Annotated in this window: 26 protein-coding genes and 2 pseudogenes; 20 read left to right on the forward strand and 8 right to left on the reverse strand. The window is 64.6% G+C overall.

Features of this window, described 5'->3' with window-relative positions:
- Nucleotides 1–138 (reverse strand): annotated as a pseudogene (locus APH30_RS08240) (SAM-dependent methyltransferase); the annotation flags it as partial.
- Between the two features lie 85 nt (nucleotides 139–223).
- Here APH30_RS08240 and gloB point away from each other — a divergent pair.
- The 7 genes from gloB to APH30_RS08275 all read left to right on the forward strand — a co-directional run bounded on the left by gloB (nucleotide 224) and on the right by APH30_RS08275 (nucleotide 10,062).
- Nucleotides 224–1,006 (forward strand): hydroxyacylglutathione hydrolase, encoded by a 783-nt coding sequence (gene gloB, locus APH30_RS08245; protein ID WP_054912201.1) that lies wholly within the window; start codon nucleotides 224–226, stop codon nucleotides 1,004–1,006.
- Between the two features lie 100 nt (nucleotides 1,007–1,106).
- Nucleotides 1,107–2,537: a lytic transglycosylase domain-containing protein gene (locus APH30_RS08250; RefSeq protein WP_029886645.1), complete on the forward strand. Its 1,431-nt coding sequence runs from the start codon at nucleotides 1,107–1,109 to the stop codon at nucleotides 2,535–2,537.
- A gap of 158 nt (nucleotides 2,538–2,695) precedes the next feature.
- Nucleotides 2,696–4,525, forward strand: coding sequence for an extracellular solute-binding protein (locus APH30_RS08255; RefSeq protein ID WP_207939746.1), 1,830 nt, complete (start codon nucleotides 2,696–2,698; stop codon nucleotides 4,523–4,525).
- Entirely contained in the window at nucleotides 4,522–6,357 is a 1,836-nt protein-coding gene (locus APH30_RS08260) for an extracellular solute-binding protein (RefSeq protein WP_047149855.1), read from the forward strand. The genes APH30_RS08255 and APH30_RS08260 overlap by 4 nt, the downstream gene beginning before the upstream one ends.
- A 1-nt stretch (nucleotide 6,358) precedes the next feature.
- On the forward strand, nucleotides 6,359–7,432 hold the full coding sequence (locus tag APH30_RS08265; RefSeq protein WP_009686399.1) for a microcin C ABC transporter permease YejB: 1,074 nt from the start codon (nucleotides 6,359–6,361) through the stop codon (nucleotides 7,430–7,432).
- Between the two features lies 1 nt (nucleotide 7,433).
- Nucleotides 7,434–8,453 carry an ABC transporter permease gene (locus APH30_RS08270; RefSeq protein ID WP_029886648.1) on the forward strand — a complete coding sequence of 340 codons (1,020 nt, stop codon included), beginning with the start codon at nucleotides 7,434–7,436 and terminating at the stop codon, nucleotides 8,451–8,453.
- 1 nt (nucleotide 8,454) lies between these two features.
- A complete protein-coding gene (locus APH30_RS08275; RefSeq protein WP_029886649.1) occupies nucleotides 8,455–10,062 on the forward strand; it encodes an ABC transporter ATP-binding protein in 1,608 nt (535 codons plus the stop codon).
- Between the two features lie 63 nt (nucleotides 10,063–10,125).
- On the opposite strand, the gene APH30_RS29890 is transcribed toward APH30_RS08275, so the two are convergent.
- The 3 genes and pseudogenes from APH30_RS29890 to APH30_RS08285 form a co-directional block, all read right to left on the reverse strand.
- Entirely contained in the window at nucleotides 10,126–10,629 is a 504-nt protein-coding gene (locus APH30_RS29890; RefSeq protein WP_223809676.1) for a methyl-accepting chemotaxis protein, read from the reverse strand.
- Nucleotides 10,630–10,659: 30 nt separating this feature from the next.
- Nucleotides 10,660–11,235, reverse strand: a pseudogene (locus APH30_RS29895) (PAS domain-containing protein); the annotation flags it as partial.
- A gap of 37 nt (nucleotides 11,236–11,272) precedes the next feature.
- A complete protein-coding gene (locus APH30_RS08285; RefSeq protein ID WP_054912203.1) occupies nucleotides 11,273–13,054 on the reverse strand; it encodes an EAL domain-containing protein in 1,782 nt (593 codons plus the stop codon).
- A 315-nt stretch (nucleotides 13,055–13,369) separates the two neighbouring features.
- Here APH30_RS08285 and APH30_RS08290 point away from each other — a divergent pair, with 315 nt between their 5' ends.
- The 8 genes from APH30_RS08290 (at nucleotide 13,370) to APH30_RS08325 (ending at nucleotide 28,941) form a co-directional block, all read left to right on the forward strand.
- Entirely contained in the window at nucleotides 13,370–16,297 is a 2,928-nt protein-coding gene (locus APH30_RS08290; RefSeq protein WP_054912204.1) for an aminotransferase, read from the forward strand.
- 557 nt (nucleotides 16,298–16,854) lie between these two features.
- Nucleotides 16,855–18,414, forward strand: coding sequence for a glycogen synthase GlgA (gene glgA / locus APH30_RS08295; protein WP_054912205.1), 1,560 nt, complete (start codon nucleotides 16,855–16,857; stop codon nucleotides 18,412–18,414).
- A gap of 14 nt (nucleotides 18,415–18,428) precedes the next feature.
- Nucleotides 18,429–20,171: a malto-oligosyltrehalose trehalohydrolase gene (gene treZ, locus APH30_RS08300; RefSeq protein ID WP_054912206.1), complete on the forward strand. Its 1,743-nt coding sequence runs from the start codon at nucleotides 18,429–18,431 to the stop codon at nucleotides 20,169–20,171.
- The gene (gene malQ / locus APH30_RS08305; protein ID WP_054912207.1) at nucleotides 20,168–22,249 is read left to right on the forward strand and encodes a 4-alpha-glucanotransferase; all 2,082 of its coding nucleotides are present in this window, start codon (nucleotides 20,168–20,170) and stop codon (nucleotides 22,247–22,249) included. The genes treZ and malQ overlap by 4 nt, the downstream gene beginning before the upstream one ends.
- Nucleotides 22,246–25,020, forward strand: coding sequence for a malto-oligosyltrehalose synthase (locus APH30_RS08310; RefSeq protein ID WP_054912208.1), 2,775 nt, complete (start codon nucleotides 22,246–22,248; stop codon nucleotides 25,018–25,020). Before malQ ends, APH30_RS08310 begins: the two co-directional genes overlap by 4 nt.
- A 17-nt stretch (nucleotides 25,021–25,037) precedes the next feature.
- Complete coding sequence (locus APH30_RS08315; protein ID WP_029886657.1) at nucleotides 25,038–25,319, forward strand: DUF2934 domain-containing protein; 282 nt, start codon at nucleotides 25,038–25,040, stop codon at nucleotides 25,317–25,319.
- 155 nt (nucleotides 25,320–25,474) lie between these two features.
- Entirely contained in the window at nucleotides 25,475–27,628 is a 2,154-nt protein-coding gene (gene glgX / locus APH30_RS08320; protein WP_054912209.1) for a glycogen debranching protein GlgX, read from the forward strand.
- Nucleotides 27,629–28,032: 404 nt separating this feature from the next.
- Nucleotides 28,033–28,941 (forward strand): autotransporter outer membrane beta-barrel domain-containing protein, encoded by a 909-nt coding sequence (locus APH30_RS08325; protein WP_054912210.1) that lies wholly within the window; start codon nucleotides 28,033–28,035, stop codon nucleotides 28,939–28,941.
- 55 nt (nucleotides 28,942–28,996) lie between these two features.
- On the opposite strand, the gene glgB is transcribed toward APH30_RS08325, so the two are convergent.
- From glgB to APH30_RS08340, 3 genes are all read right to left on the reverse strand, one after another.
- Nucleotides 28,997–31,207, reverse strand: a complete 2,211-nt coding sequence (gene glgB / locus APH30_RS08330) for a 1,4-alpha-glucan branching protein GlgB (protein ID WP_054912211.1) — start codon at nucleotides 31,205–31,207, stop codon at nucleotides 28,997–28,999.
- Nucleotides 31,204–34,524 (reverse strand): maltose alpha-D-glucosyltransferase, encoded by a 3,321-nt coding sequence (gene treS, locus APH30_RS08335; RefSeq protein WP_054912212.1) that lies wholly within the window; start codon nucleotides 34,522–34,524, stop codon nucleotides 31,204–31,206. The genes glgB and treS overlap by 4 nt, the downstream gene beginning before the upstream one ends.
- 102 nt (nucleotides 34,525–34,626) lie before the next feature.
- Nucleotides 34,627–36,645 (reverse strand): alpha-1,4-glucan--maltose-1-phosphate maltosyltransferase, encoded by a 2,019-nt coding sequence (locus APH30_RS08340; RefSeq protein ID WP_054912213.1) that lies wholly within the window; start codon nucleotides 36,643–36,645, stop codon nucleotides 34,627–34,629.
- A 141-nt stretch (nucleotides 36,646–36,786) separates the two neighbouring features.
- Between APH30_RS08340 and APH30_RS29025 the strand changes: the two genes are divergently transcribed.
- Complete coding sequence (locus APH30_RS29025) at nucleotides 36,787–36,948, forward strand: hypothetical protein (protein WP_009686375.1); 162 nt, start codon at nucleotides 36,787–36,789, stop codon at nucleotides 36,946–36,948.
- An 87-nt stretch (nucleotides 36,949–37,035) separates the two neighbouring features.
- Here APH30_RS29025 and APH30_RS08345 read toward each other — a convergent pair whose 3' ends face one another.
- Complete coding sequence (locus APH30_RS08345; RefSeq protein WP_054912214.1) at nucleotides 37,036–38,718, reverse strand: AMP-binding protein; 1,683 nt, start codon at nucleotides 38,716–38,718, stop codon at nucleotides 37,036–37,038.
- Between the two features lie 322 nt (nucleotides 38,719–39,040).
- Here APH30_RS08345 and APH30_RS08350 point away from each other — a divergent pair, with 322 nt between their 5' ends.
- From APH30_RS08350 to APH30_RS08365, 4 genes are read left to right on the forward strand one after another with little or no spacing between them, the layout of a single operon-like run.
- Nucleotides 39,041–40,204 carry an isovaleryl-CoA dehydrogenase gene (locus tag APH30_RS08350; protein ID WP_054904823.1) on the forward strand — a complete coding sequence of 388 codons (1,164 nt, stop codon included), beginning with the start codon at nucleotides 39,041–39,043 and terminating at the stop codon, nucleotides 40,202–40,204.
- 15 nt (nucleotides 40,205–40,219) lie between these two features.
- Complete coding sequence (locus APH30_RS08355) at nucleotides 40,220–41,827, forward strand: carboxyl transferase domain-containing protein (protein WP_054912215.1); 1,608 nt, start codon at nucleotides 40,220–40,222, stop codon at nucleotides 41,825–41,827.
- A gap of 4 nt (nucleotides 41,828–41,831) precedes the next feature.
- Nucleotides 41,832–42,647 carry a gamma-carboxygeranoyl-CoA hydratase gene (locus APH30_RS08360; protein ID WP_054912216.1) on the forward strand — a complete coding sequence of 272 codons (816 nt, stop codon included), beginning with the start codon at nucleotides 41,832–41,834 and terminating at the stop codon, nucleotides 42,645–42,647.
- Nucleotides 42,644–44,596: an acetyl/propionyl/methylcrotonyl-CoA carboxylase subunit alpha gene (locus APH30_RS08365; RefSeq protein ID WP_054912217.1), complete on the forward strand. Its 1,953-nt coding sequence runs from the start codon at nucleotides 42,644–42,646 to the stop codon at nucleotides 44,594–44,596. Before APH30_RS08360 ends, APH30_RS08365 begins: the two co-directional genes overlap by 4 nt.
- The last annotated feature ends 95 nt before the right edge of the window (nucleotides 44,597–44,691 follow it).

Below are 44,691 nucleotides of genomic sequence, written 5' to 3' on the forward strand. Positions count from 1 at the left end.
GCGCCCCAGCTCTTCCTCCAACAGTTGGTCTTCTTCCTTGAGCATCAGTTGGCCGAGTGGGCCATTGAACCACTCACGGGCCAGGCTGATCAGCTCGACCCAGTCCGGATCGGCCTGGGCAAAGGCTTGGTCGGTCATTGCGCTCTCCCTCGAAGGTTCTCCCGCCGCGCCATCGCGGCTAAGATGCCTTCATGTGCCACGCTAGGTGAATCGGATCCGCACCATGATACAGATCGATGCTCTTCCCGCTTTCTCCGACAACTACATCTGGTTGTTACAGGATACTGCCAAACGCCGTTGTGCGGTGGTCGACCCCGGCGACGCCGGCCCGGTGGAGCGTTGGCTGGCCGCCAACCCCGGCTGGGCGCTGAGCGACATCCTCATTACCCACCACCACAACGACCACGTCGGCGGCGTGGCACGGCTCAAGCAACTGACCGGCGCACGGGTCTGTGGCCCGGCCAACGAGCAGATTCCCTGCCGTGACCTGGCGCTGGACGAGGGCGCCGAGGTCGAAGTGCTGGGCGTGGTGTTTCAGGTGCTGGCGGTGCCCGGCCACACCCTGGGCCATATCGCTTTCTTCAGTGACCAGCCGCCGGAAACCCCGCTCTTGTTCAGCGGCGATACCCTGTTCGCGGCCGGTTGCGGGCGCATGTTCGAGGGCACGCCCGAGCAGATGCAACCCGCCCTGGCCCGCCTGGCGGCCCTGCCCGCGCACACACAGGTGTACTGCGCCCACGAATACACGCTTGCCAACCTGCGCTTCGCCAAGGCCGTCGAGCCCGACAACCCGCATGTGCAGCAGCGCTTCGACGAGGTGACCCGGTTGCGCGCCGACCAGCGCATCACATTGCCGTCCACGATTGGCCTGGAGCGCCTGACCAACCCTTTTTTGCGCACCTCTGAAACATTAGTTAAACAAAAAGCAGACGAATGGAAGGGACATTCAAACGCTACGCATGTCGCTGTTTTTGCTGCCTTGAGGTCTTGGAAAGACACTTTCTGATAACCGCAAGATATATCGCAATCTGTGTTCAACGGTTGACCCGGCCCGGAGCGGTTTCTAGAATCGCCGAAATTTTTTGCCCGGATACCTGTCTCAGCCGATGTCTTCCCGTAGCCGCAGAACCTCTCATTCAGTCGCCCTGACGCGCCTGGCCCAAATCAGTGCGCTGGCTCTGGCCGCCACTCTGGTGGGTTGCCAGAGCACCCGTCAGCTCGACGAATCCGATAGCGTTCGCGCGCACAACTACCAGGCGCGGATCAAGCACAAGCCCGCGCCGCTGCTGGTCAAGCCGGCCGAGCAGGCGCCACAGGACGTATGGGAGCGCATGCGCCAGGGCTTTGCCCTGCAGGACAGCATCGACGTCAACCCGCGCATCGAGCAGCAGCGCCTGTGGTTCGCCAGCAACCCCACCTTCATCGAAAGCGCCGGCGAGCGCGGCAGCCTGTACCTGCACTACATCGTCGAGCGCCTCGAGGAGCGTGACATGCCCCTGGAGCTGGCGCTGCTGCCAGCCATCGAAAGCGCCTACAACCCGATGGCGTATTCGCGGGCCAGCGCCGCAGGCATGTGGCAGTTCATGCCGGCAACCGGTCGCCACTTCAACCTGCGCCAGACCAATTTCTATGACGGCCGCCGCGACATCACCGCCTCGACCAATGCCGCGCTGGACTACCTGACCCGCCTGCATGACATGTTCAACGGCGACTGGCTGCTGGCCCTGGCCGCCTACAACGCCGGCGAAGGCACGGTCAGCCGCGCCATCGAACGTAACGAGCGCCTGGGCCTGCCAACCGACTACTGGAACCTGCCGCTGCCCCAGGAAACCCGCGACTATGTGCCCAAGCTGCTGGCCCTGTCGCAAGTGGTGCTTACCCCTGAAGCCTACGGCGTGAACCTGAACCCGATCGCCAACGAACCCTACTTCGAAGCCGTGGCCATCAATGATCGGCTCGACCTGTCGCGGGTGGCGGCCTTTGCCAACATCGACGAAGACGAGCTGATCCAGCTCAACCCCGCCTTCAAGAAACGCATGACCGTGGACGGGCCCAAGCAATTGCTGGTGCCGACCGCCAAGGCACAATTGCTGAGCAACAGCCTGTCCAACCTCAACCCCGAGCAGCTGGTCGCCCTGCAACCGAACAAGGCCGTGTTCGCCCGTGCCGTGGCCGAAACCAGGGCACCGGCGGCTGCACGCAGCTACCGGGTCAAGCGTGGCGACAACCTGGGCGCCATTGCCAAGGCCAACCGCGTATCGATCAAGGACATCAAGCGCTGGAACCGCCTGTCCGGCAACAACCTGCGCGCTGGCCAGGTCCTGGCCCTGCGCGGCGGCAACGCCCCGAGCGCCGCCGGCAATCGCGTAGCGGCGTCGGCGCAGCGCTCTACCCAGTACAAGGTGCGCAAGGGTGACTCGCTGTACCTGGTGGCCAAGCGCTTCAACGTGGAAATGAAGCACCTCAAGCGCTGGAACCCGCGCAGCGGTCATGCCCTCAAGCCTGGGCAGACCCTGACCGTCTACGTCGGGCATTGAAAGTCTCAAGCTGCAAGCAGCAAGAAAAAAGCAATTCGCGTACACCGCCGCTTTTTCTTGCAGCTTGAAGCTTGAAGCTTGAACCTCTCTTTTTCCCACCCCCCCAAGCTGTTACTGTACGCCGACAAAAGCCCAACGCCTCTGGATCGGATGCCGACTTGATACGTCCCCTCCTGCTGTCAATCAGCCTGGCCTTGAGCTTTCCCGCAGTCGCGATGGTGAGCGAAAGCCACGGATACGCGCAGTTCGGCACGCTCAAGTACCCAGCCACGTTCACCCACTTCGACTGGGTCAACCCGCAAGCGCCCAAAGGCGGCACGTTGCGGGCGATGGCCTTTGGCACCTTCGACACCCTCAACCCCTATACCTTCAAGGGGTCGAGCCCGGTGACCACGCCCAACTTCCAGCAGTACGGCATCAGCGAGCTCAACGAGCCGCTGATGGTCGGTACCGGCCAATACGACCCGTCCGGCGACGAGCCCACCTCCAGCTACGGCCTCATCGCCCGCTCGGTGGAATACAGCGAGGACCGTAGCTGGGTGGTGTTCAACCTGCGCCCGGAAGCCCGCTGGCATGACGGCAAGCCGATCACCGCGGCAGACGTGGCCTTCTCCTACCGCACGTTGCTCAAGGACGGCCACCCGATCTACCGCACCAACCTGCAGGAGGTGCAACGGGTCGACATCCTCGGCCCGCTGCGCATCCGCTTCGTGTTCAAGCGCGCTGGCAACCCACTGCTCATCCTGCGCCTGGGCGAGATGCCAGTGCTGCCCAAGCACTACTGGCAGCACCGTGACTTCAAGGCCACTACCTTCGAGCCGCCATTGGGCAGTGGCCCATACCGCATTACCGAGGTACAGCCGGGGCGCCGGCTGGTGTTCGAGCGCGTCAAGCGTTACTGGGGCAAGGACCTGGCCGTCAACCGAGGCAAGTACAACTTCGATCGCGTGGAGTACGAATTTTACCGTGATGCCACCGTGGCCTTCGAAGCGTTCAAGGCCGGTGAATTCGACATCTATATCGAACACCAGGCGAAGAACTGGGCCAACGGCTACAACTTCCCGGCCGTGCGCCGTGGCGAGGTGATCAAGGCGCAGATCCCGCACCGCATCCCCACGCAAACCCAGGGCCTGTTCATGAACAGCCGCCGGGCGACCTTCAGCGACCCGCGGGTACGCCAGGCACTGGGGCTGATGCTCGACTTCGAGTGGACCAACCGCGCCCTGTTCAGCAACGCCTACCGGCGCTCGACCAGCTACTACCCCAACAGTGAGTTCGCCGCCAGCGGTGTGCCCACCGGCAAGGAATGGCTGCTGCTGGCGCCATTCCGTGACCAGTTACCCGCCAAACTGTTCAGCGAACCGTACCAGGTCAGCCACACCGCCGGCCGTGGCGTCAGCCGCGAAACCTTGCGCCAGGCACTGGCCCTGCTCGCCGAGGCGGGGTGGAAGCTGAACGGCCAGCGCCTGGTCGACAGCAAAGGCCAGCAGTTGCGCATGGAGCTGCTGCTGGTAAACCCCAACCTTGAACGCATCCTGCAACCTTATGTCGAAAATCTGTCCAGCATCGGTATCGATGCGCGCTTGCGCACCGTGGACCGTGCCCAGTACAAACAACGCCTGGACCAGTTCGATTTCGACATGATTCTGATGACCCTCAATCAGACCCTGAGCCCCGGCCTGGAGCAGTGGTTGTACTTCCATTCGAGCCAGGCCGGCACCAAGGGCAGCAAGAACTATGCAGGGGTCAAGGACCCGGTGGTCGACCACCTGCTCGACACCCTGTTGGCCGCACGCACCCGCGACGACCAGGTGGCTGCCGCCCGCGCCCTGGACCGCGTCCTCTCATGGCAGTACTACATGATCCCCAACTGGTACCTGGACAACCATCGCCTGGCCTACCGCAACCGGTTCGCCTTCGTCACCACACCGCCCTATACCCTTGGGCTGAACAGCTGGTGGATAAAGACTTCGGAGAAAGCCCAATGATGCCAACGCACCGCCTGCGCCGGCTGGCTGGCAGCCTGTTGCTCGCCTGCCTGAGCCTTCCCGCCCTGGCCGCACCGCAACATGCGCTCACCCTGTACGACGAGCCGCCCAAATACCCTGCCGACTTCAAGCACTTCGACTACGTGAACCCCGAGGCGCCAAAGGGTGGCACCTTCCGCCAGTCCAGTTTCGGCGGGTTCGACAGCCTCAACCCGTTCATCAACAAGGGCGTGCCGGCCGAAAACATCAGCATCATCTACGACACCCTGATGCGCCAGAGCCAGGACGAACCCTTCACCGAATATGGCTTGGTCGCTGGCAAGATCGAGAAAGCCCCGGACAACAGCTGGGTGCGCTTCTACCTGCGCCCCGAAGCACGTTTCCACGATGGCCACCCCATGCGTGCCGATGACGTGGTGTTTACCTTCAACGCCCTGATCAAGGATGGTGCGCCGCTGTATCGTCAGTACTATGCCGACGTCGCCGAGGTGGTCGCTGAAGACCCGTTGAAAGTGCTGTTCAAGTTCAAGCACCGGAACAACCGTGAACTGCCGCTTATCCTCGGCCAGTTGCCCGTGTTGCCCAAGCACTGGTACGAAAACCGCGACTTCAACCGCGGCAACCTGGAAATTCCACTGGGCAGCGGCCCGTACAAGGTGGCCGAGGTCAAGGCCGGGCGCTCGGTACGCTACGAGCGGGTCAAGGACTACTGGGCCAAGGACCTGCCGATCAACCGTGGGTTCTACAACTTCGATGTCATGACCTTCGACGCCTACCGTGACACTACCGTAGCCCTGCAAGCGCTCAAGGCCGGGGCGTTCGACTATGGCCTGGAAGTCAGCGCGAAAAACTGGGCCACCGCCTACGACGTGCCCGCCGTGCGCGAGGGCCGGCTGATCAAGGAAGAGCTGCCCAACGGCAACCCCACTGGCATGCAGGGCTTCATTTTCAACATCCGCCGGCCGGTATTCCAGGATGTGCGCGTACGCCACGCGTTGAGCCTGCTGCTGGACTACGAATGGACCAACAAGCAACTGTTCAACGGTGCCTACACCCGTACCGGCAGTTACTTCGAAAACTCGGAAATGGCCGCCCGTGGCTTGCCCAGCGCCAGCGAACTGAAGATCCTCGAGCCGCTGCGCGGCAAAGTACCCGACCAAGTGTTCACCGAGGCCTTCCACAACCCGGTCAGCGACGGCAGCGGCATGATCCGCGAGCAGCAGCGCCAGGCCTACAAGCTGCTGCAGGAGGCCGGCTGGAAGATCGTCGACGACAAGATGGTCGATGCCCAGGGCAAGCCGGTAAGCATCGAGTTCCTGCTGGCGCAGACCGAGTTCGAACGCATCCTGCTGCCGTTCAAGCGCAACCTGGCTGACCTGGGTATCGAGCTGAACATCCGCCGGGTCGATGTTTCGCAGTACATCACCCGCCTGCGCTCGCGCGATTTCGACATGATCGTCGGCGGCTATCCGCAGTCCAACTCGCCCGGCAACGAGCAGCGCGAATTCTGGTCCAGTGCCGCCGCCGACAACCCCGGCAGCCGCAACTTCATCGGCCTGCGCGACCCGGCCATCGACCAGCTGGTCGACCAGCTGATCAATGCCGACTCGCGCCAAAGCCTGATCGACCATTGCCGCGCCCTCGACCGGGTATTGCTGTGGGGCTACTACGTGATTCCCAACTGGCACATCAAGACCTGGCGGGTAGCCTACTGGAACCACATCGGGCACCCGAAGGTGTCGCCCAAGTACGACATCGGCATCGACACCTGGTGGATCAAGCCCGGGGTAAGCCCGGCCGTCAGCGCAGCCCCCGCGGACGAGGCCAACTGAGATGCTGGCCTACATCCTGCGCCGCCTGCTGCTGATCATCCCGACCCTGTTCGGCATCCTCATCATCAACTTCATCATCGTCCAGGCTGCCCCTGGTGGCCCGGTCGAACAGATGATCGCCAAGCTCGAAGGCTTCGAGGGCGCCACCAGCCGCATCGCCGGTGGCGGTGCCGAGGTGTCCGTGGCGGGCTCCAACTACCGTGGCGCCCAAGGCCTGGACCCGGCGCTGATCGCCGAAATCGAGCGCATGTACGGGTTCGACAAATCGCCGCCCGAACGCCTGTGGATCATGATCAAGAACTACGCCCGACTGGATTTCGGCGACAGCTTCTTCCGCGATGCCAAGGTCATCGACCTGATCATCGAAAAGATGCCGGTGTCGATCTCGCTGGGGCTGTGGAGCACACTGATCATGTACCTGGTGTCGATCCCGCTGGGCATCGCCAAGGCGGTACGCCATGGCAGCCACTTCGACGTGTGGACCAGTTCGGCGATCATCGTCGGCTATGCGATCCCCGCCTTCCTGTTCGCCATCTTGCTGATCGTGCTGTTCGCCGGCGGCAGCTACTTCGACTGGTTCCCGCTGCGCGGCCTCACCTCCAACAACTTCGATGAGCTGAGCACCACCGGCAAGGTGCTGGACTACTTCTGGCACCTGGTGCTGCCAATCACCGCGCTGGTCATCGGCAACTTCGCGACCATGACCCTGCTGACCAAGAACAGCTTCCTCGACGAAATCAACAAACAATACGTGGTGACCGCCAAGGCCAAAGGCCTGAGCCGGCCACGGGTGCTGTATGGCCATGTGTTCCGCAACGCCATGCTGCTGGTGATTGCCGGCTTCCCTTCGGCGTTCATCGGTATCTTCTTCACCGGCTCCCTGCTGATCGAGGTGATCTTCAGCCTCGACGGCCTGGGCCTGATGAGCTTCGAGGCGGCCATCAACCGCGACTACCCGGTGGTCTTCGGCACCCTGTTCATCTTCACCCTGCTGGGGCTGGTGGTGAAACTGATCGGCGACCTGACCTACACCCTGGTCGATCCACGCATCGACTTTGCCAGCCGGGAGCACTGACATGGCCTTGTCCCCCCTCAACCGACGGCGCTTCGAGCGCTTCAAGGCCAACCGCCGTGGCTGGTGGTCGCTGTGGCTGTTCCTGATCCTGTTCGGCCTCAGCCTGGGTGCCGAACTGATCGCCAACGACAAACCGATTGCCGTGCGCTACGACGGCCAGTGGTACTTCCCCGCCTTCAAGCGCTACCCGGAAACCACGTTCGGCGGCGAGTTCCCGCTGGAAGCCAACTACAAGAGCCCCTACATCCGCGAGCTGCTGGCCAAGAAAGACAGCTTCGTGCTGTGGGCGCCGATCCCGTTCAGCTACCAGAGCATCAACTACGACCTGCGCGTTCCGGCCCCGGCACCGCCCTCGGCGGACAACTGGCTAGGCACCGACGACCAAGGCCGCGACGTGCTGGCGCGGGTGATCTACGGCTTCCGCATATCGGTGCTGTTCGCCCTGACCCTGACCGTGGCCAGCTCCATCATCGGCGTCCTCGCGGGGGCCTTGCAGGGGTTTTATGGCGGTTGGGTCGACCTGGCCGGGCAACGCTTTCTGGAAATCTGGTCGGGGCTGCCGGTGCTGTACCTGCTGATCATTCTTGCCAGTTTCGTGCAGCCGAACTTCTGGTGGCTGCTGGGCATCATGCTGCTGTTTTCCTGGATGAGCCTGGTCGACGTGGTGCGCGCCGAGTTCCTGCGCGGCCGCAACCTGGAGTACGTGCGTGCCGCCCGAGCCCTGGGCATGCGCAACGGCGCAATCATGTACCGGCACATCCTGCCCAACGCCATGATCTCGACCATGACCTTCATGCCGTTCATTCTCACCGGCGCCATCGGTACCCTCACGGCCCTGGACTTCCTCGGCTTCGGCCTGCCCGCCGGTTCGCCCTCGCTGGGCGAGCTGGTGGCCCAGGGCAAGTCCAACCTGCAGGCACCCTGGCTGGGCATCAGCGCCTTCGCGGTACTGGCGCTGATGCTGAGCCTGCTGGTATTCATCGGCGAATCCGCCCGCGACGCCTTCGACCCGAGGAAGTGACATGAGTGAACAGAACCTGATCGAAGTGCGCGACCTGGTCGTCGAGTTTGTAACCGGCGACCAGGTCAACCGGGTGGTGGATGGCATCAGTTTCGACATCCGCAAAGGCGAGACGCTGGCGCTGGTCGGTGAAAGCGGCTCGGGCAAGTCGGTGACTGCGCACTCGATCCTGCGCCTGCTGCCCTACCCCTTGGCCCAGCACCCCCGCGGCAGCATCCGCCATGAAGGCAAGGACTTGCTGCAGCAGAACGAAAAAACCCTGCAGCGCATTCGCGGCAACCGCATTGCGATGATCTTCCAGGAGCCGATGACGTCGCTGAACCCGCTGCACTGCATCGAAAAGCAGATCAACGAAATCCTTCTGCTGCACAAGGGCCTGACCGGCAAGCAAGCTACTGCGCGCACCCTGGAGCTGCTGGAAATGGTCGGCATCCCGGAGCCACGCAAACGCCTCAAGGCCCTGCCCCACGAGCTGTCCGGCGGGCAACGCCAGCGGGTGATGATCGCCATGGCCCTGGCCAACGAGCCGGAACTGCTGATTGCCGACGAACCGACCACGGCGCTGGATGTGACCGTGCAGCTGAAAATTCTCGACCTGCTCAAGGAACTGCAGGCACGCCTGGGCATGGCGCTGCTGCTGATCAGCCATGACCTGAACCTGGTGCGGCGCATTGCCCACCGCGTGTGCGTGATGCAGCGCGGGCAGATTGTCGAGCAGGCGGACTGCGCGGCCCTGTTCAGCGCGCCGCAACACCCCTACACGCAGATGCTGATCAATGCCGAGCCCAGCGGGCTGCCGGCGCACAACCCGGTAGGTGCGCCGCTGCTGCAAGTCGATGAGCTCAAGGTCTGGTTCCCGATCAAGAAGGGCCTGCTGCGGCGTACTGTCGACCATGTCAAGGCGGTGAACGGGGTCAACTTCAGTTTGCCGCAGGGGCAAACGCTGGGCATCGTCGGGGAGTCCGGGTCGGGCAAGTCGACATTGGGCCTGGCGATCCTGCGGCTGATTGCCAGCCAGGGGGGTATCCGCTTCCACGGGCAAGACCTGCAGGGGATGAACCAGAAAGCCGTGCGCCCGTTACGGCGCGAGATGCAGGTGGTGTTCCAGGACCCCTTCGGCAGCCTCAGCCCGCGCATGTGCGTGGCAGACATCGTTGGGGAAGGCTTGCGCATTCACGGTATCGGCAATGCCCAGGAGCAGGAAGCGGCCATCATTGCGGCGCTGGAGGAGGTAGGGCTCGACCCGGGCACCCGGCACCGCTACCCGCATGAGTTTTCGGGTGGGCAGCGCCAGCGCATTGCCATCGCCCGGGCGCTGGTGCTCAAGCCGGCGCTGATTCTGCTGGATGAGCCGACCTCGGCGCTGGACCGCACGGTGCAGCGCCAGGTGGTCGAGTTGCTGCGTAATCTGCAGCAAAAATACAACCTCACTTACCTGTTCATCAGCCATGACCTGGCGGTGGTCAGGGCACTGAGCCATCAGTTGATGGTGATCAAGCATGGGCAGGTGGTTGAACAGGGGGATGCGCAGGCAATCTTCCATGCACCGCAACATCCGTATACCCGGCAGCTACTGGAGGCGGCGTTTCTGGAGGTGGAGCCTTCGTGAAGCCGCGCCCGGGCAGTTTGCTGGGGTGATGCGAGCCTGGGCGGCGCGTTGCCCGCTGCCTGGCTACAGGTCTTCGCTCACCCGGCCAACGGCCGCCACCACTTGCCTGGCACCGGCCTGAATACCGCCTATGGCCGTACTCGCCTGGGTAACGAAATCCACCGCATTGGCCGCTTCCTGGCGGCTGCGCTCGACCTCGCTGACCGCCTGGTTGGCCAGCAGATGATTGTGCGCGACCACCGCATCGATCTCGGCAGTGGCGGTGCTGGTGCGCCCCGCCAGCTTGCGCACTTCATCGGCCACCACGGCGAAGCCCCGCCCTTGGTCGCCGGCGCGCGCAGCTTCGATCGCGGCATTCAGGGCCAGCAGGTTGGTCTGCGACGCAATGGCCCCAATGGTCTGCACGATCGTACTGATGACCGTCGACTGCTGGCCCAGGGCAGCAATGGTATCGCCGGCGCAGTGTAATTGGCTCGCCACGTTCTGCATGGCCTGCTGCATGCCCTGCATCACCGTGACACCATCGCTGGCACTGGCGTCCGTGCGCCGGGAAATGTCCAGCGCCATGTTGGCCGCCTGCCTTACCGCCTGTTCACGCTCGACCTGGGCGGTCACCACCGTGGCGAACTTGACCACTTTCACCAGCTTGCCACTGGCATCATGGACCGGGTTGTAGCTGGCCTCCAGCCAGATCTCGCGCCCTTGGCTGTCAATACGCCGGAATCGCCCGGTCACGTACCGGCCAGCATTGAGCGTGCGCCAGAACGCCGTGTACTCGGCACTGGCGGTTTCCTTGGCATCACAGAAAATTCGATGGTGCTGGCCGACCAGTTGCTCCAGGCGGTAGCCCATGGCGGCGAGAAACATCGGGTTGGCAGCTTGCACCTTGCCGTCCAGGCCAAACTGGATCATCGCCGTGGAACGCAGCAAGGCCTCGAGCAACGCCTGGCTTTCCAGCCCAGGCGCGGCCAGCCACTGTTGCAGGGGCATGCCCACGACATCGCCCGGCGCGGCGCCGAGTGCCTGGGCAAAACCCGCGGTGCACTCCGCGATACGGTTCTGCCCGTCCAGGCACAGCATGGCACCCTGCTCGAGTTCGGCCAGGCGCTGACGCAGTTGCACGAGCTCGGCCTGTTGCGCTGCCAGTGCAGTTTTAAGGTGGCGATTAAACATCAATAAGACCTGCGATGTTATGCATCATGGTGGGAAGTCAGACAACAGACACTTTCTGTTGAGTGTCGTGAAACCACTCCTTGAAAACGGCTACAGGCATCGGTCTGGCGATGAAATAGCCCTGCGCTTCAACACAGCCCCAGGCGCAGGCCTGGACCAGCTGTTCGGCGGTTTCGATCCCTTCGGCGGCCACCTGATAACCGAGTTCGTTCGCCAGCCCTACCACCGACTGCACCAGCAATGCTTCACGCGTGCCCGAAGCGGCACGGTGCACCAGCGACCTGTCGAGCTTGACGATGCTGGCGGGGATTTGCGTCAGGTAAACCCAGTTGCTGTAGCCCGTGCCGAAGTCATCGATCGCAACGGCGATGCCTGCCTGGTGCGCACGCAGCAGTTGCTGCAGCACTTCTTCGGGCTGTTCGATCAAGACACTCTCGGTGAATTCGAGCTGTACCCGCTGGGGCTCGATGGCCTGGGCCTGCAAGCTGTGCAGCAGTGCATCCATGAACCCTGCGCTTTCCAGGTCGCGCGCGGTGACGTTGAAGCTGAGACTGAAATCCAGGTCCCGGGTACAGGCCAGCACCCGCAAGGCTGCGCGCATCACCCAAAGGCTGAGGCTGGCCATGAGCGCCGTTTTTTCAGCCAAAGGGATGAACTCCGCCGGGGCGACATCGCCCAGTAGCGGGTGGCGCCAGCGCAGCAGGGCTTCGGCAGAATAGCATCGGCCCGAAGGCAGCTCGATTCGCGGTTGCAGGTGCAGGCTCAGTTCATCGTCGCTCTGCAGCGCCTGGGCCAACGACGCCAGCAACAGGAACGCACGGCGTTGCGCAGCGTCCACGTCCGGCTCGTACCACCCATGCCGGCCAGGCCTGCGCCGCGCGGTATCCGCTGCCGCGACTGCCCGGCGCATCCACTCCATGCCGTCACGGTCTTCGCACTGCTGCGTGATGGGGGCAATGCCGATACCGGCGTCCAGCAACACCGGAATCTGGTGGCACTGCGCAGGCGCTTGCAGGGCGTCGACAATCCGCTCGCACAAAGGCTGTACGTCGGCTGCGTCCTCCAGCAGCACACCGAAGCGGGTCGGGCTGATCTTGTACAACGACAAGCCGTTATCCAGCTGGCTGGCGATGCGCGCCTTGGCCTGCAACGTCAGGTCGTGGGCGAAGTTGTAACCCAGGCCGCGGATGATATCGCTGAGGGCCTCGGCGGCCATGATGTCCACCGCCAACAGGGTCAGCGACTTACCCCGGTCCAGGCCCGCCACCACATCACATTCGAGCTTCAGGCGGTTGAACAGGCCGGTGGCCTGGTCGTAAAAATTGTTGCGGCGCATGCCGGCGATGATGTGCATGGCCATTTCGCTGAAGGACGTCAGCATCGACCGTTGCGCCTCATCCAGGGCGGGCCGTGGTGCAGTATCGATGATGCAGAAGCTGCCGATGGCCACCTGGCTGTCTACCAGCAGCGGGGCCCCGCAGTAATAACGAATGCCAGGCTCACCCGTGACCAGAGGGTTGTCGGCAAAGCGCGGGTCCAGGGCAGCGTCCAGCACTTCCAGTGGCTGTGCCTGGAGAATGGTGTGGGCACAGAATGAAACATCCCGGGGGGTGGCATCAGCGGCCAGCCCGCCCTTGGCCATGAACCATTGCTCACACTCCCCTACGATCGAAACCAGGCAGATCGGCATGGAAAAGTAGCGGCGGGCCATCTCGACCAGCGCAGTCAGTTCGCTGCTCTGCGGCTGATGCAGTACGCACCATTCGGCGATCTTCGCCAAACGGTCGGGTTCATTGGGCGGAACGGGGGCAACTTTCATGGCATCTCACCTGTCCCACGCGGACCCAAGCATAGAGTAATAGCACTACGCTACATCAATACTTGTACAGAGAGAAATTTTTGTACAACTTTTCGCACTAAATTTCGACAGACGGTGATGCAACATCACCTGCCTAGTAAGAGATCGGCCCACGAAGGAAGTTCACCAACCCCCGAGTTCACGGGCACACACTTACCGTTTCAGTGTGTAACAGCCACTGCACCAGTCATCAGAAAATCTGATGACGATCGTCTTTAGTCATCAGCCAGGTAGGGCATAAAGTCGCTCCGTCAACCCGCCTCAACGGTAGAGCCCATGTCCAGTCACCCACAAACTGCCTCCCCTGCCCTCCACGCGCTGGTCCAGCGTTCCAGCTTGCCAGGCCCTGTGCTCAGCGCCACCCAGGCGCAAGGCCTGCTGCAGGCCCACTACGGCCTCACCGGTGAGTGGTCGGCCTTGGGCAGCCAGCAGGACCTGAACCTGCGTGTGGTCGCGCCGCAAGGCAGCTTCGTGCTCAAGGCATGCCATGGCAGCTACGCCCAGGTCGAACTGGAGGCCCAGCATGCGGCCCTCGCCTACCTGCGCGAGCATGGCCTGCCCGTGCCAGGCGTGCGCCCGGCACTCAGTGGCGAAGCCTTGCTGGCCCTGGACGTCGCAGACCAGCCATTGCGGGTACGCCTGCTGGAATACATCGAGGGGCAACCGCTGACGCGCCTTGCTCACCTCCCGGCGCAACTGATGGCCGAACTGGGCGGGCTTTGCGCAAAGCTTGATCGGGCCTTGGCCGGTTTCGACCACCCTGGCCTCGAGCGCACCCTGCAATGGGACCCCAAGCATGCGCAAACGCTGATAGAGCACCTGCTCCCTGTGCTGCACGATGCCGACCAGCGCCGCCGCATCACACAGGCCACCGCGGTCGCTGCCCACCACCTGGCACCCCTGATCGGCAGCCTGCCAAGCCAAGCCGTGCACCTGGACATCACCGACGACAACACCGTGTGGGCGCGCGACGACCAGCGCCAATGGCAATTGCGAGGGCTGATCGACTTCGGCGACCTGCTACGTACCTGGCGCATCGCTGACCTGTCGGTAACCTGTGCGGCGCTGCTGCACCACGCCGAAGGCGACCCGCTGCGGATCCTCCCGGCGATCCGCGCCTACCAGGCCCACAACCCACTCACGGAGGAAGAGCTACGCGCCTTGTGGCCACTGGTGCTTAACCGCGCCGCAGTACTGGTGCTGAGCAGCGCACAGCAGTTGGCGGTGGACCCAGGCAACCAGTACACCCGCGACAATGTTGCCCATGAGTGGGAAATTTTCGACACCGCCACCGCCGTGCCCTTCGCCCTGATGCAGGCAGCGATCCTGCGGGCTGCGGGGTTGCCGGTCGCCACGCCAGACATGAGCGGCGGCGCATCGCTGCTTCCCGAACTGCAAGGGCAGGCGGTGCACCGGCTCGACCTCGGCGTGCTCAGTGCGCACTATGAGGCGGGCAACTGGGAGCAACCTGGCTTCGACCAGCACCTGCTCACCCGGCAACCTGCCCCGGCCTGCACCCTGTACGGGCAGTATCGCCTGTCGCAAACCCATATCGACCGCGCCGCAGAACCGGCCACTTGCGCCCTCGGCGTTGAACTGCATGTGCCGCACGCCAGCCTGCTCCAGGCACCGGCGGCCGGCACCTGGCAGCGCCATGGCGATGCTGTCGGTTGCCTGCGCACTGCGCACTGGGCCCTGTGGCTACAGGGGCTGCAGGATGCGCCAGTCGATGGCCAGGCCGTGGCCCAGGGCCAGGCGCTGGGCCGTAGTTGCGGCGTGCTTCGCGTGCAAGTGTGCCTGGGCACCGACACCCAGCCACCGTTCTTCGCCACCCCTTCCCATGCCGATGCCTGGCTGGCCCTGTGCCCTTCTCCCGCGCCGCTGCTGGGCCTGGACTGCGATGCCGAGCCACTGCCTGACCCACAGGCCCTGTTGGCGCGTCGCGACGCCAGCTTCGCGCGCTCGCAGAAACACTACTACGCGCAGCCACCCCACATCGAACGTGGCTGGCGCAACTACCTGTTCGACATGCAAGGCCGCGCTTACCTCGACATGCTCAACAACGTTGCGGTACTGGGCCATGGCCACCCGCGCATGGTCGCCGAGTCGGCGCGGCAGTGGTCGTTGCTCAATACCAACTCGCGCTTTCACTACGCGGCCGTCACCGAATTCTCCGAGCGTTTGCTGAAGCTGGTACCCGAAGGCTTCGACCGGGTTTTCATGGTCAACAGCGGGACCGAAGCCAATGACCTGGCGATACGGCTGGCCTGGGCCTACAGCGGCGGGCGCGACCTGCTCAGCGTGCTGGAGGCCTACCACGGCTGGTCGGTGGCCACCGATGCCATCTCCACGTCGATCGCCGACAACCCGCAGGCGTTGCACACCCGCCCGGACTGGGTGCACCCGGTCGAGGCGCCGAATACCTTCCGCGGCCGCTACCGTGGCGCCGACAGCGCAGCAGACTACCTGCGCGATGTCGACACGAAGCTGGCCGACCTCGATGCCCGTGGCCGACAGCTGGCCGGCATCATCTGCGAACCGGTGTACGGCAATGCCGGTGGCATCGCGCTGCCAGCGGGGTACCTGCGCGAGGCCTATGCCAAGGTCCGGGCCAGGGGCGGTGTGTGCATCGCCGACGAGGTCCAGGTCGGTTACGGCCGCCTGGGTGAATACTTCTGGGGCTTCGAGCAGCAAGGCGTGGTGCCCGATATCATCACCATGGCCAAGGGCATGGGTAACGGCCAGCCGCTGGGGGTGGTCATTACCCGCCGCGACATTGCCGAAGCACTGGAGGCCGAGGGTTATTTCTTCTCATCTGCCGGTGGCAGCCCGGTCAGTTGCCGCATTGGCATGGCAGTACTGGACGTGATGCAGGAAGAAGGCCTGTGGGACAACGCCCGCGACACCGGGCGCTATTTTAAGGCGCGCCTGCAGGCGCTGGTCGACAAGCACCCGCTGGCCGGCGCCGCGCATGGCTCGGGCTTCTACCTGGGCCTGGAACTGGTGCGTGACCGCGAAACACTGGAGCCCGCCACGCAGGAAACCCAGCTGCTCTGCGACAGGCTGCGGGAATTGGGCATCTTCATGCAACCCACAGGGGATCACCTGAACATTCTCAAGATCAAGCCGCCAATGTGCACCAGTCGGGCCAGCGTGGATTACTTCGTCGACAGCATCGACCGGGTGCTGGGTGAAGGGCTGTAGCGGCTCACCTTCTGCCAGATCGAGCGCCGCGCGAGCGGCGCTTCGCGGATAAACCCCGCGCCCACCCGCGGCCCTTTTTCGGGCGAGCACAAGCGCACCAACATGGCGCATGCCCTCCATAGCGCCACAAAAAGGCGCGGCATCAGCACGCAATTACCCACCCGCTTCATGCTTGTTCACATCTACTCACAAACGCCAACGTTTGCGTCTAGCCCGCATGCTCTCAAATGTGACCAGTGGGTCACCTTTTCTGCCTTTTCTCTCCTACACTCGGTTTTCGGCCCGCGATTTGCTCAATGGAAGAGTGACGAAAATAAGTCGAACTTTACGGAACGCGGGCAGGTCAGGAAGTAAGTAGGCCAAACGCAACGGGATCCCCCAGCTTCGGCCACCACCCCTACCCGCTCAAACGCCTTCGGCCGGAACGCCGGGAGCGCGGTGCCTGTGCGCACGACCTTGGGGCATGGAAAGCAGTACGTATTCAGCAAGCAGAGAGAATTAGCACGAAACAACGCCACGGGTGCCAGCACCCGGCAAGCATATGGACGGAGAGAAGTATGATCAGTGCCGCTGTCGAGCCACACGTAAACACGTTCACCACCGAGAAGCGCGAACCGCTCACCCCGGATTTCGCCACGACAGCCAAGGCACCCGGCGCCCAGCGCCAGCACAACCCCAACAAGCGCAAGATTCTGTTCGTGACCTCGGAAATCGCCGACCTGGTCAAGACGGGCGGCCTGGGTGACGTGTCTGCAGCCCTGCCGCGCGCCCTGGCGCACCTGCACGATGTTAGGGTGTTGATCCCGGGCTACCCGCAGGTGGTCGAAAGCGACAACCCGATCCATATCGTCGGCGAACTGGGCGGCCACGCAGCCCTGCCGCCATGCAAGATCGGCCGCATGGACATGCCCGACGGCCTGGTCATCTATGTGCTCATCTGCCCCGAACTGTACCAGCGCGACGGCACCCCCTACGGCGCCAACAACGGTCGCGACTGGCCAGACAACCACATCCGTTTCGCTCGCCTGGGCCTGGCCGCTGCGGAAATCGCAGCCGGCGAAGGCATGATCCACTGGAAGCCCGAAGTGGTGCATGCGCATGACTGGCCTGCCGGCCTGGCGCCAGCCTACATGCACTGGCGCGGCCTCAACACGCCAACCCTGTTCACCATCCACAACCTGGCCTACCAAGGTGTGTACAGCCGTGGGTGCAGCCCCGAACTGGCCATCCCGGAACACGCCATGCAGCAGGAAGGCATGGAGTTCTACGGCAAGCTGTCGTTCCTCAAGGCCGGCCTTGCCTACTCCAGCCACATCACCACGGTCAGCGCCACCTATGCCCGGGAAATCACCACCCCGGAATTCGGCTGCGGCCTGGATGGCTTCCTCGCCAGCAAAGCCCAGCAAGGCCTGCTTGGCGGCATCCCCAACGGTATCGACGAAAGCTGGGACTCGGCCACCGACAAGCACCTGCAGCACAACTTCAGCATCAATGACTGGGAAGGCAAGGCACGCAATACCCACGAAGTACGCCAACTGTTCGGCCTGGACGACTCCGACGGCCCACTGTTCGCAGTGGTTTCGCGCCTGGTTTACCAGAAAGGCCTGGACCTGACCTTGGGCGTGGCCGACTACATCGTCGAACAAGGCGGGCAGATCGCGATCATCGGCCGTGGCGAGCCGGAGGAAGAACAGGCCATGCGCGAACTGGCGCTGCGCCACCCAGGCCGTATCGGGGTACGCATCGGCTTCAACGAAACCGACGCCCGGCGCATGTTCGCCGGCAGTGATTTCCTGCTGATGCCCTCGCGCTACGAGCCCTGCGGGCTCAGCCAGATGTATGCCCAGCGCTTTGGCTCGCTGCCAGTGGCGCGCAATACCGGCGGCCTGGCCGACACCATCGAGTGCGGGGTCACGGGCTTCCTGTTCAACGAATCGACCGTCGACAGCTACCGCGAAGCGCTTGGCCGCGCCTTCTACGTTTATGGCAAGAAGGACCTGCTCAACGCCATGCGCTGCCTGTCGATGACCCAACCGTTCAACTGGTGCCAGGCGGTGGAACCCTACGCCCGGCTGTACGAAGACCTGGTCAAGCAAGCACAACTGAGCCACTACTGAGCGAGGGCAGTAAGATGCACAGGCATGGCGCACACTTGCTGGACGCCACGTCGGCGCGCTTCGCCCTCTGGGCACCCGATGCGCGCAGCGTGAGCGTGGAACTGGAGCAGCAGCCGGCTATCGCCCTGCAGCCCGATGAAGACGGTTGGTTCAGCGGCGTGGCGCCCTGCCGGGCCGGCGACCGTTACCACTTTCGAATTGATGATGAACTGCAGGTGGCCGACCCGGCGTCGCGCTACCAGCCTACTGGCGTGCACGGCCCCAGCCAGGTGGTGGATGTGGCCAGCTACCCCTGGCAGCACCCGTGGCTAGGCCGCCCCTGGCACGAGGCGGTGATTCAAGAGCTGCACGTAGGCCTGCTCGATGGTTACCAGGGCGTAGCCCGGCAACTGCCGAAGCTGGCCGCGCTGGGTATCAGCGCAATAGAGCTGATGCCCCTGGGGCAGTTCCCCGGCGAGCGCAACTGGGGCTACGACGGCGTATTGCCCTATGCCCCGCAGCACACCTACGGCAGCCCAGAGCAACTGTGCGCGTTGGTCGACCAGGCCCATGGTGAAAAGCTGATGGTGCTGGTGGACGTGGTGTACAACCACTTCGGCCCCGACGGCAATTACCTGCACCAGTATGCCAGCCCGTTCTTCCGGGAAGACCGGCAGACGCCCTGGGGCGCGGCCATCGACTTCCGCCGCCCGCAGGTGCGCGAATACTTTATCCAGAACGCACTGATGTGGCTGTGCGACTACCGCTGCGACGGCCTGCGCCTGGATGCCGTACATGCCATCGACCAACCCGATTTTCTGGTGGAACTGGCCGAGCGCGTGCGTGCGGCAGTGGAGCCCGGGCGCCACGTGTGGCTGGTGCTGGAGAACGAGCACAACCAGTCCACCCTGTTGCAACAGGGTTTCGACGCGCAGTGGAACGATGACGGCCACAACGCCCTGCATGTGCTGCTCACCGGCGAGACCGAAGGCTATTATGCCGACTACAAGGACCGCCCCATCGACCAGTTGGCACGCTGCCTGGCCGAAGGCTTCGTGTTCCAGGGCCAGGCCAACCGCCACGGTACGCCGCGCGGCGAACCCAGCGCGCATCTGCCACCCAGTGCCTTCGTACTGTTCCTGCAGAACCACGATCAGGTTGGCAACCGCGCACTGGGCGAGCGCCTGACCCGCCTGTGCCCACCGCCGGCACTGCGCGCTGCCACCACCTTGCTCCTGATGGCACCGATGATCCCCTTGCTGTTCATGGGTGACGAAGAAGGCAGTTGCCAGCCCTTCCTGTTCTTTACCGACTTCCACGACGAACTGGCCGATGCAGTGCGCGAAGGCCGCCGTGGCGAGTTCGCCCATTTCAAGGCCTTCGCTGACCCCGAGCAGCGCGAGCACATTCCCGACCCCAACGCCGAACAGACCTATGCCGCATCGCGCCCTTACAGCAAGCAGGTGCTGGCCGGCTGGCACGGCCTGTATCAGCAGTTGCTCGACCTGCGCCGCCACCATGTGATCCCGCACCTGCCTGGCAGCTGTGCGCTGGGCGCCGAGGTGCACGGTGACAAGGCAGTCACCGCACGCTGGCAGCTGGGCAATGGCAACACCTTGCGCATCGACCTGAACCTGGCCGACAGCCCGCAGCCGGTCGAGCTGCCGCCACCGCCCTTGCGGTTGTTCGACAGCGGCGATGCTCGCCACCCCGACAGCCAACTGGCGGCGTACAGCTGCGTGGTCAGCCTGCTTCCCCCTGCCCAGGAGCGCCCATGAGCGAAACCGCCCTGCACCGCTTGGCGAGCCGCGTCGGGCTTAGCCGTGACTGGATCGACGCCAATGACCGCCCTCAGCGCGTGAGCGACCACGTGCTGCGCAACCTGCTCGAAAACCTGGGCCACCCGGCCGGCGACGATGCGGCAATCGCCGCAAGCCTACAGGCCTTGGAAGCCGCCGACGACAGTGAGCACCTGCCGCCCTTGTTGACGGCCGACCATGGCCAGCCGCTGGACCTGTCGCGCTATTTCAGCGCGGCCAGCGTCGCCCGTTGCACCCTCGAGGACAGCGCCACGCGTGTGCTGGAACTTGACCGGCAGGCCCGCCTGCCCGGTGAACTGCCTGTCGGTTACCACCAGGTCGAGATCGACAGCCGCCGCTTCACGGTGGCCGTAGCGCCGCCCCGTTGCCATAGCCTTGACGACAGCCTTGAGCACAGCGCGCAGCAACCACCCGCGCGCTGCTGGGGGCTGGCGGTTCAGCTGTACAGCCTGCGCCGCCCTGGCGACGGCGGTTATGGCGACTGCCTGGCCCTTGAACAACTGGCCCGCTCGGCCGCAGAGCGCGGCGCCGATGCCTTGGCCATCAGCCCGATTCATGCCCTGTCGGCCATCGACCAGGAACATTACAGCCCCTACTCGCCCTCCAGCCGCCTGCTGCTCAATACCTTGTACGCCAGCCCCGCCGCCCTGCTGGGTGAACGGGAAGTGCGCATGGCCATCGAAGCCTGCGGCCTGGAACAACAGCTGGAAGAACTGCAACAGCGCCCGCTGGTTGACTGGCCACGTGCCGCCAGCGCCCAGCTGCGTGTGCTGGAGGCGCTGTACCAGGGGTTCAGCCAAGGCAGCCACCCGCTGCGCGAAGACTTCTACAGCTTCCGCGAAGCCGCCGGTGAAGCGCTGGAGCATCACTGCCGCTTCGAAGTGCTGCAGGCCCATGCCGTGGAGCACGGCCTGGGCGCCGACTGGCGGCACTGGCCCACGCCCTGGCAAGACCCCTGTCACCCGCAAGTCCAGGCCATCGCCGAGGCCTACCCGGCCAAGGTGGAGTTCCACGCGTTCTGCCAATGGCTCACCGAGCGTGGCCTGCAACGCGCCCACGAGGCCGCCCGCGGCAACGGCATGAGGGTGGGCCTGATCGCCGACCTGGCAGTTGGCGCCGACGGTGCCGGCAGCCAGGCCTGGAGCCGCCAGGACGAATTGCTGTCGGGCCTGAATGTGGGCGCACCGCCCGACATTCTCAACCGGGCCGGACAGAACTGGGGGATTTGCGCCTTTTCGCCCGAAGGCCTCAAGCGCAACGGCTACCGCGCGTTCATCGAAATGTTGCGGGCCAACCTGGCGCATGCCGGCGGCCTGCGCATCGACCACGTCATGGGCCTGCGCCGGCTGTGGCTGATACCGCAAGGCGCCGAGCCCAGCGAAGGCGCCTACCTCAATTACCCGCTGGAGGACCTGCTGCGGCTGCTGGCGCTGGAATCGCACCGCCACCAGGCCATCATCCTCGGTGAAGACCTGGGCACGGTGCCCGCCGGCCTGCGCGAAGCCCTGGCCGAGAAAGCCGTACTGGGCATGCGCGTGCTGCCTTTCGAGCAGCGCCAGCCTGGGCAATTCACGCCGATACTCGACTGGCCCGACAACGCCCTGGCCACCACCGGTACCCACGACCTGGCGCCCCTGGCCGGCTGGCTGAAAAACCGCGATATCGACTGGAGCCACCGCTTGCAACTCATTGACGCTGCCACCGAACTGCACTGGCGCCACGACCGCCAGAAACAACACGACGGCCTGCGCCGCACCTTGCAGGCCAACTATGGCGTGCTCAAGGACGATGACGCCGTGATCGATGCCGCCATCCGCTACGTGGGCCATACCCGGGCGCCCCTGGTGCTGGTACCGCTGGAAGACCTGTTGGGCTGCGACGAGCAACCCAACCTGCCAGGCACCACCACCGGCCACCCCAACTGGCGCCGGCGCTTCGCCCGCCCGGTGCATGATCTGCTGAATGACGACGATGCCGCGCGGCGCCTGGAGCTGCTTGCCCAAGCCCGCGAACAAGCCTGGGAGCGTGACCGATGAAGCCCTTGAGCGCTACCTTGCGCCTGCAGTTCCACAGTGACTTCACCCTCGACCACGCCGTGCCGCTGGTGCCCTACTTCGCCCAATTGGGCATCAGCCACCTGTATGCCTCACCCATCCTCAAGGCCCGTGCCGGTTCACGCCACGGCTACGACGTGGTCGACCCGACCCAGGTCAACCCCGAGCTGGGCGGCGAGGCGGCGTTGCAGCGCTTGGTCGCGGCCTTGCGCCAGCATGGCATGGGGCTGATCCTCGACACCGTGTCCAACCACATGGCCGTAGGCGGCGCGGACAACCCGTGGTGGCAATGCCTGCTGGCCTGGGGCCGGCGTAGCCCGTACGCAGAATTCTTCGACATCCAGTGGCATTCCAGCGATCCGCTGTTGGCCGGGCAATTGCTGTTGCCGTTCCTGGGCAACGACTATGGCGTGTGCTTGAAAAACGGCGAACTCCCGCTGGAGTTCGACAAGGACCGGGGCGTGCTGCAAGTCGCCCACTACCAGCACCGTTTCCCGATTTGCCCGATCGACTACGGCTGGATCCTGGCCCTGAGCCCGGACCCCGCCTTGCAGGCCCTGGCAGAGCATTTCACGGCGCTGGGCGAAGCGGCCACGCCATTGGCTGACGCCCTGCCCCTGCAGGCCGAACTGGCGCGCCTGGTGCAGCAGGGTGCCGACCTCGAATCGGCCCTGGTGGCGTTCGACAGCCGTGCCGAAAGCGGCTTCAAGCGCCTGCACCTGCTGCTGGAGCGCCAGACTTACCGGCTGGCCAGTTGGCGCACCGCCGCCGACGACATCAACTGGCGGCGCTTCTTCGACATCAACGAACTGGGTGGCCTGCGGGTCGAGCGCGCGGTGGTGTTCGAGGCGACCCACGCCAAGCTCTTCGAGCTGATCGAGCGCGGCCTGGTGGACGGCCTGCGCATTGACCATATCGACGGCCTGGCCGACCCGCGCGGCTATTGCCGCAAGCTGCGCCGGCGCGTCGACGGCCTGCTGGCCGCTCGGCCGCTGAACGCCGCGGTCGAACACTTCCCGATCTACGTGGAAAAGATTCTCGGCAGCGGCGAACACCTGCACCTCGACTGGCACACCGACGGCACCACTGGCTACGAGTTCATGAACCAGGTATCGCTGCTGCAGCACGACCCGGCCGGCGAAGCACCGCTGACCGAGTTGTGGGCCAACGTCAGCGAGCGCCCGGCCTTTGCTGAAGAAGTGCGCCAGGCGCGCCACCTGGTGCTCAACGCCAGCCTGGCAGGCGACTGCGAGTCGGTAGCCCAGGCGCTGTTGCAGGTCGCCCGCAACGACCTGATGACCCGCGACCTGACCTTGGGCGCCATCCGCCGTGCCTTGCAGGCGCTGGTGGCGCACTATCCGGTGTACCGCACCTACTTCAATGCTTGCGGGCGCCCGGCTGAAGACGAAGTGTTTTTCCAGCAAGCCCTGACCAATGCCCGCCAGGACCTGGCCGAAGCCGACTGGCCGTTGCTCGACCAACTGGAACAGTGGCTGGGTGGCCAAGGCTGGCGGCAATTGCCGCCGGGGCGCGCGCGCAAGCAGTTGCGCCATGCCTGCGTACGCTTCCAGCAACTGACCGCGCCCAGTGCCGCCAAGGCGGTGGAAGACACGGCCTTCTACCGCAGCGCGCGGCTGCTGTCGCGCAACGATGTGGGCTTCGAGACCGAGCGCTTCAGTGCCCCGCTGGCGCACTTCCACAACGAAGCGCAACGGCGCCTGCGCGACTTCCCCGACAACCTGCTGGCCACCGCCACCCATGACCACAAGCGTGGCGAAGACACACGCGCCCGCCTGGCCGTGCTCAGCGAGCGGGGGCCGTGGCTGGCCAGCCGCGTGGAGCACTGGCGCGAGCTGGCGGCGCCGCTGCGTGCGCCGCTGGAGGACGGCCTGGCGCCCAGCCCCGGCGACGAGCTGATGCTGTTGCAGACGCTGCTCGGCAGTTGGCCGCTGGACCTTGACCTGCACGACGCCAACGCCTTGCGCCAATACGCCGAACGCGTGCGCCAGTGGCAGCAGAAGGCCCTGCGCGAGGCCAAGCTGCGCAGCAGCTGGAACGCGCCGAACGAAGCCTACGAGGCGGCCTGTGCCCGCTACCTGGACGGTTTGCTGCTGGGCAGTGAAAACCAGCAGTTGCGCCAATCGGTGGCCGATGCCGCACAACTGCTCGCCTGCCCCGGCGCCCTCAATGGCCTGGTGCAGGCCCTGCTGCGCATGACCACCCCGGGCGTGCCCGACCTGTACCAGGGCAACGAATACTGGGACCTGAGCCTGGTCGACCCGGACAACCGCCGCGCCGTGGACTACGCTTTGCGGCGTGCCACCCTGGAAAGCACCACCCCCGTGGCCGAGCTGCTGTCGCACTGGCGCGACGGCCGCCTCAAGCAGGCCTTGGTCGCCCGTGTGCTGGACTGCCGCCAGGCACATGCCGAGCTGTTCCGCCGCGGTGCCTACCTGCCGCTGACGGTACAGGGCCGGCATGCCGACAAGGTCATCGCCTTTGCCCGGCTGGCTGAAGGCGAACGCGCCATCGTCGTGGCCCCGCGCCTGGCCAGCAGCCTGCTCGGCAGCGCGCCAACACCGTTGATCCCGGCACAGAACTGGGACGACACCCGGCTGGTTTTACCGTTTGCCGTATCACCTGCCAATTCGACGGGACTTTTCCCATGCGCGGCGGTCAGCTCATCAAGGGAGCTGATGTTGAGCGCCGTGCTGGCGGAGTTTCCGGTCAACCTGTTGATCCAACAATCTTGAGCATCAGGAGCGTTTCGATGAGTGTCGATGAAAAGCGTATTCGCGAATTTGCCTACCAGATCTGGGAGTCAGAAGGTAAACCCGCCGGCCAGGAAGACCGCCACTGGGAAATGGCCCGCAAGCTGGCCGAGGCCGAGGCCCTGGCACCTAAAGCCGCACCGCGCAAGCGGGCCCCTGCCAAACCCAAGCCGGCAGCCGAGCCCAAGCCGCCGGCCGAACCCAAGGTAGCGGCACTGCCGGGGGTAAAACCCGCGGCGGCGAAGAAACCACGGGCGGTCAAAAAGCCAACTGCCGGTTAAACCGGTTTAGGCCACTTCGCGGCCTGCCCGCTCCCCCATGATCGCCACACGGCTGGCGGTCGTGGTTGCTTCAGGGGACCGGGCGCCACCGAGAGGGCACCTGGGCAGCACTGCATCACTTCCATACCTTCCACCACGGCCATTTGAGGATTGCCATGAGCCCCCGTACCCCGAAGAAAACCCGCTCGGTTGCCCCAACCCGCATCCGCGAAGGCCAACCTTTTCCCCTCGGCGCCACCTGGGATGGGCTGGGCGTCAACTTCGCCCTGTTTTCGGCCAATGCCACCAAGGTCGAGCTGTGCCTGTTCGACGCCACCGGCGAGCATGAGCTCGAACGCATCGAGCTGCCCGAATACACGGACGAGATCTACCATGGCTACCTGCCCGATGCGCACCCTGGCCTGGTGTATGGTTACCGCGTCCATGGCCCGTACGAGCCGCAAAACGGTCACCGCTTCAACCCCAACAAACTGCTGATCGACCCTTATGCCAAGCAGCTGGTCGGCGAACTCAAGTGGTCCGAGGCACTGTTTGGCTACACCATCGGCCACCCCGACGACGACCTGTCGTTCGATGAACGTGACAGCGCCCCCTTCGTGCCCAAGTGCAAGGTGATCGACCCGGCCTTCACCTGGGGCCGTGACGAGCGCGTACAAGTACCTTGGGAGCGCACCATCCTCTACGAGGCGCACACCCGCGGCATCAGCATGCGCCACCCCGCTGTGCCGGAGGAGCTGCGCGGTACCTTCGCCGGCTTGGCCAACGACGAATTGCTCAAGCACATCAAGGACCTGGGTGTTTCCAGTATCGAGTTGCTGCCGATTCACGCGTTCGTCAATGACCAGCACCTGCTGGACAAGGGCCTGAACAACTACTGGGGCTACAACAGCATCGCCTTTTTCGCGCCCCACCCGCGCTACCTGGCCAGCGGCAAGATCGCCGAGTTCAAGGAGATGGTCGCGCACCTGCACGACGCCGGGCTGGAGGTGATTCTCGATGTGGTCTACAACCACACTGCCGAGGGCAACGAGCGCGGCCCGACCCTGTCGATGCGCGGTATCGACAACGCCTCGTACTACCGCCTGATGCCCGATGACAAGCGCTACTACATCAACGACTCCGGCACCGGCAACACCCTGGACCTGAGCCACCCCTGCGTGCTGCAACTGGTCACCGATTCGCTACGCTACTGGGCCGGCGAAATGCACGTGGACGGCTTCCGCTTCGACCTGGCGACCATCCTTGGCCGGTACCATGACGGCTATAGCGAGCGCCACGGCTTCCTCGTGGCCTGCCGCCAGGACCCGATGCTGAGCCAGGTCAAACTGATTGCCGAGCCGTGGGACTGCGGGCCAGGCGGCTACCAGGTGGGCAACTTCGCCCCCGGCTGGGCCGAATGGAACGACCGCTTCCGCGACACCGTGCGTGCCTTCTGGAAAGGCGATGAAGGCCAGCTGGCCGACTTTGCCGCGCGCATGACGGCCTCGGGCGACATGTTCAACAACCGTGGCCGCCGGCCGTACTCCTCGGTGAACTTCATCACCGCGCACGACGGTTTTACCTTGCGCGACCTGGTGTCGTACAACCACAAGCACAACGAAGACAACGACGAGAACAACCAGGACGGTACCGACAACAACCTGTCGTGGAACTGCGGCGCCGAAGGGCCGACCGAAGACCCGGCCGTGAACGCCCTGCGCATGCGCCAGATGCGCAACTTCTTCGCCACTTTGCTGCTGGCCCAGGGCACGCCGATGATCGTGGCGGGCGACGAGTTCAGCCGCACCCAGCACGGCAACAACAATGCCTACTGCCAGGACAGTGAGATCGGCTGGATCAACTGGGACCTCGACGAGGAAGGCAAAGAGCTGCTGGCCTTCGTCAAGCGCCTGACTCGCCTGCGCCTCACCTACCCGGTACTGCGCCGCTCGCGGTTCCTGGTCGGCGATTACAATGAAGCGATCGGGGTCAAGGACGTGACCTGGCTGGCGCCGGATGGCGGCGAGATGACCGTGGAGCAGTGGGAAGACCCGCACGGCCGCTGCCTGGGCATGCTGATCGATGGCCGCGCGCAGGTCAGCGGTATCGCCCGGCCCGGCGCCGAGGCAACCGTGCTGCTGATCGTCAACTCGCACTATGATGTGGTGCCGTACAAGCTGCCGACAGTACCGGATGGCGATCACTGGAACTGCCTGATCGACACTGACCGGCCCGAACTGCGCAAGGGCCAGCACCTGCAGTTCGACAGCACCTTCGAGGTGAAGGGGCGCTCCATGGTGCTGATGGTGTTGCAACGCGAAGACGAGTGAACCGGGTAGGCGCGGTGGGCAGTGCCCGCCGCGGCCTCTTCAGTGCCTGTGAGATCGAACGCCGCCACTGTCGAAGCGTGGCGCTAGCAATCATTCTTCATAGCGCCCGTGCGGGAAATAGCAAACGCCGCTATAGCCGCACGGTTTTTCTTTTGAATCAGCGCCTTGGTCACCCCCACAAAAGGTGAACGGGCCTTTCACGTTTTCTTGACGCAAGCCCTCCCCTCTCCTTAGCTGAAGATTACCGAGCAGTAAAAATCTCGCGCCGAGCCTCTAGCGCGCGCCTTTGGGCGCGTGTGCCGAAGCGGGCGTGCTGGTTTGGGTCGCCCTCTGTTTTGCCGTACAGCCTGTGACAACAGACCAGGTCCTCAAGCTGTACTTCACAAGAGCAAAGGAGACCCGCCATGAAAACCACTTCGAGCCCCGTGCGCATCGACCGCCTTTTCTACGCGGTTTCCACGTCGCTGCTTCTGGCAACCCCGGTGGAAACGTTCGCGTATGAGTGGTCACAGCTTTATCCGCCCCTACCCCGCAACGGCACACAAGCGCCCGAACCGCTCGCAGCGCCCGACCAGCAACTGATGACCGGCCCCGAGCTGTTCGTGCGTGCAACGCCAGCAGGCGAGGTGCAACGCGCCGGGAGGGTGGTCGGCCATAACAACCTGCAAGGCAGCTTCAATGGCATGCGCCCGCTGTTGGGCGACAAGCCGCGCAATGCTACGCAACTGAGCGGGGAAAGCCTGGGCATGTACTGGAGCATGGCCCACGCACAGGGCTGGCACCTGGATGCCGTGGCCGTGGGTTCGCGCATCGAGGTGGATGGCGGGGGTGACACCGGCCAACGGCCGAGCGACAGCGGCCACGCTATGACTTTCTCGGTGGAGGGCGGCTATCCGATCCCCCTGGCTGGCAGTTGGGTGATCGAACCCCAGGCGCAATTGATGAACCAGCAGTTCTTCCCCGGTAGCCAAGGGCAGCACGCAACCCGGCAGGCCTTCGACAGCCAGCCCAGCTGGAGCGGCCGCGTCGGCGCCACATTGTCCGGGCGCTATGAAATGCGCGGCATGCCCCTGGAGCCTTATGTGCGGACCAACGTGTGGTATGACTTCAGCAACCCTGACGAGGTGAAGCTGGAGCAGGTCGACAAGATCTCCAGTTCGCGCTTTTCGACAACGGTGGAACTGGGCCTGGGGCTGGTGGCGCGGGTAACGCCCTCGGTGGCCATGTTCGTCAGTGCCGACTACAGCAGCGATGTGGATGGCAATGACCTCAATGGGCTGATTGGCAGCCTTGGGGTGCGCATGCGGTGGTAGCCTGCGCTGGCCCTGGCGCCGGCAAACCAGCGGCAGGGCCAGCACAGCAGATGCATCAGGCGGGCTTCATCACCAGCACACCCAGCGGGGGCAGGTTCAGGGCCAGCGACTGCGGCTGGCCGTGGCTGGCGATGTCTTCGCTGTGCACCAGCCCAAGGTTGCCGACATTGGAGCCCGCGTACATCTCGGCATCGCTGTTCAACAGCTCCTGCCAGCGCTCGCCGAACGGCACGCCAATGCGGTAACCCTCACGCGGAACCGGGGTGAAGTTGGCGACCACCAGCACGGGTTCGCCACTGCTGCTCCAGCGCAGCCAGGCAAACACGCTGTTCTGTGCATCGTCACCGATCAGCCACTGGAAGCCCTGTGGCTGGCAGTCCTGCTCATGCAACGCCGGGACTTCGCGGTACAGCCGGTTGAGGTCACTCACCAGGCGCTGCACGCCTTGGTGCTCAGGGTACTGCAGCAGGTACCAGTCCAGCTGGCTATCGTGGTTCCACTCCCGCCACTGGCCAAATTCGCAGCCCATGAATAGCAGCTTCTTACCGGGGTGGGCCCACATGAAGGCCAGGTAAGCGCGCAGGTTGGCGAACTTCTGCCAGCGGTCGCCGGGCATCTTGTCGATCAGCGAGTGCTTGCCGTGTACCACTTCGTCGTGGGAAATGGGCAGGATGAAATGCTCGGAGTAGGCATACACCAGGCCAAAGCTCATCTCGTTGTGGTGGTGGGCACGGTGGACCGGGTCGTTCTGGATATAGTGCAGGGTGTCGTGCATCCAGCCCATGTTCCATTTGTAGGCAAAGCCCAGCCCGCCCTGCTCGATCGGCTGGCTGACCCCGGGCCAGGCGGTGGACTCCTCGGCGATGATCAACGCCCCCGGCGCCTCATGGGCCGCCACACCGTTGAGGTGGCGAATGAAGTCGATGGCCTCGAGGTTTTCGCGCCCGCCGTGGCGGTTGGGCACCCACTCGCCGGCCTTGCGCGAATAGTCCCGGTACAGCATCGAGGCCACCGCATCGACGCGCAGCCCGTCGATGTGGAAATGCTTCAACCAATGCAGCGCAGAGGCCATCATGAACCCGCGCACCTCATTGCGGCCCAGGTTGTAGATCAGCGTGTTCCAGTCCTGGTGGTAGCCTTCCAGCGGGTTGTCGTACTCGTACAGGGCCGTGCCGTCGAAGCGCGCCAGGCCATGTTCGTCTGTCGGGAAGTGTGCCGGTACCCAGTCCAGCAATACCCCGATGCCGCCCTGGTGGCAGGCATCGATGAAGGCGGCGAAGTCCTCGGCACTGCCGTAGCGCGAGGTGGGGGCGAACATCGACAGTGGCTGGTAGCCCCAGGAACCGCCGAACGGGTGTTCCATGATCGGCAGCAGTTCAATATGGGTGAAGCCCAGCGTCTGCACATACGGCACCAGGCGCTCGGCCAGTTCCCGCCAGTTGTAGTAGCGCCCGACTTCGCCGGCCTCGTCCATTTCGCAGCGCCAGGAGCCGGGGTGCAGCTCATAGATCGACAATGGCGCGTTGTACGCATGGCGCTGCGCCCGTTGCGCCATCCAGTCGTGGTCTTGCCAGGCATGGCCCAGCTCACCCGCTACCTTGGACGCCGTGCTCGGCGGCAATTCGGTGGCGCGGGCCAGGGGGTCGGCCTTCAACGGCAGGATGCCATCCTTGCCGAGCACTTCGAACTTGTAGGTTTCACCCACGCCCAGCCGTGGGATGAACAGCTCCCACACCCCAGCACCATGGCGCAGGCGCATCAGGTGGCGACGCCCATCCCAGTTGTTGAAGTCGCCCACCACCGATACCCGCCGGGCGTTGGGGGCCCACACCGAAAAGCACACCCCGTCGACGCCCTCGACCTGCACCGGCTGCGCGCCGAAACGCCCGGACAGGTCGCGGTGGTTGCCCTCGGCAAACAGGTGCAGGTCCATGTCGCCTAATTGCGGACCAAAGCTATACGGGTCCTCGGTCATCTGCTCGCCACCGGCCCAGCCGATCTGCAGCAGGTAAGGCTGTGCTGTATCGAGGTGCGCGGTGAACAAGCCTGGCAGGCTGCCCTGCGCCATTTCGGTGAGGATGCGCCCGTCTTCGCGGGCAAGAATGCGCACATTCAGGGCGCTGGGCAGGAAGGCGTTGACCACCTGCCCGCCTGCGCCGTCGTCATGGGGGCCGAGTACCGCAAATGGATCGGCGTGTTCGGCGCGGGCCAGGGCGTCGAGGTCCCGTTGCCGAAGGCCGCCGTTTTCACGCGTTGTTACGTTCATTCTGACTCTCCCCAGGTACTGATCAGTCCATGCAGGCCATGCAAAGGCACGGCCAGCCAACTCGGCCGGTTCTCGGCTTCATAAGTAATTTCGTAGGCGGCCTTTTCCAGGCAGAAAAGCTCCAGTGCAGCGCGCTCGCCTTCCGCCTGCTGCCAGGCGTGGGGCATGGCAGCGGTGGCCAGGCCGTACGCCTCGATAAAGGCATGCCGCGACTGGTGCAGGTACTGCCGGGCCACCCGTTGCCGCGCCTGCCGAGCCGCCTCGGAAAGGTCCACCGTAGACGCGCTGCGCAAGATCATCGCAGCAGCATAGTCGAACGACCGCAGTACGCCGCTGACATCTTTGTAGGGGCTGTGTTTGGCCCTGCGTTCTTCCAGGGGCCGGGCCGGCTCACCCTCGAAATCGATCAGGTAGGCATCACCCTGCACCACCAGCACCTGGCCCAGGTGCAAGTCACCGTGCACGCGCATCAGCAAGCCGCCCTCGGCCTGCTCGGCCAACTGGCGAACATGCTCGACCAGGCCATCACGCTGCTGCTGCAGGTCATCGACCAGCGCTTGGCTGTCGCGGTCCAGGTGGTCGCGGTGCTGCGCCAGCAGGTCGAGGGCATGGGTCAACTCGGCACTGATCTGGGTCACCCAGCGTTCGCGGTCGTGGGCATCGCTGGGCCGCGGCTGGAAGGCCGGGTCATCGGTGGGTGCTGCCAGCAACACGTGCATCTCGCCCAGGCGCTGGCCGAACAAGGCGGCGAAGGCTGTGAGTTCGGCGAGGGCGTCGGTATGTGCCTCGGTATCCGAACGGGTGGGCTCCATCTGGTCACGGATGGCGCGCTCAAGCGTGTTCTGGGTCCAGGCCCAGGCGTCGCCCTGGTTGCTCAGGTAGCCTTGGGCGATCATCAGCAAGTGCGGTGCTGCCTGCGCATCCACGCGGCTGACCCAGGCCAGCAGTGGCGAGATATTGGCAAAGCCGGCAGCGGTCAGGTACGCGCTCATTTCCAGCTCCGGGTGAATGCCCGGGTTGACCCGGCGGATCAACTTGAGCACCACACGGTCTCCGATGACCACCGAGCTGTTGGACTGTTCGGCGCTGAGGTAGCGCACCTGGCTTTCTTCACTCAGCCCCAGGCTGGCCAGTTGCTCGGTGCAGTCGAAACGCAGCTCGCCTTCAGCGGCGCCGCACGCCAGCCGCGTGCTTTCCTGGCACGCCCGCAATACGGCGCGGATGAACGGCTCGAGCACGAACGCATCGGTAATCAGACCCATCTGATTGGCCCGGCGCACCCGGGACAACGCCAGTTGCTGCGGCAGCGCACTGTTGATCTGCTCTTCGGGCAGCAGCCCGAACGGCAATTGATAACGGGTGGCCACGCCGTCGCTGAGCACTTCAAGCTCGCTGAGCAATACCGGTATAGGGGCGGTGCCGAAACGAACGCCATAACACAGCCGTACCTGGTCTATGGGCCCTTCCTTGCCGGCAAACCACCGCCGTTTCGGCAGGTACCGGGGCAGGATGTTGGTTTGCAGGGTGTCGCTGGCAGGCGCCGCCAGCAGTTCGTCCATGCGTTGGCGCAATACCAGCGTAATCAATTCGGGTAACCCCTCGGTAGGCTGGGCGTGCCAGCTGGGCATACGGTCGTGCGATGCCAGCAGGAACCAGTAGAAGGCATAGGGTGGCAATGTAAGCAGGAACGGCAGGTGCCCGATTGGCGGGAAGGCACTGCCGCCGAGCATCTCCACCGGTACTTTGTCGGCGTACTGTGACAATTCCAGTTCTGCCGCCTGGGCGGCGCGGGAAACGTTGGCCACGCACAGGATGACCTCGGTGTTGCCATCGGCATCGGTGTATTCGCGAATGTAGGCCAGGATGCGCCGATTGCTGGGGCTCAGCGTGCGCAGCGTGCCACGGCCGAAAGCCTTCTGCTGCTTGCGCACCGCCAGCATGCGCCGGGTCCAGTTGAGCAGCGAGTGCGGGTCGTGGCTTTGTGCCTCGACGTTGACCGTCTGGTAGCCGTACAACGGGTCCATCACCGGGGGCAGCACCAGGCGCTGTGGGTCGGCGCGGGAAAAACCGCCATTGCGGTCCGGCGACCATTGCATGGGGGTGCGCACGCCATCGCGGTCGCCCAGGTAGATGTTGTCGCCCATGCCCAGCTCGTCACCGTAGTACAGCGTGGGCGTGCCGGGCATCGATAGCAGCAGGCTGGTGAGCAGTTCGATGCGCCGGCGGTCACGCTGCAGCAAGGGCGCCAGGCGCCGACGGATGCCCAGGTTGATGCGCGCGCGGCGGTCTTCTGCGTAGTAGTTCCACAGGTAGTCGCGCTCGCGGTCGGTGACCATTTCCAGGGTCAGCTCATCGTGGTTGCGCAGAAAGATCGCCCATTGGCAGTTGGCCGGGATGTCCGGGGTCTGGCGCAGGATGTCGGTGATCGGGAAACGGTCTTCCATGGCCAGGGCCATGTACATGCGCGGCATCAGCGGGAAATGAAAGGCCATGTGGCATTCGTCGCCGTCGCCTTCGCCGAAGTACGGGCGGGTGTCCTCCGGCCACTGGTTGGCTTCGGCAAGCAGCATGCGGTCTGGGTAGTTGGCATCGATCTCGGCGCGAATGGCCCTGAGCACCCCGTGGGTTTCAGCGAGGTTTTCGTTGTTGGTGCCATCGCGTTCGATCAGGTAAGGGATGGCGTCCAGGCGCAGCCCGTCCACGCCCAGGTCGAGCCAGAAGCGCATCACCCCGATTACCGCCTTGAGCACCTGCGGGTTGTCGAAGTTGAGGTCTGGCTGGTGCGAGTAGAAGCGGTGCCAGAAATACTGGCCTGCCACCGGGTCCCAGGTCCAGTTGGACTTTTCGGTGTCGAGGAAAATGATGCGGGTGCCATCGTACTTCTGGTCGTCATCGGACCATACGTAAAAGTCGCGCGCCTTGCTGCCACGCTTGGCGTGGCGGGCGCGCTGGAACCAGGGGTGCTGGTCGCTGGTGTGGTTGATGACCAGTTCGGTGATGACCCGCAGGCCACGCTTGTGCGCCTCGGCGATGAAGCGCCGGGCATCGGCCATGCTGCCGTAGTCGGGGTGCACGGCCTTGTACTCGGCGATGTCATAGCCGTCGTCGCGCCGCGGCGAAGGATAGAACGGCAGCAACCACAGGGTGTTGACGCCCAGCTCGGCAATGTAGTCCAGCTTGCTGATCAGGCCGGCGAAATCACCGATGCCATCGTTGTTCGAGTCGAAGAACGACTTGATGTGCAACTGGTAGATGACAGCGTCCTTGTACCACAGCGGGTCGTCGATGAAGGCTGCCGGGCGGGAACGCTTGGCCATGGGTGACTCCTTGCATGTCTGTGGACCGTGTTGGCTGGCGTTGCGGCTGCCGTGCAGCCTATTTGCCGGCGATGGGCCGCGAGGCGGCCCGGTACCTATGCCCTAACCGGCCTTTTCGATACGCCAGATGCCGAATGGTTGGTGCCAAGGTTCGATGCGCATGAACTGGGTCTTGCCGTACCACGACCAGCGGTGGCCATTCATCAGGTCTTCACCCTGGGTTTGGGCATTGTCATCGAGCCCCAGCTCCCACAGCGGCAGCTCGAAGTGCGCCTCCTGGGCGTTGTGCGGGTCTAGGCTGATTGCCACGAGGATGTAGTTGTCGCGCTCGGGCGTACGCTTGGCGAAGTACAGGATGTTGTCGTTCCAGCAATTGAAGAACGCGACGCCGAGGTGGGTTTGCAAGGCCGGGTTCTGCCGGCGGATGCGATTGAGCTGGGCGATCTCGGCAATGATGTTGCCGGGCTGGCTGAAGTCGCGCGGGCGCAGCTGGTATTTCTCCGAGTCCAGGTATTCCTCCTTGCCTGGCAACGCGGCGCTTTCGCACAGTTCGAAACCGGAATACATGCCCCACAACCCTGAGCCCATGGTCGCCAATGCTGCACGAATGAGGAAACCGGCACGGCCGGAGGTGTGCAGGAAGAACGGGTTGATGTCGGGGGTATTGACGAAGAAATTGGGGCGGTAGCACTGGCTCCATGGCGGCTGGTTGAGTTGCTCGAAAAATTCGCGCAGCTCTTGCTTGGTGTTGCGCCAGGTGAAGTAGGTGTAGCTTTGCGCATAGCCGACCTTGCCCAGGCGCGCCATCATGGCGGGCTTGGTGAACGCCTCAGCGAGGAAGATGACCTCCGGGTACTGGCTGCGCACATTGGCGATCAGCCATTGCCAGAATGGCAGCGGCTTGGTGTGCGGGTTATCGACGCGGAACGTCTTCACGCCTTCCTCGACCCAGCCCACCACCACATCGCGCAGCGCCAACCAAAGGCTGGGTACTGCGTCGGGGGCATAGAAGTCGACGTTGACGATGTCCTGGTATTTTTTTGGCGGGTTCTCGGCATAGCGGATGGTGCCGTCCGGGCGCCAACTGAACCAGCCCGGGTGCTGCTTGAGCCAGGGGTGGTCCTGGGAGCACTGGATGGCGAAGTCGAGGGCAATTTCCAGGCCGTGCTCGGCAGCAGCAGCCACCAGGCGGCGGAAGTCTTCGCGGCTGCCCAACTGCGGGTGAATCGCTTCGTGGCCACCCTCTGCACTGCCGATGGCATACGGGCTGCCCGGGTCACCCGGCTCGGCCGTGAGCGCATTGTTGCGGCCCTTGCGGTGCTGCAGGCCAATAGGGTGAATGGGCGGGAAGTACAGCACGTCGAAGCCCATGTCACGGATCATCGGCAGCCGCTGGTGCACATCGTTGAAGGTGCCATGGCGCTGCGGGTCGTCGGTGATCGAGCGTGGGAACAGTTCGTACCAACTGGCGAACTGCGCAGCCGGGCGGTCCACATCGAGCGGGAAATCGCGGCTGCGGGCCAGGTAGCTGCGGTGCTCGGCCTCGGCCATCAGCCGGGCGGTGCGCGGGTCCAGCAGCAGCGCCACCTGGTCGTCACTGCCCACCTCCGCCAGGCGCTGCAGCACGGCCTCAAGCTCGTTGCGCACGGCGCCATCGCACAGGGCAATGCCCTGGCCGAGCATCAGCCGCCCCTCTTCCAGCTCCAGCCTGACTTCGACGCCGGCGTGGTACTTTTTTTCCAGGTCGTGGCAGTACGTGGCGAACGGGTCGATCCAGGCCTGGATGCCGAACAGGTGCGGCCCCAGCTCGGTGGGGGTGAACTCGGCCAGCCACAGGTCGTTGCCCGCCGACTGCATCGGCACGCATTGCCAATGCTGGCTGTGCGCCGGGCGCCAGTTGAGCACCACGGCCAGGCGGTCGTGGCCATCGCTGTAGACCTTGCTGCTGACGGCAACCGGTTGACCACTGATGGCTTTGGCGGCGAAGGTGCCGGCGTCGAGCACCGGCTGGGTGTCCTCGATCACGATGCGAGGGGCCAGCAGCGCCTGGGCCAGGCTGATGGCCTGGTCAGGATGATCGTTGGCCATTGGCACGCTTTCAAAAAGCTCGTTTCGTGACATCGACCTTGCTCCCTCAGGCTGGTGGCGGTAAGGGTTCAGAGCCGGGCGCGGGCGTGAGGGTTCAAAAAAATTGAGCGAATCGCAGCTGGCCGAAGTCCAAGCCTGCAGTACCTCTTCAAACCACCCACGCGAGGTCAGGCCATGAACATTCCAACACCACCGGAAACCCCCGATCCGAACATCGACGACCCGAGCTTGCCGCCGCCCGTGCCGGAGCAAGACCCGGACGAGCTGCCGGTCAAGCCAACCGAACCGCCGACGGTGGGCGACCCGCCGAACCAGGAACCACCGGTGAAAGCCTAAGGGTAGACCAGGTTACCGACCTTGCCGCCTGCAAGGTCGGTGCAGGCGGGCAACTGCCGGGGCGGGTAAACCGGGCAGCCTGGTCCGTCAACCCGCGCCATCGGCACCGAGTTCGGCGATGCTGATCTCGCGCATGCGAAACTTCTGCACCTTACCGGTTACCGTCATCGGGTATTCGTCTACGAAACGGATATGCCGCGGCACCTTGTAGTGGGCTATTCGTGCCTTGCACCAGCATTGCAGTTCTTCGGCGGTGGCCGTGTGGCCAGGGTGCAACCTGACCCATGCGACGATCTGCTCGCCATAACGGCTGCACGGAATACCGATCACCTGGGCGTCCGCCACTGCCGGGTGGGTATAGAAGAATTCTTCCAGCTCGCGCGGGTAAATGTTCTCGCCACCGCGAATGATCATGTCCTTGTTGCGCCCCACGATCCGCACGTAGCCGTGCTCGTCCATCACCGCCAGGTCACCCGAGTGCATCCAGCCGGCCGGGTCGATGGCTGCCGCGGTACCCTCGGGGTTGTCCCAGTAGCCGAGCATCACGCTGTAGCCGCGCGTGCACAGTTCGCCGATCTCGCCGCGCGGAACGATACAGCCGTCAGCGTCCACCAGCTTGTTTTCCAGCTGTGGCTGCGTGCGGCCAACGGTGGTAACACGCAGCTCCAGCTCATCCTCTGGCCCGGTTTGCAGCGAAACCGGGCTGGTTTCGGTCATGCCATAGGCGATTTGCACCTCGGCCATGTGCAACTGGTCGATCACCCGGCGCATTACTTCGATCGGGCAGGTGGCCCCTGCCATGATGCCGCTGCGCAGGCTGGAAAGGTCCACCTGGGCGCGTAGCGGGTGGTCGAGCATGGCGATGAACATGGTAGGCACGCCATAGAGAATGCTGGCACGCTCCTCGGCCACGGCACGCAGGGTGAGTTCGGCATCGAAGGCATCGTTGGGGTAGATCATGGTGCTGCCGTGGGTGATGCAACCCAGGTTAGCCATGACCATGCCAAAGCAGTGGTAAAGCGGCACCGGGATCACCATGCGGTCGCGCTCGCCCAGGCCCAAGCTTTCGCCGACCATGAAGCCGTTGTTGAGGATGTTGTAGTGGCTCAGCGTGGCGCCCTTGGGTGCACCGGTAGTGCCGGAGGTGTACTGGATATTCACCGGTTGGTCGAACTGCAGCCCGCTTTGGCGGGCCAGGTAGGCTTCGCTGGAGGTTTGCCCGGCCAGCCCGGCCAGGGCTTGCCATGCCAGGAAACCGGCCGGCGGGTTGGCTGCCAGGCTGATGACCCCGCGCAGCTCGGGTAGGCGCTGGCTGGCCAGTGCGCCCGCGGGGGCGCTCGCCAGCTCTGGCACCAGCGCCTGAACCATGGCGTGATAATCGGAGCCTTTGAAAGCATCGGCGCAAACCAGCCAGCGGCACCCGGCCTGGCGCAACACGTATTCCAACTCACCCACCCGGTAGGCCGGGTTGATGTTGACCAGAATCGCCCCGACCTTGGCGCTGGCCAGTTGCAACACGCACCATTCGGCGCAGTTGGGTGACCAAATGCCCAACCGGTCGCCGCGGTTCAGGCCCAGCGCCATCAAGGCGCGGGCACACGCGTCGACCTGTTCGGCCAGTTGCCGCCAGCTGTAGCGCACGCCCTGGTGGCGCGAAACCAGGGCTTGGCCATCGGCGCAACGCGCCACGGTGGCGTCAAAGGCCTGGCCGATGGTCTGGGTCAGCAACGGCTGGTCCTGGCGGCCGCGGGTATAGCTTGGTTGACTCATGGGTGTCCCTTCTTGTGGTTGTTCTGGGCACGGCTGAAGCAAGCGGAGATACTCTGGCGCAGATTTACGTTTACGTAAAGGTGACGATCAGATTGACACCCGGCCTAAGCCAGGTTTACGTTAACGTAAAGGTGATGAACAACACCGATCCTCAGGCGTGAAGCCGAACCCTGTGGGAGCGGGCGTGCCCGCGAATGCGGTCATTCAGGAAATGACGGCGGCCCTGCTGATGCATTCGCGGGCACGCCCGCTCCCACAGGGTCCGGCGACAGCTCCATGAGCTACGGTGTAACCCATTTCAAGAACAACAAGGTGCCCCTGCATGCATTACCCCACCCTGAACTTCGCCCTGGGCGAAACCATCGACATGCTCCGTGACCAGGTGCGCACCTTCGTCGCCGCCGAGCTGGCCCCGCGTGCCGCGCAAATCGACCACGACAACCTGTTCCCTGCCGATATGTGGCGCAAGTTCGGCGACATGGGCCTGCTGGGCATCACCGTTTCGGAAGAATATGGCGGCGCCGGCCTCGGCTATTTGGCCCACGTGGTGTCCATGGAGGAAATCAGCCGGGCCTCGGCGTCGGTGGCACTGTCGTACGGTGCCCACTCCAACCTGTGCGTCAACCAGATCAACCGCAACGGCAGCCACGCACAGAAACTCAAGTACCTGCCCAAGCTGATCAGCGGCGAGCACATCGGTGCGCTGGCCATGAGCGAGCCCAATGCCGGCTCCGACGTGGTGTCGATGAAGCTGCGCGCAGAAAAGCGCGGCGACCGCTACGTACTCAATGGCAGCAAGACCTGGATCACCAACGGCCCCGACGCCAATACCTACGTGATCTATGCCAAGACCGACCTGGACAAGGGTGCCCACGGCATCACCGCGTTCATCGTCGAGCGCGACTGGCCAGGCTTCAGCCGCAGCAACAAGTTCGACAAGCTGGGCATGCGCGGCTCCAACACCTGCGAGCTGTTCTTCGACAACGTCGAAGTACCGGAAGACAATATTCTCGGCCAGCTGAACGGCGGCGTACGCGTGTTGATGAGCGGCCTGGACTACGAGCGCGTGGTGTTGTCGGGCGGGCCGACCGGCATCATGCAAAGCTGCATGGACCTGGTGGTGCCGTACATTCACGACCGCAAGCAGTTCGGCCAGAGCATCGGCGAGTTCCAGCTGATCCAGGGCAAGATCGCCGACATGTACACCCAGCTCAATGCCAGCCGCGCCTACCTGTATGCCGTGGCCCAGGCCTGTGACCGTGGCGAGACCACCCGCAAGGACGCTGCCGGGGTCATCCTGTACACCGCCGAGCGGGCTACGCAAATGGCCCTGGAAGCCATCCAGATCCTTGGCGGCAACGGCTATATCAATGAATTCCCGGCTGGCCGCCTGCTGCGCGATGCCAAGCTCTACGAGATCGGCGCCGGCACCAGCGAAATCCGTCGGATGCTGATCGGCCGCGAACTGTTCAACGAGACGCGCTGATCTGCGCCAGGGGTCATGATGATTCTCAAGTCACAGCTCAATACCAAGGCGGCGGATTATGCCCACAGCCATGCCGCCATGGCCGCCCAGGTCCAGGCCCTGCGCGGCCTGCTGGCCCAGGTCGCCCAGGGCGGCGGGCCCAAGGCTCAGGAACGGCACACCTCCCGCGGCAAACTGCTGCCACGCGAGCGCATCGACCGCCTGCTGGACCCGGGCTCGCCGTTCCTCGAGATCGGCCAGCTGGCGGCCCACGAGGTCTACGGCGAGGACGTGCCGGCTGCCGGGGTGATCGCCGGCATCGGCCGCGTAGAAGGCGTGGAATGCATGATCGTGGCCAACGACGCTACGGTCAAAGGTGGCTCGTACTACCCGCTGACGGTGAAAAAGCACCTGCGTGCGCAGGCCATCGCCCAGCAAAACCGCTTGCCGTGCATCTACTTGGTGGACTCGGGCGGTGCCAACCTGCCCCGCCAGGACGAGGTGTTCCCTGACCGCGAGCACTTCGGTCGGATCTTCTTCAACCAGGCCAACATGAGCGCCCAGGGCATCCCGCAGATCGCCGTGGTGATGGGCTCGTGCACTGCCGGTGGCGCCTACGTGCCGGCGATGGCCGACGAAGCGATCATGGTGCGCCAGCAGGCGACCATTTTCCTCGCCGGCCCGCCGCTGGTCAAAGCCGCCACGGGCGAAGTGGTCAGTGCCGAGGACCTGGGCGGGGCCGATGTGCACTGCCGTACCAGTGGCGTGGCCGACCATTACGCCGACAACGACGAACACGCCCTGGCCATTGCCCGGCGCTGCGTGGCCAACCTCAACTGGCACAAGCTGGGCAAGCTGCAACGCCTGGCCCCGGTGGCACCGCTGTACGCCGCCGACGAGCTGTATGGCGTGGTGCCCGCCGATGCCAAGCAGCCGTTCGATGTGCGCGAAGTGATCGCCCGGTTGGTCGACGGCTCGCTGTTCGACGAATTCAAGGCGTTGTTCGGTACCACCCTGGTCTGCGGCTTTGCCCACCTGCATGGCTACCCGGTGGCGATCCTGGCCAACAACGGCATCCTGTTCGCCGAGGCGGCGCAAAAAGGCGCGCACTTCATCGAGCTGGCCTGCCAGCGCGGTATCCCGCTGCTGTTCCTGCAGAACATCACCGGGTTCATGGTGGGCAAGAAGTACGAGGAAGGCGGTATCGCCAAGCATGGCGCCAAGCTGGTGACTGCCGTGGCCTGCGCCCAGGTGCCGAAATTCACGGTGATCATTGGCGGCAGCTTCGGTGCCGGCAACTATGGCATGTGCGGCCGTGCCTACGACCCACGCTTTTTGTGGATGTGGCCGAACGCGCGGATCGGTGTGATGGGCGCCGAGCAGGCCGCCGGTGTGCTGGCCCAGGTCAAGCGCGAGCAAAGCGAGCGCAGTGGCCAGCCGTTCAGTGCCGAAGACGAAGCCAGGCTCAAGCAGCCGATTCTCGACCAGTACGAACAGCAGGGCCACCCCTACTACTCCAGTGCCCGGCTATGGGACGACGGCGTCATCGACCCGGCGCAAACCCGCGACATCCTGGGCCTGGCACTGTCCGCTGCGCTGAACGCGCCGATCGAAGCGAGCCGCTTCGGCATTTTCCGGATGTGACCCCATGAGCGATTTCAGCACCCTCGAAGTGATTCGCGACCCCCGTGGCTTCGCCACCCTGTGGCTTAGCCGCGAGGACAAGAACAACGCGTTCAACGCGCAGATGATCCGCGAGCTGATCGTCGCCATCGATCGGCTGGCCGACGATACCGGCTTGCGCTTCGTACTGTTGCGCGGGCGTGGCCGGCACTTCAGCGCCGGCGCCGACCTGGCCTGGATGCAGCAGTCGGCGCAGCTGGATTTCAACACCAACCTGGATGACGCCCATGAACTGGGCGAACTGATGTACGCCCTGCACCGGCTCAAGGTACCGACCCTGGCCGTGGTCCAAGGTGCGGCGTTTGGCGGCGCACTGGGCCTGATCAGTTGCTGTGACATGGCCATTGGCGCCGAAGACGCCCAGTTGTGCCTGTCGGAAGTGCGCATCGGCCTGGCCCCGGCGGTGATCAGCCCGTTCGTGGTCAAGGCCATCGGCGAGCGTGCCGCGCGCCGCTATGCCCTGACTGCCGAGCGCTTCAGCGGTACACGGGCCCGCGAACTGGGCCTGCTGGCCGAGGTATACCCCGCCACTGAGCTGGACGCACAGGTGGCGCTATGGGTGAACAACTTGCTGCAGAACGCTCCGCTGGCCCTGCGTGCCACCAAAGAGCTGCTGCGTGAAGTGGACGACGGCGAACTCAGCCCGGCGCTGCGCCGCTACTGCGAGAACACCATCGCCCGCATCCGCGTCAGCGCCGAAGGCCAGGAGGGCCTGCGCGCCTTCCTGGAGAAACGCCCACCCGCCTGGCAAACCGCTGAGACCAAGGAGCCGCGCCCATGAGCCGCCCCGCTTTGACCACCCTGCTGGTCGCCAACCGCGGCGAAATCGCCTGCCGGGTGATGCGCACCGCCAAGGCCATGGGCCTGACCACCGTCGCCGTGCACAGCGCCATCGACCGTGACGCGCGGCATAGCCGCGAAGCGGATATCCGCGTGGACCTGGGTGGCACCAAGGCCGCCGACAGCTACCTGCTGGTCGACAAGCTGCTGGCTGCTGCCAAGGCCAGCGGTGCCCAGGCCATTCACCCAGGTTACGGTTTCCTGTCCGAGAACGCAGGCTTCGCCCGCGCCATCGAACAGGCGGGGCTGATTTTCCTCGGCCCACCGGCCAGCGCCATCGACGCCATGGGCAGCAAGTCGGCGGCCAAGGCGTTGATGGAGGCCGCCGGGGTGCCCCTGGTGCCCGGTTACCACGGCGAAGCCCAGGACCTCGACACCTTCCGCGACGCGGCCAGGCGCATCGGCTACCCGGTGCTGCTCAAAGCCAGCGCTGGCGGTGGGGGCAAGGGCATGAAGGTGGTCGAGGAGGAAAGCCAGCTGGCCGATGCCCTGGCGTCGGCCCAGCGTGAGGCGCAGGCGTCGTTCGGCGATGCGCGCATGCTGGTGGAGAAGTACGTGCTCAAGCCGCGCCATGTGGAAATCCAGGTGTTCGCCGACCAGCACGGCCATTGCCTGTACCTCAACGAGCGCGATTGCTCGATCCAGCGTCGCCACCAGAAGGTGGTCGAAGAAGCTCCCGCCCCCGGCCTGTCGGCCGAACTCCGCCAGGCCATGGGCGAGGCGGCGGTACGGGCGGCGCAAGCGATTGGCTATGTCGGTGCCGGTACGGTGGAATTCCTGCTCGACGCCCGTGGCGCGTTCTTCTTCATGGAAATGAATACCCGCCTGCAAGTGGAGCACCCGGTCACCGAGGCCATTACCGGCCTGGATCTGGTGGCCTGGCAAATTCGTGTGGCCTGCGGCGAGGCCCTGCCGATCACCCAGGAGCAGGTGCCGCTGATCGGCCATGCCATTGAAGTTCGCCTGTACGCCGAGGACCCGGCCAACGAGTTTCTGCCGGCGACCGGCACGCTGGCGCTGTACCGTGAATCGGCAGCTGGCGAAGGCCGGCGGGTGGACAGTGGCGTGAGCGAAGGCGATGCGGTGTCGCCGTTCTACGACCCGATGCTGGGCAAGCTGATTGCCTGGGGTGACAACCGCGAGCAGGCACGCCTGCGCTTGCTGGCGATGCTCGACGAATTCGCCATTGGTGGGGTGAAGACCAACCTCGCGTTCCTGCGGCGCATTCTGGCGCACCCGGCGTTCGCCGCGGCGCAACTGGATACCGGCTTCATTGCGCGGCACCAGGCCGCGTTGCTGCCGGCACCACAGCCGCTGCCGGTCAGTTTCTGGGAGGCCGCAGCCGAAGCCTGGCGGCAGGGCCAGGCCGGGCAGCAGCGCGAAGATGACCCCGGTTCGCCATGGGCCGAGCGCAGCGGCCTGCGCCTGGGCCTGCCCGCGCGCAGTAGCCTGCACTTGGTCAGTGCTGGCCAGGCCCACGCTGTGGGCTTGGAGCACAGTGCGGCGCCCACCTGGCAGTTACTGGGCGAGCAGTTGGTGCATGACCACGACGGCGTGCGTCGCCAGCACCTGGCGATGCGCCGCGGGGCTACGCTGTACTTGCAGTGGGGCGGCGAAATGCATGCCATCGAAGCCTTCGACCCGATCGCCGAGGCCGAGGCCAGCCACGGTCACCAGGGCGGCTTGGGCGCCCCCATAAACGGCAGTATCGTGCGGGTGCTGGTGGCGCCGGGGCAGGCGGTGGAGGCCGGTACCGCGCTGGTGGTGCTGGAGGCCATGAAAATGGAGCACAGCATTCGCGCGCCTCATGGTGGCACGGTGAACGCGTTGTTCTGCCAGGAAGGGGATATGGTCAGCGAAGGGGCGGTGCTGGTCGAATTGGCGGAGTGAGTTGGCTGGGGGTTGAGTGGTTTATGGGGCGCCGGGGTGGGGCTGCCAGGTGTTCGCCATACCCTTTGCAGCGCCTGTGAGACCGAGCGCCGCCC

This window comes from Pseudomonas sp. NBRC 111127 (genome assembly GCF_001320345.1).
Lineage (GTDB): Bacteria > Pseudomonadota > Gammaproteobacteria > Pseudomonadales > Pseudomonadaceae > Aquipseudomonas > Aquipseudomonas juntendi.

Bases quoted from the DNA above. Each gene is read 5' to 3' on its own strand.
- gloB (WP_054912201.1), top strand. From the start codon at position 224: ATGATACAGATCGATGCTCTTCCCGCTTTCTCCGACAACTACATCTGG.
- APH30_RS08250 (WP_029886645.1), top strand. From the start codon at position 1,107: ATGTCTTCCCGTAGCCGCAGAACCTCTCATTCAGTCGCCCTGACGCGC.
- APH30_RS08260 (WP_047149855.1), top strand. From the start codon at position 4,522: ATGATGCCAACGCACCGCCTGCGCCGGCTGGCTGGCAGCCTGTTGCTC.
- APH30_RS08265 (WP_009686399.1), top strand. From the start codon at position 6,359: ATGCTGGCCTACATCCTGCGCCGCCTGCTGCTGATCATCCCGACCCTG.
- APH30_RS08270 (WP_029886648.1), top strand. From the start codon at position 7,434: ATGGCCTTGTCCCCCCTCAACCGACGGCGCTTCGAGCGCTTCAAGGCC.
- APH30_RS08275 (WP_029886649.1), top strand. From the start codon at position 8,455: ATGAGTGAACAGAACCTGATCGAAGTGCGCGACCTGGTCGTCGAGTTT.
- APH30_RS29890 (WP_223809676.1), bottom strand. From the start codon at position 10,629: ATGGCGCTGGACATTTCCCGGCGCACGGACGCCAGTGCCAGCGATGGT.
- APH30_RS08285 (WP_054912203.1), bottom strand. From the start codon at position 13,054: ATGAAAGTTGCCCCCGTTCCGCCCAATGAACCCGACCGTTTGGCGAAG.
- APH30_RS08290 (WP_054912204.1), top strand. From the start codon at position 13,370: ATGTCCAGTCACCCACAAACTGCCTCCCCTGCCCTCCACGCGCTGGTC.
- glgA (WP_054912205.1), top strand. From the start codon at position 16,855: ATGATCAGTGCCGCTGTCGAGCCACACGTAAACACGTTCACCACCGAG.
- treZ (WP_054912206.1), top strand. From the start codon at position 18,429: ATGCACAGGCATGGCGCACACTTGCTGGACGCCACGTCGGCGCGCTTC.
- malQ (WP_054912207.1), top strand. From the start codon at position 20,168: ATGAGCGAAACCGCCCTGCACCGCTTGGCGAGCCGCGTCGGGCTTAGC.
- APH30_RS08310 (WP_054912208.1), top strand. From the start codon at position 22,246: ATGAAGCCCTTGAGCGCTACCTTGCGCCTGCAGTTCCACAGTGACTTC.
- APH30_RS08315 (WP_029886657.1), top strand. From the start codon at position 25,038: ATGAGTGTCGATGAAAAGCGTATTCGCGAATTTGCCTACCAGATCTGG.
- glgX (WP_054912209.1), top strand. From the start codon at position 25,475: ATGAGCCCCCGTACCCCGAAGAAAACCCGCTCGGTTGCCCCAACCCGC.
- APH30_RS08325 (WP_054912210.1), top strand. From the start codon at position 28,033: ATGAAAACCACTTCGAGCCCCGTGCGCATCGACCGCCTTTTCTACGCG.
- glgB (WP_054912211.1), bottom strand. From the start codon at position 31,207: ATGAACGTAACAACGCGTGAAAACGGCGGCCTTCGGCAACGGGACCTC.
- treS (WP_054912212.1), bottom strand. From the start codon at position 34,524: ATGGCCAAGCGTTCCCGCCCGGCAGCCTTCATCGACGACCCGCTGTGG.
- APH30_RS08340 (WP_054912213.1), bottom strand. From the start codon at position 36,645: ATGTCACGAAACGAGCTTTTTGAAAGCGTGCCAATGGCCAACGATCAT.
- APH30_RS29025 (WP_009686375.1), top strand. From the start codon at position 36,787: ATGAACATTCCAACACCACCGGAAACCCCCGATCCGAACATCGACGAC.
- APH30_RS08345 (WP_054912214.1), bottom strand. From the start codon at position 38,718: ATGAGTCAACCAAGCTATACCCGCGGCCGCCAGGACCAGCCGTTGCTG.
- APH30_RS08350 (WP_054904823.1), top strand. From the start codon at position 39,041: ATGCATTACCCCACCCTGAACTTCGCCCTGGGCGAAACCATCGACATG.
- APH30_RS08355 (WP_054912215.1), top strand. From the start codon at position 40,220: ATGATGATTCTCAAGTCACAGCTCAATACCAAGGCGGCGGATTATGCC.
- APH30_RS08360 (WP_054912216.1), top strand. From the start codon at position 41,832: ATGAGCGATTTCAGCACCCTCGAAGTGATTCGCGACCCCCGTGGCTTC.
- APH30_RS08365 (WP_054912217.1), top strand. From the start codon at position 42,644: ATGAGCCGCCCCGCTTTGACCACCCTGCTGGTCGCCAACCGCGGCGAA.